59 protein-coding genes (1 of these 59 only partly in view) are annotated in these 55251 nt (G+C 68.9%); 36 read left to right on the top strand and 23 right to left on the bottom strand.

The features are described 5' to 3' along the window. From ACTWQA_RS45605 to ACTWQA_RS45570, 8 genes are all read left to right on the top strand, one after another. On the top strand, window positions 1-1102 hold the 3' portion of the coding sequence (locus ACTWQA_RS45605; RefSeq protein ID WP_443165107.1) for a polysaccharide lyase family 8 super-sandwich domain-containing protein. The gene continues 1400 nt to the left of window position 1, outside the view; the window shows 1102 of its 2502 coding nt (coding positions 1401-2502); its start codon lies beyond the left edge, outside the window; it ends in the stop codon at window positions 1100-1102. A 69-nt stretch (window positions 1103-1171) separates the two neighbouring features. Continuing rightward, the gene (locus ACTWQA_RS45600) at window positions 1172-2491 is read left to right on the top strand and encodes a serine/threonine-protein kinase (protein ID WP_443165106.1); all 1320 of its coding nucleotides are present in this window, start codon (window positions 1172-1174) and stop codon (window positions 2489-2491) included. 63 nt (window positions 2492-2554) lie between these two features. Continuing rightward, the gene (locus ACTWQA_RS45595) at window positions 2555-3505 is read left to right on the top strand and encodes an EamA family transporter (RefSeq protein ID WP_443165105.1); all 951 of its coding nucleotides are present in this window, start codon (window positions 2555-2557) and stop codon (window positions 3503-3505) included. A gap of 229 nt (window positions 3506-3734) precedes the next feature. Further along, on the top strand, window positions 3735-5219 hold the full coding sequence (locus ACTWQA_RS45590; protein WP_443165104.1) for an MFS transporter: 1485 nt from the start codon (window positions 3735-3737) through the stop codon (window positions 5217-5219). A gap of 125 nt (window positions 5220-5344) precedes the next feature. After that, window positions 5345-5488: a hypothetical protein gene (locus ACTWQA_RS45585; protein ID WP_443165103.1), complete on the top strand. Its 144-nt coding sequence runs from the start codon at window positions 5345-5347 to the stop codon at window positions 5486-5488. Between the two features lie 94 nt (window positions 5489-5582). Further along, window positions 5583-6182, top strand: a complete 600-nt coding sequence (locus ACTWQA_RS45580; RefSeq protein ID WP_443165102.1) for an RNA polymerase sigma factor — start codon at window positions 5583-5585, stop codon at window positions 6180-6182. Continuing rightward, window positions 6175-7125: a CU044_5270 family protein gene (locus tag ACTWQA_RS45575; RefSeq protein WP_443165101.1), complete on the top strand. Its 951-nt coding sequence runs from the start codon at window positions 6175-6177 to the stop codon at window positions 7123-7125. The genes ACTWQA_RS45580 and ACTWQA_RS45575 overlap by 8 nt, the downstream gene beginning before the upstream one ends. 90 nt (window positions 7126-7215) lie before the next feature. Further along, a complete protein-coding gene (locus ACTWQA_RS45570; protein WP_443165100.1) occupies window positions 7216-7356 on the top strand; it encodes a hypothetical protein in 141 nt (46 codons plus the stop codon). A gap of 66 nt (window positions 7357-7422) precedes the next feature. Here the strand turns inward: ACTWQA_RS45570 and ACTWQA_RS45565 are convergent, their stop codons facing one another. Then, a complete protein-coding gene (locus ACTWQA_RS45565) occupies window positions 7423-8076 on the bottom strand; it encodes a hypothetical protein (protein WP_443165099.1) in 654 nt (217 codons plus the stop codon). Window positions 8077-8437: 361 nt separating this feature from the next. Between ACTWQA_RS45565 and ACTWQA_RS45560 the strand changes: the two genes are divergently transcribed. Together ACTWQA_RS45560 and ACTWQA_RS45555 are read left to right on the top strand one after the other, a co-directional pair. Further along, entirely contained in the window at window positions 8438-9640 is a 1203-nt protein-coding gene (locus ACTWQA_RS45560) for a sensor histidine kinase (protein WP_443165098.1), read from the top strand. Further along, the gene (locus ACTWQA_RS45555) at window positions 9637-10341 is read left to right on the top strand and encodes a response regulator (RefSeq protein ID WP_443165097.1); all 705 of its coding nucleotides are present in this window, start codon (window positions 9637-9639) and stop codon (window positions 10339-10341) included. Before ACTWQA_RS45560 ends, ACTWQA_RS45555 begins: the two co-directional genes overlap by 4 nt. A 136-nt stretch (window positions 10342-10477) precedes the next feature. On the opposite strand, the gene ACTWQA_RS45550 is transcribed toward ACTWQA_RS45555, so the two are convergent. Next, window positions 10478-11062: an HD domain-containing protein gene (locus ACTWQA_RS45550; RefSeq protein ID WP_443165096.1), complete on the bottom strand. Its 585-nt coding sequence runs from the start codon at window positions 11060-11062 to the stop codon at window positions 10478-10480. A 174-nt stretch (window positions 11063-11236) separates the two neighbouring features. Here ACTWQA_RS45550 and ACTWQA_RS45545 point away from each other — a divergent pair, with 174 nt between their 5' ends. Beyond that, window positions 11237-12244: a GlxA family transcriptional regulator gene (locus ACTWQA_RS45545; RefSeq protein ID WP_443165095.1), complete on the top strand. Its 1008-nt coding sequence runs from the start codon at window positions 11237-11239 to the stop codon at window positions 12242-12244. Window positions 12245-12547: 303 nt separating this feature from the next. On the opposite strand, the gene ACTWQA_RS45540 is transcribed toward ACTWQA_RS45545, so the two are convergent. The 3 genes from ACTWQA_RS45540 to ACTWQA_RS45530 all read right to left on the bottom strand — a co-directional run bounded on the left by ACTWQA_RS45540 (window position 12548) and on the right by ACTWQA_RS45530 (window position 15168). Further along, window positions 12548-13411, bottom strand: coding sequence for an acyl-CoA thioester hydrolase/BAAT C-terminal domain-containing protein (locus ACTWQA_RS45540; protein ID WP_443165094.1), 864 nt, complete (start codon window positions 13409-13411; stop codon window positions 12548-12550). 494 nt (window positions 13412-13905) lie between these two features. Continuing rightward, window positions 13906-14241, bottom strand: coding sequence for a phosphotransferase (locus ACTWQA_RS45535; RefSeq protein ID WP_443165093.1), 336 nt, complete (start codon window positions 14239-14241; stop codon window positions 13906-13908). 177 nt (window positions 14242-14418) lie between these two features. After that, on the bottom strand, window positions 14419-15168 hold the full coding sequence (locus tag ACTWQA_RS45530; RefSeq protein ID WP_443165092.1) for an SDR family oxidoreductase: 750 nt from the start codon (window positions 15166-15168) through the stop codon (window positions 14419-14421). A gap of 147 nt (window positions 15169-15315) precedes the next feature. Between ACTWQA_RS45530 and ACTWQA_RS45525 the strand changes: the two genes are divergently transcribed. After that, window positions 15316-16158 carry a helix-turn-helix transcriptional regulator gene (locus ACTWQA_RS45525; RefSeq protein ID WP_443165091.1) on the top strand — a complete coding sequence of 281 codons (843 nt, stop codon included), beginning with the start codon at window positions 15316-15318 and terminating at the stop codon, window positions 16156-16158. Window positions 16159-16561: 403 nt separating this feature from the next. On the opposite strand, the gene ACTWQA_RS45520 is transcribed toward ACTWQA_RS45525, so the two are convergent. The 3 genes from ACTWQA_RS45520 to ACTWQA_RS45510 all read right to left on the bottom strand — a co-directional run bounded on the left by ACTWQA_RS45520 (window position 16562) and on the right by ACTWQA_RS45510 (window position 17830). Next, window positions 16562-16816, bottom strand: coding sequence for a hypothetical protein (locus ACTWQA_RS45520; RefSeq protein ID WP_443165090.1), 255 nt, complete (start codon window positions 16814-16816; stop codon window positions 16562-16564). Between the two features lie 169 nt (window positions 16817-16985). Continuing rightward, a complete protein-coding gene (locus ACTWQA_RS45515) occupies window positions 16986-17177 on the bottom strand; it encodes an ATP-binding protein (protein WP_443165089.1) in 192 nt (63 codons plus the stop codon). After that, entirely contained in the window at window positions 17174-17830 is a 657-nt protein-coding gene (locus tag ACTWQA_RS45510; protein WP_443165088.1) for a winged helix-turn-helix transcriptional regulator, read from the bottom strand. Before ACTWQA_RS45510 ends, ACTWQA_RS45515 begins: the two co-directional genes overlap by 4 nt. A gap of 74 nt (window positions 17831-17904) precedes the next feature. Between ACTWQA_RS45510 and ACTWQA_RS45505 the strand changes: the two genes are divergently transcribed. The 9 genes from ACTWQA_RS45505 to ACTWQA_RS45465 all read left to right on the top strand — a co-directional run bounded on the left by ACTWQA_RS45505 (window position 17905) and on the right by ACTWQA_RS45465 (window position 27858). Continuing rightward, entirely contained in the window at window positions 17905-18852 is a 948-nt protein-coding gene (locus tag ACTWQA_RS45505) for a maleylpyruvate isomerase N-terminal domain-containing protein (RefSeq protein WP_443165087.1), read from the top strand. A gap of 48 nt (window positions 18853-18900) precedes the next feature. Next, the gene (locus ACTWQA_RS45500) at window positions 18901-19425 is read left to right on the top strand and encodes an RNA polymerase sigma factor (protein WP_443165086.1); all 525 of its coding nucleotides are present in this window, start codon (window positions 18901-18903) and stop codon (window positions 19423-19425) included. Continuing rightward, a complete protein-coding gene (locus ACTWQA_RS45495) occupies window positions 19422-19907 on the top strand; it encodes a hypothetical protein (protein ID WP_443165085.1) in 486 nt (161 codons plus the stop codon). Before ACTWQA_RS45500 ends, ACTWQA_RS45495 begins: the two co-directional genes overlap by 4 nt. Then, window positions 19904-20317, top strand: a complete 414-nt coding sequence (locus ACTWQA_RS45490) for an ATP-binding cassette domain-containing protein (RefSeq protein WP_443165084.1) — start codon at window positions 19904-19906, stop codon at window positions 20315-20317. Before ACTWQA_RS45495 ends, ACTWQA_RS45490 begins: the two co-directional genes overlap by 4 nt. A gap of 137 nt (window positions 20318-20454) precedes the next feature. Next, window positions 20455-20775, top strand: coding sequence for a YchJ family metal-binding protein (locus tag ACTWQA_RS45485; protein ID WP_443165083.1), 321 nt, complete (start codon window positions 20455-20457; stop codon window positions 20773-20775). A 207-nt stretch (window positions 20776-20982) separates the two neighbouring features. Next, entirely contained in the window at window positions 20983-23841 is a 2859-nt protein-coding gene (locus tag ACTWQA_RS45480; RefSeq protein WP_443165082.1) for a SpoIIE family protein phosphatase, read from the top strand. Then, window positions 23831-25123: an iron-containing alcohol dehydrogenase gene (locus ACTWQA_RS45475; protein WP_443165081.1), complete on the top strand. Its 1293-nt coding sequence runs from the start codon at window positions 23831-23833 to the stop codon at window positions 25121-25123. Before ACTWQA_RS45480 ends, ACTWQA_RS45475 begins: the two co-directional genes overlap by 11 nt. Before the next feature lie 23 nt (window positions 25124-25146). Beyond that, window positions 25147-26325 carry an AAA family ATPase gene (locus tag ACTWQA_RS45470; RefSeq protein ID WP_443165080.1) on the top strand — a complete coding sequence of 393 codons (1179 nt, stop codon included), beginning with the start codon at window positions 25147-25149 and terminating at the stop codon, window positions 26323-26325. 27 nt (window positions 26326-26352) lie between these two features. Next, window positions 26353-27858 carry a VWA domain-containing protein gene (locus ACTWQA_RS45465; RefSeq protein ID WP_443165079.1) on the top strand — a complete coding sequence of 502 codons (1506 nt, stop codon included), beginning with the start codon at window positions 26353-26355 and terminating at the stop codon, window positions 27856-27858. Between the two features lie 79 nt (window positions 27859-27937). Here the strand turns inward: ACTWQA_RS45465 and ACTWQA_RS45460 are convergent, their stop codons facing one another. After that, the gene (locus ACTWQA_RS45460; protein WP_443165078.1) at window positions 27938-29152 is read right to left on the bottom strand and encodes a transposase; all 1215 of its coding nucleotides are present in this window, start codon (window positions 29150-29152) and stop codon (window positions 27938-27940) included. A 562-nt stretch (window positions 29153-29714) separates the two neighbouring features. Here ACTWQA_RS45460 and ACTWQA_RS45455 point away from each other — a divergent pair. Next, window positions 29715-29963, top strand: coding sequence for a hypothetical protein (locus ACTWQA_RS45455; protein ID WP_443165077.1), 249 nt, complete (start codon window positions 29715-29717; stop codon window positions 29961-29963). Then, window positions 29960-30361: a DNA-binding protein gene (locus tag ACTWQA_RS45450; RefSeq protein WP_443165076.1), complete on the top strand. Its 402-nt coding sequence runs from the start codon at window positions 29960-29962 to the stop codon at window positions 30359-30361. Before ACTWQA_RS45455 ends, ACTWQA_RS45450 begins: the two co-directional genes overlap by 4 nt. A gap of 277 nt (window positions 30362-30638) precedes the next feature. Here ACTWQA_RS45450 and ACTWQA_RS45445 read toward each other — a convergent pair whose 3' ends face one another. Next, entirely contained in the window at window positions 30639-31781 is a 1143-nt protein-coding gene (locus ACTWQA_RS45445) for a winged helix DNA-binding domain-containing protein (RefSeq protein ID WP_443165075.1), read from the bottom strand. Between the two features lie 3 nt (window positions 31782-31784). After that, window positions 31785-32360 carry an ArsR/SmtB family transcription factor gene (locus tag ACTWQA_RS45440; RefSeq protein WP_443165074.1) on the bottom strand — a complete coding sequence of 192 codons (576 nt, stop codon included), beginning with the start codon at window positions 32358-32360 and terminating at the stop codon, window positions 31785-31787. A 78-nt stretch (window positions 32361-32438) separates the two neighbouring features. Between ACTWQA_RS45440 and ACTWQA_RS45435 the strand changes: the two genes are divergently transcribed. Next, a complete protein-coding gene (locus ACTWQA_RS45435) occupies window positions 32439-33017 on the top strand; it encodes a dienelactone hydrolase family protein (protein WP_443165073.1) in 579 nt (192 codons plus the stop codon). A 100-nt stretch (window positions 33018-33117) separates the two neighbouring features. Here the strand turns inward: ACTWQA_RS45435 and ACTWQA_RS45430 are convergent, their stop codons facing one another. Then, entirely contained in the window at window positions 33118-33924 is an 807-nt protein-coding gene (locus ACTWQA_RS45430; RefSeq protein WP_443165072.1) for a GNAT family N-acetyltransferase, read from the bottom strand. A gap of 85 nt (window positions 33925-34009) precedes the next feature. On the opposite strand from ACTWQA_RS45430, the gene ACTWQA_RS45425 reads away from it, so the two are divergent. Continuing rightward, window positions 34010-34216, top strand: a complete 207-nt coding sequence (locus ACTWQA_RS45425) for a hypothetical protein (protein ID WP_443165071.1) — start codon at window positions 34010-34012, stop codon at window positions 34214-34216. Window positions 34217-34349: 133 nt separating this feature from the next. Further along, window positions 34350-35744 carry a hypothetical protein gene (locus ACTWQA_RS45420; RefSeq protein ID WP_443165070.1) on the top strand — a complete coding sequence of 465 codons (1395 nt, stop codon included), beginning with the start codon at window positions 34350-34352 and terminating at the stop codon, window positions 35742-35744. Window positions 35745-35996: 252 nt separating this feature from the next. On the opposite strand, the gene ACTWQA_RS45415 is transcribed toward ACTWQA_RS45420, so the two are convergent. Beyond that, window positions 35997-37319, bottom strand: coding sequence for an alpha/beta hydrolase family protein (locus ACTWQA_RS45415; protein WP_443165069.1), 1323 nt, complete (start codon window positions 37317-37319; stop codon window positions 35997-35999). Window positions 37320-37787: 468 nt separating this feature from the next. Here ACTWQA_RS45415 and ACTWQA_RS45410 point away from each other — a divergent pair, with 468 nt between their 5' ends. Together ACTWQA_RS45410 and ACTWQA_RS45405 are read left to right on the top strand one after the other, a co-directional pair. After that, the gene (locus tag ACTWQA_RS45410) at window positions 37788-38960 is read left to right on the top strand and encodes a sensor histidine kinase (RefSeq protein WP_443165068.1); all 1173 of its coding nucleotides are present in this window, start codon (window positions 37788-37790) and stop codon (window positions 38958-38960) included. Then, the gene (locus ACTWQA_RS45405; RefSeq protein ID WP_443165067.1) at window positions 38957-39637 is read left to right on the top strand and encodes a response regulator; all 681 of its coding nucleotides are present in this window, start codon (window positions 38957-38959) and stop codon (window positions 39635-39637) included. The genes ACTWQA_RS45410 and ACTWQA_RS45405 overlap by 4 nt, the downstream gene beginning before the upstream one ends. Before the next feature lie 107 nt (window positions 39638-39744). On the opposite strand, the gene ACTWQA_RS45400 is transcribed toward ACTWQA_RS45405, so the two are convergent. Continuing rightward, entirely contained in the window at window positions 39745-40686 is a 942-nt protein-coding gene (locus tag ACTWQA_RS45400; protein WP_443165066.1) for a hypothetical protein, read from the bottom strand. Between the two features lie 383 nt (window positions 40687-41069). Between ACTWQA_RS45400 and ACTWQA_RS45395 the strand changes: the two genes are divergently transcribed. Continuing rightward, window positions 41070-41510: an Lrp/AsnC family transcriptional regulator gene (locus ACTWQA_RS45395; RefSeq protein WP_443165065.1), complete on the top strand. Its 441-nt coding sequence runs from the start codon at window positions 41070-41072 to the stop codon at window positions 41508-41510. A 101-nt stretch (window positions 41511-41611) separates the two neighbouring features. Then, window positions 41612-44590 (top strand): aminotransferase, encoded by a 2979-nt coding sequence (locus ACTWQA_RS45390; protein ID WP_443165064.1) that lies wholly within the window; start codon window positions 41612-41614, stop codon window positions 44588-44590. 49 nt (window positions 44591-44639) lie between these two features. Here ACTWQA_RS45390 and ACTWQA_RS45385 read toward each other — a convergent pair whose 3' ends face one another. After that, window positions 44640-45494 (bottom strand): NmrA/HSCARG family protein, encoded by an 855-nt coding sequence (locus ACTWQA_RS45385; protein ID WP_443165063.1) that lies wholly within the window; start codon window positions 45492-45494, stop codon window positions 44640-44642. 93 nt (window positions 45495-45587) lie between these two features. Here ACTWQA_RS45385 and ACTWQA_RS45380 point away from each other — a divergent pair, with 93 nt between their 5' ends. After that, entirely contained in the window at window positions 45588-46031 is a 444-nt protein-coding gene (locus ACTWQA_RS45380) for a MarR family winged helix-turn-helix transcriptional regulator (RefSeq protein ID WP_443165062.1), read from the top strand. 6 nt (window positions 46032-46037) lie between these two features. Here ACTWQA_RS45380 and ACTWQA_RS45375 read toward each other — a convergent pair whose 3' ends face one another. Then, complete coding sequence (locus ACTWQA_RS45375) at window positions 46038-46187, bottom strand: hypothetical protein (RefSeq protein ID WP_443165061.1); 150 nt, start codon at window positions 46185-46187, stop codon at window positions 46038-46040. Here ACTWQA_RS45375 and ACTWQA_RS45370 point away from each other — a divergent pair, their 5' ends adjacent. The 4 genes from ACTWQA_RS45370 to ACTWQA_RS45355 all read left to right on the top strand — a co-directional run bounded on the left by ACTWQA_RS45370 (window position 46188) and on the right by ACTWQA_RS45355 (window position 48742). Beyond that, entirely contained in the window at window positions 46188-46364 is a 177-nt protein-coding gene (locus ACTWQA_RS45370; RefSeq protein WP_443165060.1) for a hypothetical protein, read from the top strand. Then, window positions 46354-46941, top strand: coding sequence for an NADPH-dependent FMN reductase (locus ACTWQA_RS45365; protein WP_443165059.1), 588 nt, complete (start codon window positions 46354-46356; stop codon window positions 46939-46941). Before ACTWQA_RS45370 ends, ACTWQA_RS45365 begins: the two co-directional genes overlap by 11 nt. Before the next feature lie 17 nt (window positions 46942-46958). After that, window positions 46959-47708: an SDR family oxidoreductase gene (locus tag ACTWQA_RS45360; protein ID WP_443165058.1), complete on the top strand. Its 750-nt coding sequence runs from the start codon at window positions 46959-46961 to the stop codon at window positions 47706-47708. 197 nt (window positions 47709-47905) lie between these two features. After that, the gene (locus tag ACTWQA_RS45355; protein WP_443165057.1) at window positions 47906-48742 is read left to right on the top strand and encodes a class I SAM-dependent methyltransferase; all 837 of its coding nucleotides are present in this window, start codon (window positions 47906-47908) and stop codon (window positions 48740-48742) included. An 87-nt stretch (window positions 48743-48829) separates the two neighbouring features. On the opposite strand, the gene ACTWQA_RS45350 is transcribed toward ACTWQA_RS45355, so the two are convergent. The 3 genes from ACTWQA_RS45350 to ACTWQA_RS45340 all read right to left on the bottom strand — a co-directional run bounded on the left by ACTWQA_RS45350 (window position 48830) and on the right by ACTWQA_RS45340 (window position 51721). Next, window positions 48830-49729, bottom strand: coding sequence for a GIY-YIG nuclease family protein (locus ACTWQA_RS45350; RefSeq protein ID WP_443165056.1), 900 nt, complete (start codon window positions 49727-49729; stop codon window positions 48830-48832). Between the two features lie 134 nt (window positions 49730-49863). After that, a complete protein-coding gene (locus tag ACTWQA_RS45345; RefSeq protein ID WP_443165055.1) occupies window positions 49864-50640 on the bottom strand; it encodes an HAD family hydrolase in 777 nt (258 codons plus the stop codon). 19 nt (window positions 50641-50659) lie between these two features. Next, window positions 50660-51721 carry a Glu/Leu/Phe/Val dehydrogenase dimerization domain-containing protein gene (locus ACTWQA_RS45340; protein ID WP_443165054.1) on the bottom strand — a complete coding sequence of 354 codons (1062 nt, stop codon included), beginning with the start codon at window positions 51719-51721 and terminating at the stop codon, window positions 50660-50662. Between the two features lie 161 nt (window positions 51722-51882). Between ACTWQA_RS45340 and ACTWQA_RS45335 the strand changes: the two genes are divergently transcribed. After that, complete coding sequence (locus ACTWQA_RS45335; RefSeq protein ID WP_443165053.1) at window positions 51883-52845, top strand: hypothetical protein; 963 nt, start codon at window positions 51883-51885, stop codon at window positions 52843-52845. On the opposite strand, the gene ACTWQA_RS45330 is transcribed toward ACTWQA_RS45335, so the two are convergent. From ACTWQA_RS45330 to ACTWQA_RS45315, 4 genes are all read right to left on the bottom strand, one after another. Continuing rightward, complete coding sequence (locus ACTWQA_RS45330) at window positions 52833-53360, bottom strand: hypothetical protein (RefSeq protein ID WP_443165052.1); 528 nt, start codon at window positions 53358-53360, stop codon at window positions 52833-52835. The genes ACTWQA_RS45335 and ACTWQA_RS45330 overlap by 13 nt on opposite strands. Beyond that, window positions 53357-53560, bottom strand: a complete 204-nt coding sequence (locus ACTWQA_RS45325) for a hypothetical protein (RefSeq protein ID WP_443165051.1) — start codon at window positions 53558-53560, stop codon at window positions 53357-53359. The genes ACTWQA_RS45330 and ACTWQA_RS45325 overlap by 4 nt, the downstream gene beginning before the upstream one ends. Window positions 53561-53750: 190 nt before the next feature. Continuing rightward, window positions 53751-54242: an SRPBCC family protein gene (locus ACTWQA_RS45320; protein WP_443165050.1), complete on the bottom strand. Its 492-nt coding sequence runs from the start codon at window positions 54240-54242 to the stop codon at window positions 53751-53753. Window positions 54243-54393: 151 nt separating this feature from the next. Beyond that, window positions 54394-55038, bottom strand: a complete 645-nt coding sequence (locus ACTWQA_RS45315; protein WP_443165049.1) for an SRPBCC domain-containing protein — start codon at window positions 55036-55038, stop codon at window positions 54394-54396. Between the last annotated feature and the right edge of the window lie 213 nt (window positions 55039-55251).

The raw sequence follows: 55251 nt of genomic DNA, 5'->3' as shown, positions 1-55251 counted from the left end.
CGTCGACTACTACACGACCGTCTCGCCGTACCGGCTGGCCGGGATCACCGCGCCCGTGGAGGAACGACGGACGGTGCCCGACCTCTACGGCCGGTTCTGGTACGAGAACCCGGGCCACCCGCTCAACTTCACCTCCTCCTCGGAGTCCCAGAACACCTACGTGTACTTCCCCCGCGCCGGGAACGCCTTCTCCGGCGGCGCGACGCTCGGCGTGTACGGCGCGGCCGGCATGGTCCAGTCGGACGACGCCGCCTACACCGCCAAGCAGGCGGGCACCCTGCCCGACGACTTCGTCGCCTACCAGAACGCCCGCGCCACCAAGTCCTGGTTCATGCTCGACGACGAGATCGTGGTGCTGGCCGCGGGCATCTCGGGCCAGGGCGGCCGCGAGGCCGTGACCACCGTGGACAGCCGCATCGCCGCCCCCGGTGACACGATCGAGCTCACCGGCGCAGGCTGGGACGGCGGGCCCTGGCAGGCAGGCGACACCACCGCACCGCGCTGGCTCCGCTACACGAACGGCACCCGCCGCACCGCCATCGGCTACGCCTTCCTCACCCGCCAGCCCGTCACGGCCGGGCTGGAGACGGTGACCCGCAGCCGCAGAGTCGTCCGCACCTCCAACCCCGACACCAGCGTGACCAAGAACGTCTTCACCGCCTCGATCACCCACCCCGCCACCGGCGACGTACCCGCCCTCGCCTACGCCCTGGTCCCGAACGCCACCGACACCCGCCTACGCGGCTACGTGAACGGCCCGCTGACGGTCCTGGCCAACAACCGGCACGTCCAAGCCATCGCGCACAAGACCCTCGGCATCATCGCCGCCAACGTCTTCACCGACGGCCCCCGCCATGCCGACCACCTGCTCATCGACGGCCCCGCCTCGGTCATCGTCCAGTCGTCCGGCGGTCGTACGGTCGTCGCCCTGTCCGACCCCACGATGAAACGCGACCGCGTCACGGTCGTCCTGCACGGCGCGTCCCTCCACCTCGACCAGGCCGACGAGGGGGTGACGGTACGGCGCGTGCCCGGAGGCACCCTGATCCAGGCGACAACCCGCCACGCCCACGGCCGCACCTTCACCGCCACCCTCCGCTGAACCGCCCGCGGGGCGTGTGCCGGGGCACTCTTCACGCGAGGGGCGTACGTCGTTATGGTCGGAATCCATATGGACGGGGTGCAAGCGTTAGCGGAGGCGGATCCCGCGCAGCTTGGCGAGTACGCGCTCGTCGGCGTGCTGGGCCGAGGGAGTCAGTCGGTCGTCTATCTGGGCCATTCGGCGAGCGGTCATGTGGCGATCAAGCTGCTGCCCGCGGGTGATGCCGACACGCAGCGCGCGGTCGCCGCGGCGCAGCAGGTCACGGAGCCGACCAGTGCGCGGGTGCTGACGACCGGGATGTACGGTGACCGGCTCTACGTCGTCAGCGAATACGTGCAGGGCGTATCCCTGGCGGAGTGGATTCGCAGGGAAGGTCCACGTGACGCGGGTCAGCTGCACTGGCTGGCGACCAGCACGATGGCCGCGCTGGCCGCGATTCACCGGGCGGGCATCGCCCACCTGGACTTCAAGCCCGCCAGCGTGCTGCTCGGCCCCGAAGGGCCGAAAGTGATCGATTTCGGGATCGCGCGGTGGCCGGACCCGGCGGTCGTGCCGGCCTATCTGTCGCCGGAGCAGGTGGCAGGTCATCCGGCCGGGCAGGCGTCCGACCTGTTCTCCTGGGCCGTGACGATGATCTACGCCGGGACCGGGGTGCCCGCGTTCGGTGAGGACGGCGTTCCGGCCGTGTCCCATCGGGTGCTGTACACCCCGGCGGACCTGTCGCGGCTGCCCCCGCCGCTCCAGCCCATCCTGGACCGGTGCCTGGCCAAGCGGCCTGAATACCGGCCGACCGCGCAGGAGGTGCTGGCGTCCCTGCACGGAGCCGGGCAGAACCGGCCGGCCTCCGCGCCGCCGCCCGCCTACGCCCAACAGCCCGCCCAGCCGGCCCCATCGAAGAGCTCGACCGGCCTGGTGATCGGGCTGACCGCCGGAATCGTGATTTTGCTCGCGGCGATCGTCGCCGCTGCGGTGTTCCTGGTCAAGTGGCCGCAACAGGACCCGGTCGCGGTCGCCACCCCGGGTGCCGTCGTCACGACTCCGGCACCCGAGCGCGCCTCGGTGGCCGGCCGGTGGACCGGCAGCTACGTGTGCAACCAAGGCAAGACCTCGCTGGAGCTCACCATCAAAGAGACGTCGCCGGGCGAGATCGAGGCCGTTTTCGCCTTCAAGGCCGACCCGAGCAATCCCGGCGTGCCGTCCGGTTCCTTCGCCATGAGGGGCCGGTTGACCGAGGGGGCCTTGGAGCTGAACGGCGAGCGCTGGATCAACCGGCCCGGCAAGTACGTCATGGTCGACCTCCGCGCGGCCCTCACCGAGGACCGCCCCTCTGCCATCAAGGGGACCATCGTGGGTGGGGGCTGCAGCACCTTTACGGTCGAGCGGTCGTGACGTGGAGTCCGGCGTCCGGAAAATCATTGGTCAGGATGGTGGGCCCGCAGGAACACTGCAGGCGTGGCCGTACTGGAGACCGCGCGGGCGCCGGGCCGGGCCTGGGCGACCGCGCTGAGCCTGACCTCGTGGGTGCTGTTCGCGAGTTCCGGCCCCCTGGCCAAGGCGGTGATGACGGCGGGCTGGTCCCCGGCCGCGGTGACCTCCGTGCGGATCTCGCTGGCCGCCGTACTGCTGGCGCCGGTGGTCGCGGTGCTGCGGCCGCAAGCACTGCGGTTCCGCCGCGCCGACCTGTGGCTGCTTCTCAGCTACGGCCTGCTCGGCGTCGCCGGGGTGCAGCTGTTCTTCTTCCTGGCCGTGGCCAGGGTTCCGGTCGGTGTGGCGATGGTGCTGGTCAACCTGGCGCCCGCGCTGGTCGCACTGTGGGTACGGGTGGTCCGGCGCACCCGGCTGCCCGGGCTGGTGTGGCTGGGCATCGGGCTGGCCGTGGCCGGATTGGCCCTGGTCGCGGAGATCTGGCAGGACGCCCGGCTGGACCTGCTCGGTGTCGCCGCCGGGCTGGCCGCGGCGATCTGCTCAGCCGGATACTTCCTGCTCGGCGAGCACGGCGCGAGCAGGCACGACTCGTTCGGGCTGACCGCGGCCGGGCTGGCGATCGGCGCGGTGGTGGTGGTCGCGGTCAGTCCACCGTGGACGCTGCCCGCCGACCTGCTCACTGCCTCCTCGGCCCTCGGCGGCCTGCAGGCCCCGGTGTGGTTGGTGCTGCTGGTGCTGGCCGTGGTGGGCACCGTGCTGCCCTACCTGGCAGGGCTGCGGGCGCTGCGTGATCTGCCTTCGGCGCCGGCCAGCGTACTGGCGCTGGTGGAGCCGCTGGTCGCCGCCGTGCTCGCCTGGCTGCTCCTCGGGCAGGCGCTCGGCCTGACGCAGCTGGCCGGGGCGGTGATGTTGCTCACTGGCGCGGTGCTGGTGCAACTGGCCGGCCTGGCGGAGCCGCCGCTGCGGCCCCGGGGCTGACCTGCGGGCCCATCCCGGCAACTCGAAGACCCCGGCAACATCACCGTTGCCGGGGTCTTCGTGCTTTCACACGGCTTCATTCTGAATGACGCCTGCATCGCCGTTTTGGATGTCCGCGGCGACGTGCACGAGCTCCCGACAGGCCAACACCATCCACTCTTGCGTACGCCATTCATCTCTGAGTACAGTGTTCGCATCGCAAGAACGACGTTCACAAGGAGTTGCCCCCATGGACGCGAGACACCCTCGCCGCTGGCTGATCCTCATCGTGTTGTGCCTCAGCACGCTGGTGCTGGTCATCGACAACATGGCGCTGACGGTCGCGGTGCCCCCGCTGGCCGCCGACCTGGGCGCGAGCGCGCAGGACCTCCAGTGGATCCTGGAGTCCTACATGCTGGTCTTCGCCGGCCTGCTGCTGACCGCCGGCTCGCTGTCCGACCGGTACGGCCGCCGCCGAGTGATGATCATCGGTTTGCTGCTGTTCGGGGCCGCGTCTCTGGCGGCGACCATGGCCACCAGCGCCGGCCTGTTGATCGCGGCCCGGGTGGCGATGGGCGTCGGTGGCGCGCTGGTGATGCCCAGCACGCTGTCGATCCTCATCACCGTCTTCACCGACGAGGGCGAGCGGCGCAAGGCGATGGCCGGCTGGGGTGCGGTCGCCATGCTCGGCCTGGTCGGCGGCCCGGTGCTGGGCGGCGCGCTGATCGCCTCGTTCGGCTGGGAGTCGGTCTTCTGGATCAACGTGCCGATCGCGGCGCTGGCCATCCTCGCCGCCCTGGTGCTGATGCCCGAGTCCAAGGGCCCCTGGGCCAAGCCCGACCCGCTGGGTGCGATCCTGTCGGTGATCGGCATGTCCGCGCTGGTGTGGACGATCAACGAGTTCGCCCACGGCGTCTCCTGGACCCCGCTGACAATCGCGGTCGTCGCGCTGACCGCGTTCGTTATCTGGGAGCTGCGCACGGCGCACCCGATGGTCCCGCTCAAGCTCTTCCGGGACCGCGACTTCGCCGGCGGCAGCCTCTCCCTCACCCTGGTCCAGGTCGGCAACGGCGGTCTGCTGCTGGTGCTCACCCAATACCTGCAGTTCGTGCTCGGCTACACGCCCACCGAGGCCGGGCTGGCGTTCATCCCGATGGCCATCGCCTCCTTGCTCTTCAACGGCATCGGCGCCGGACTCGGCGCCAAGCTCGGCAACCGCGCCACCGCCGTGCTCGGCATGGTGGTGATGGCAGCCGGGTTCGGCGCCCTGGCCGTATCGTCCGACAGCTTCGTGATGCTGGCCATCGCCCAGTTCGTCCTCGGCGCCGGCGGCGGCCTGGCCATGCCCACCGCGATCGCCGCGCTCATGGGAGCCATCCCCGCCGAGCAGGCCGGCGTCGGCTCCGCACTCAACGACACCATTCAGCAGGCCGGCGCCGCCCTCGGCGTGGCCCTCCTGGGCAGCATCGCCACCAGCAGCTACACCGCGGCCATGCCCGCCGGCGCACCCGAGGCGGCGCGCCGCTCCATCGCCGTCGCCGTGACCGACCCGGCCCTGGCCGCGGCCGCCCGGGAGGCGTACAACGCGGCGATGTCGGCCACCTTCGTCGGCGCTGCCGCAGGCGTGCTCGGCGCCGCCGTCCTGGCCCTGCTCCTGCTGCGCGGTCGCAAGCCCGCCCCTGCCGCGGAAACTCCCGCGGAAACCGATCAGCCCCTCGTCACCGCCGGCCACTGAACACCATCCGGCACCCCATAACCACCCGCACCCAAGATCGCCGACCGGGGGCCTCGCCGCCGCGTCGGTGATCTTGTTGTCCCGTCGCACGACCTTGACAACCCCCGCGCCAAGGCCAGCCATGGATGCCGCAGTGCATCGACCGGCAGCCCCGGGCGTACGGTGGCCAGGCGTCCGTCGACGCGGCCCGTCACTTCCGGGAACGTGGCACCGCCATGATGTTCCTCGCCGCGTGGGCCGATGAGGCCCGCTGGTTGTCGGACAGGTGATCTGATCCGAGACCGATGGTGTGGCACCTGGCCGAGAACTCGAATCCCGGCTTCGGGTGAAAGGGGATACCACACCGAGGAACGGAGCACGGGCTTGATAGCCGATGTGAGCCTGGAGGATGCGACGCTGATCCAGCGGTCCAGGCGTGACCCCGCCGTCTTCGCGGCGTTATTCGACCGGCACGCGGCCGCCCTGCACCGCTATGTGACGCGGCGGCTGGGCGACTCGCTGGCCGATGATGTCGTGGCGGAGACGTTCCTGGCCGCGTTCAAGCGTCGGGACCGCTACGACGTCAGCCATCCCGACGCCCGTCCTTGGCTGTACGGCATCGCGGCCAACGTGATCGGCAAGCACCGCCGTACGGAAACGCGCTTCTACTTCGCTTTGGCGAGGACCGGAGTCGACGAGGTGGCGGAGAGCTACGCCGACCGGGTCGAGGCCCGTGTTTCGGCGTCGGCGGCACAGCGCGATCTCGCGGGGGCGCTCGCGGTGTTGTCGCCGGAAGACCGCGAGGTCCTCTTGCTGATCGCGTGGGCGGATCTGAGCTACGAGGAAGTGGCGCTCGCCCTCGGCATACCCATCGGCACGGTCCGCTCGCGGCTGCATCGCGCCAGGAGGAAGACGCGCGCGGCGCTGGGCGGCGTCGATCCGTCCGCCGTTGTCACGGATGAGGAGGAGACAGAGCGTGGATGACCTGACGATCCTCGGTGAGATGCGTGCCGACGCGCCGGAGCCGGACGCCGTACGGCTGCGCAGGCTCCGCCGCCGGGTGATGCGGCGCAGGCGGAGGTTCATGATCATGCCGTCCGTGCTGGTCGCGGCCGTGGCGGTCGTGGTGGCCGCCGTCTCGATGGCTGAGAGGCCACCGGCGGTACGGACCCTTCCCGCCGTGGAGACGGTCCTGCTGAACTCGAAGACCGTACTGGAGAAGGCGGCGAAGACCGTCGAGAGGCGTGCCGACGCGCCGGAGCCCAGACCCGATCAGTGGCAGTACACCAAGACCCTCAACGTGCAGCCTGCCGACGGCCGGACCGCGACGCACGAGAGCTGGCTGCGCTACGACGGCAAGCAGACCGCCGGGCGGGATGTCGAGGGGAACTTCCGGGTGCAGGATGTTCCGCCCGATCCGGGGGATGACGATCTCTCACCTCAGCAATATCGGCAGAAGCTGCTCAAGCTCCCGACCGACCCGGACAAACTGCTCGCGCACGTCCAAGGTGATCGGCACTGGGTCGACTACCCCAAGGAGGAGGGAGTGCCTAAGTCTGTCGAGGATCCGGACACGCGGGCCTACCGCATCCTGTCGCTGTACCTGCAGCAGCAGGCCGTCATGCCGCCCGAACTCGAGGCGGCCATCTTCCGCGCGATGGCGAAGATCCCGGGGGTGGAGATCGAGCAGGGCGTCACGGACGCGACCGGACGTACCGGGCTCGGCCTGTTCCGTTCCACCATCGGCGAGGAAACGCAACGCCGTTACCTCATTCTCGATCCTCGCACCTACCGCGTCATGGCGGACCAGTCGATCTGGCTGGGCGACGAGCTGTTCAAGGGGGAGGTGGTGTTCAGGAAGGGTTCCGTCTTCGCCGATGTGTGGCTTGAGTCCGGCATCGTGGACAAACCCGGCGACGTCCCCTAGCGATCTTTGGTCGCTAGGGAGGCCGCGGCTCCTGCCCAGCTCCACCATCCCAGCCCTCGCCATGACTGACCAATTGAACCGATTGGGTCAGTGGCCCAGCTACTCGAACCCCCCGTCGCCCCCAGCGAGCCGGCGATCGCCGCGGTCGCCGAGGAGACCCTCATCGTCCTGCGCGAGATCCAGGAGGCGATGCTGGACCTCATCGACCGCAGCCAGGTCGCCACACAATAAGCGATCAGCATCCGGCCACTGGGTCTACGCATGAGTTCTGGTGCGATCTTCACCTGGTCCAGAGCGTCATCCCCTTGGGCCGTAGGCCGTCATGAGGATGTACACGACGATGAGGACGACGACCCAGACCATGGCGCGTCTCGTGGGCGGGGGGCCGCTGCGCAGCAGGGAGATGCCCAGCGGGATGAAGGCGACGCAGAGGCCGCCCACGGCGATGAAGGACTGCGGGATTTGGGTGCCTTTGAGCGGCCCGAGCGCGAGCGCCGACATCAGGCCGAGCGCGATCGAGCGGCCCGGCCCCAGGGCGCCGGAGCGGTAGGCGCCGATGGCCAGTACGACCCAGCCGAAGAACGCCGGTCCGGATATGGCCTTGAACGGATGCCAGCGCGTCTCTCCCCATGCTGTGTAGTAGTCGTCGATGCCGTTGAGCATTGTCTGCAGGCCAAGGCTGTCAGTCAGGTGGAAGGCCAGGTGATCAGTGCCGAACTGGAAGGTTCGGGTGAACAGGCCGACGATCACCAGACAGCCGCCCCACAGTCCCCACAGCGGGCTGGTGGCAGCGATCCGTTGCGCCAGCGTCATGACCGCCGGCCACAGCAGGACGAACCCGGCGGCGAAGCAGGTATAGGCGACGGTGATGAGGGCGGGGTCCCGGGTGTAGGCGGCGAGTTGGTGAGGGACGAAGAAGTGGAACTGCGAGCGTAGGAGAGTTCCGGTCATGATCAGTATGGGACCGCCGGTCAGCGAGATGGCGCTCACCCATCGTCCAGGAAACGGGTGTTGCCGGCCTGCATTGGCCGCGGCGTTGGCGGCACGCCGTTCCGCGGCGGCCTGTCGCCATCGTGCGATTCGCCCCTGAAGATCAATCTTCATCAGTTCCTGCCCGTCTTGTCGGTGTCGGCGCGTCTCGGCTGGGTATGCCGGGCGCACCAGCATGGTGATGGGCGCTGCGGTGGGGGCGCGTCTGGCTCGGGTCGCATCTTGGTTCCCAGGCGCGAGCCGGTGGTACGACCCCAGACGGATGCGGGAGTCTGACCCTGGGCAGATGCCGGGTGATCTGCTGAGGCGATAACGTCCCGTCATGGAGTGGGCTGGGCGGCGGCTCCGCGGACGGGGCGTCGCCGACGCGGCGGTGGCGGTCCTCGTGGCGCTGTTCATCGGGTACGCCATCGTTGATCCGCCAGGGGCGTCGTCATGGTGGCCCGCTTGGTCGGCTTGGCTGGTAGCTGCGGTCGTGAGCTTTCCGATCGCCGTCCGGCGGCGCTGGCCGCGGGCCATGCTCGCTCTCGCGTGCGCCGCGGGCGTGCTGGCGACCGTGGCCGGTGCCGTCGCGGCGGGCGCGATCTGGGTGTCGTTCGTGCCGACCGTGCTCGTGCTGTACCTGGTGGCCTCCACCTCGTCGGTCGCATGGTCGGTGGCGGGCTTGGCGGCGTGCGCGTTCGCCGCGGTGACCGCGATCCTGATCTTCTACGAGCGGGTGTTTCCGGGCCTTGCGCCCGGGGCGGCGCCCAGCGAGCTGCCGCAGGCCTGGCCGATCGAGATCGGCGTGATCGGTGTGCTCCTGGCCACCGGGTGGGCCATCGGGACGGCTGTCCGCTGGAAGCGGGACACGACCGCTCGCCTCGTTCATCACCTCGCCGAGGCCGCGGTGGCCGACGAGCGCAGGCGCATCGCCAGGGAACTGCATGATGTCATCGGCCACAGCATGAGCCTGATCGCCGTCAAAGCCACCGTGGCCAACCATGTCGCCGACGCCCGCCCGCAGGAGGTACGCGCCGCGCTGGACGTCATCGAGCAGACCAGCCGAAGCACGCTCACCGAGATCCACCGAGTGCTCGACCTCCTGCGCTCCGACGGCGATCCCCAGCAGGCCCATCTGCCCGTTCCCGGCATGGCGGACCTGCCCGAGCTGGCCGCCCACGCCCGCTCGGCCGGAGTCGAGGTGGACCTGGCCGTCCGCGAAGGGGCCGCGCTGCCTCCCACGGTCGCGATGTCGGTGTACCGAATCGTGCAGCAGGCTCTGACCAACGTCATCACTCATGCCGCGCCCACCCGCTGCTCGGTCACCGTGGACATCGACGGGCGGGAAGCCATGATCGAGGTCATCGACGACGGCCCCCGCCATGGCCGGCCGCCGCGAGCGAGCCACGGCGGACACGGCCTGATCGGCATGCGCGAACGGGTCAAGATGTACGGAGGCACGTTCCACGCGGGCCGCCGACCTGAAGGGGGCTTTCGCGTGTCGGCTCGACTGCCTTACGACCAGAGGGGCACCAAGGCATGACCATCGACACCGCTTCGCGTCACTCCTCCCTGCCCATCCGTGTCGTGCTCGCCGAGGATCAGGTGTTGGTACGTGACAGCCTCAAAGTCCTCATCGACACCACGCCAGGGCTGGCCATCGTGGGCGAGGCGGGCACCGGCGCCGAGGCCGTGCTCCTGGTCCGCCGGCGGCGACCCGACGTCGTCCTCATGGACGTGCGGATGCCCGATATGGACGGCATCGAGGCGACACGGGAGATCTGCGCTTCCCCGGACAGCGCCGGCGTCCGCGTGCTGATCCTCACCACGTTCGATCTCGACGAATACGTGTACGCGTCGCTACGGGCAGGTGCGAGCGGCTTCCTCCTCAAGAGCGCCACTGCGACCGAGCTCCTGGCCGCCATCCAAATCGTCGCCTCCGGCGAAGCGCTGCTCGCCCCTTCCGTGACCCGTCGGCTCATCACCGAATTCCTGCGGGGCCCCCGCCCCTCCCCGGTCGTGCGAGACCTCAACGAGGTCACCCAACGCGAGCGCGAGGTGCTCACCCTCATCGGCAAGGGAATGTCCAACTCCGAGATCGCCGAGCACCTTCACCTCACCGTCGGCACGGTCAAGACCCACATCGGCCGCCTCCTCGCCAAACTGCACGCCCGCGACCGGACCCAGCTCGTCATCGCCGCCTACGAAGGCGGGCTCGTCACTATCCCGGATGGCCGCCGATAACCAGCCAGCCCCTCTTCAAGCGGCGGCCTACCACTGCACGTTTTCCGTACCGACCTCTGTAGTCATGGGTGTACGCCGACACCTGGCGATTGTGCTCGGCACGGTCCTTCTTGACAGGACTGTCCCAGGGGCGTCGTCAGGCTCCCGGTCCGTCGATCGGGTTGGCGCCGAATCGATCGGAGAGCGTGACGACTCGTTCGAGATGGGCGAAGGCCCCCTCCGGGTGCCGGCGGGCCTCCTCGAGGAAGCGGGTACGCATGGTCGAGGCGAAGTCGAGACGCGGGTAGGCCTTCACAATGCCGGCGAGATCGTCCGGCGCGAGCTCTTCGTAGCCGAGTCCGGCGACGTCCACGGCGGCTCCCGCTTGGACCAGCCGGTACACGGGCACCTCCTCGGCGACGAGGTTGGTGTGCCGCAGGATCGCCTCTTCGACCAGGTGGATGCGGTCCAGGTCCCATCCGCGCGAGTCAAGGAAGCGGCACGCGAGGTCGGCCCCGGAGCGCGCGAAATCGCTCTCGCCCTGGTAGGCGTCGGTGAGACCGAGATCATGGATCATCGCCGCGACGAAGGCCACCTCCTCGTCGACCTCGGGCTTGGCCACGATGCACCGGCCGAAGAGGTACGTGCGGTAGCTGTGGTTGAGCAGGTAGGCGGGAGCGGCCTCGGCGGCGAGGTCCGCGGCCGCCTGGGCCGTGAGCGAAGAGGGAATCGAGGGGATCATCGGATGCTCCATGTGTCACAGGAAGCGGACGAAGCCCATCGTTGGCCCGGATGACGAATGTCGGCAAGGACATAGATATGTCAGATCCGGCCATCGCCTCAGTGTCGGGACATGTCCAGATGTGACATGTGCTTGTCATTGCGGACACCCCGGTGATCCTGCAGAGTTGGCGCCATGACTGCTCACCTCGTCGTGATCGCCGTGTACGACGGCGTCGAGCTGCTCGACGTCGCCGGACCGCTCGAGGTGTTCTCCACCGCCGACCGCCTCGTCAGCAAGGACATGCCTGGCTACGAGACACTGGTCGCCGGTCCGGCGCCCGGCCTCATCCGCTGCGCCGGGGGCACTGCCATCGCCGCCGATGTCTCCTGGGCAGAGCTGGATCGCAAGATCGGGACACTGATCGTGCCCGGCGGTCTAGAGCTCAGTGCGACGGAAGCGAAGGCGCTACAGGCCCCGTCCCTGGTCGAGTGGCTCGCTACCCCCGCCGCTCGCGATACGCCCCGGATCGCGTCGGTCTGCGCCGGGGCTCACATATTGGCCGCCGCAGGCTTGCTTGACGGGCGACGAGCGACGACCCACTGGGCGACGGCGCGACAGCTCGCCGCCGATCATCCCGAGGTGATCGTCGAGCCGGACGCCATCTTCGTCCGTGACGAGCACATCTGGACGTCGGCGGGCGTGTCCACGGGCATAGATCTGGCCCTTGCCCTGGTCGCCGACGACCACAATGCCGAGCTGGCCCGCAGAGTCGCCCGGTGGCTCGTCATGTATATGCGACGGCCGGGTGGTCAGAGCCAGTTCAGCGAGCTCCTCGCACCCTCCACGGCCGCCGACGCCGGGATCGCGCGCCTGCAGGCGTGGATCCCGGACCACCTCACCGAGGATCTTTCCAACGAAGCGCTCGCGCGCCGCACCAGCCTCAGCGTTCGTCACTTCTCCCGACTCTTCCGCCAGCAACTCGGAGTGACACCCGCGCAGTACGTCGAGTCGGTCCGCGTCAACGCGGCGGCCCGGCAACTCCTCCACACCGGCAACGGGCTCAAGACCATCGCGCACTCGGTCGGTCTCGGCTCGGTCGAGACGCTCCACCGGGTGTTCAGGCAACACTTCGGCGTCACTCCGGCGGCCTATCGGCAGCGTTTCACCACGCCCGCGGACATGACCGAACCGGACTCTTGATCGTTCGCACCCCATGCTGTCCCGAACCGGTGATCTTCCCCGCCGTGGCCCGCGAGATCGCGACCATCGTGCAGGCTGACCTCCATGTCCGAGGGCGTCGCTGTCACCGGTATGGACGCAGCAAAGAAGATCGCAGCTCTGGAGCCACGCCGTCCCCTGCCCGGACGTCTTCAGCACCGCCTCCCCGGCGGCAACGCTTCCGCCAGGCCGACACCGACAAGCCTGAACTCCAACGCCTCGTGCCATTCAATCTTGCCCGCCCTGGTCAACCGGCCATCACCGGGCCGTCTTCACTGTCCAAGGTCAGGCGGCGCGGACGGCTGCCATGACGTGTGGCCAGGCGGCAGCGCCAAGCGCCGCACTCGCCTCCGGGGTCCCGCCGTGGTCGAACTTGGTGGATGGAGCCGGAGCCACCTCTCCCGGGAAGACGACCCGATGCCCCGCGTCGGCCTCGGCGATGAGCACTGCCTCCCTCCCGGCCGTTGAGCGCCGGGCCGCGAGTTCGTGGGCGAAGCGCAGGGACGGCCACATCCGGTCGGCGCCGCCCGCTATCAGGACCAGATCGGCGCTGGCCTTCTCCACCGGAATGGCAGCGGCGGGCAACCGGTCCGCATGTATCGCGAGGCTGCGCTCGTACCAACTGAGCACAGAGACCGGCGTGCCTTCCTGCTCCTTCGGCCTCCAGGACTCGTCATAGGGGACAAAGGGCAGCGGCCGCCCCTGCCAGGTCCAGCTAGAGCGGTACGGGTGGTGCCGGCCGTCACCACCCGGCCCAACATTGGCCCAGGTGACAGACGTCGGGGCAAGGGCGATCACGGCGTCGGCGCAGTTCGTGAGGGTGGACACGAGCAGGGCTGCCTCCGCGCTCTTGGAGTTGCCGAGGATGCTGATGCGCCTGGCGCCACGCTCACGCAGCAGTCCAGTTGCAGCAACGAAGGTCTCCAGCGGGACCTCGCAGATACCAGGCACCTGCCCAGGTCCGCCGAACCACTGAACCGACACCGCGGTCACGCCGGCGCGAGCGAAGAGCCGACACCGTTCGCGTTCGATCCGGCCGCTCGATCCGGAAAGCACAAGGACACCCGCGCCGCTGCTGCCCGCAGCCGGTTCGGAGAGGAAGCCCTCCCAGGGCCCGGTCAGCTCATGCTCGACGATCATGGCGTCCATGCCGCCAACCTACTGCAGGCAAGTCTCTCGGCCACTGCGGGGAGCGCGAGAAGCCGTCTCCTGGGCCGAGCACGAGGGGAGGGCATAAGCCGCGCTCCTCCAACCAAGCGACGACGGAACGGACGAAACCGTCGACGTGCGACAAGGGTTTGCCGGCGAACACCGCGTGGAGGTGCCCGACCCCGACCGCGTCGTCCAGGCCCAGGCGCGTCGGTAGGTCTCCTCGTCGGTGGCCGCGCGGAGGACGTCCCAGCCGTGCCAGGTCGCGACGAGTGCCGCGTCGATCGCCGGGTCGGACAGGATCGCCATGTCCCAGTCGAAGACGCCGTCAGCTTGCCGTCCTCGCCGAAGTGGACGTTGCTGCCGCCGAGGTCGCCGTGGACGAGGCTGGCCGGGACCTCCTCGAGCGCCAGCAGCGTGTCCAGCCGCTGCCGAACTCCGTCACGCCACTTCGTCGGCAGGCGCGGAATGATCTCGTCGTTCAGGATGTCGGCCTATCCCAAGCCATCGGCATACCGGCGCGGCGTGTGGAGAACGGCCTCGAGCTCCGGCGAGATTTCAACCTCGCGCAGTGCCTCCAAGAGCAGGCCGAACGCCGCCGGGTCCCCGATGCCTTCCCGTAACCCCTCGCCGTCGATCCACGAAATCGCGACGGCCGCGCGTTCCCCGAACGTAGCCACCGCAGTCAGCGGCTCCGGCACGGCGAAAGGCAGGCCGGCCGCCGCAACGGCTCGAAGAATCTCGACCCGGCGCGGCAACTCGGCGGCGGCACTGGGGCGCTTGCTGATACGCACGGCGGCGACGCCGGGGAACAGCACGACGTGGTGCATACTCCCGTGCTCGGCAAGGCGTGCGGAGTCAAGAGGAGCGTCGGGGACAAGTGCTTCAGCGATTTCCAGGAGGTCGGATCGCCTTCTCGAGTTCGCCGAGCAATGGGCGAGAAGTGCCCGGCGATCACAGCGAGCGTTTTCGATCTGCGGGGTGGGGCGTGGCCGTGGGGTGCCGGATCAGGCTTTGAAGCTGCTGAGCATGGTCAGGACCTGGTCGTAGGTGCCGTTGGCCTCGGCGTGTCGGGCGAACTTGGCACTTTCCACGACGATTTCCTTGGCGTCTGGTTGGGCATCCAGCAGTGTCAAAGTCTCGGTCAGGAACTCGTCCAGCGGCATGGCCTGCTCATTGTCCTGCTGGCCCATCAGTCCGGTCCGGACCGGTGACGGGACCACCTCGATCACCTGGACAGGGGTGCCGGCCAGTTGGACGCGCAGACTCTCGGAGAAGGAGTGCAGGGCGGCCTTGGTCGCGTTATAGGTGGGAGTGGCCGGCAACGGCACAAAGGCCAGTGCCGAGGTCACGTTCAGGACGACGGCGTCGTCCTTGGTCACCAGGTGCGGCAGGAAGGCATATGCCATCCGGATCGGGCCGAGCAGGTTGGTGGTGACATGGTCCTCGGCGGTCGGCAGGCAGGCCGGATCGAGCAGGTTCTCCGGCCGCTGGATGCCGACGTTGTTGACCAGCACGTTGAGCTGGGGATGGCTCGCCACCAGGGTGCTTGCGGCGCGGGTGATCGACGCGGGGTCCGCCACGTTCAGGACGAAAGTCTCGATGCCCGGGTGCTCGGTGGCGATCTGGTCGAGCAGGTCCTTACGCCGGCCGGCGACGATCACCTTGTTGCCGGCCTCGTGCAGACGCAGGGCCAGGCCGAGCCCGATGCCCGAGGTGCCGCCGGTAATCAGGACCGTGTTGCCGGTCATCTTCATGGGAGTTCTCTCCTTCGCTGGCTGCGGGGCCGGTGAGCGCCCGCAGCCCCGACCGTAGGGGCGCCCGCGCGGAGGCGGGAGAGGAAGGTTTATCCATGGATCGGCGGTCCCTGGCTGGGCCGACGCAAAACGACGACCATGGGGGACATGGACAAGAAAGAACTGGCGGAGTTCCTGCGTCGGCGGCGCGAGCTGCTGCGCCCCGCCGACGTCGGACTGATCAAGGGCCCACGCCGGCGCACCCAGGGGCTGCGCCGCGAGGAGGTCGCCCAGCTCGCCGGCATGTCCACCGACTACTACGCCCGCCTGGAACAGCAGCGCGCTCCACAGCCGTCCGTCCAGATCACCACCGGCCTCGCCAGGGCCCTGCGCCTGACACTGGACGAACGCGACCACCTCTTCGCCCTCATCGGCCACAACGCCCCGGCCCGCTTCCATCCCTCCGAGCACGTCAGCCCGACCCTCCTGCGAGTCCTGGAACGCCTGAACGCCGACACCCCGGCCCTGGTGCTGACCGACATGGCGGAAACCCTCGCAATGAACCCCATCGCCACCGCCCTGCTCGGCGACCGGACCCGCCATACGGGCCTGGCCCGCAGCTGCTTCTACCGCTGGTTCACCGACCCGGCCGAGCGCCTGTACTACGCCGAAGAAGACCACCCGGACCACACCCGCTCCCAGGCAGCCCGCCTGCGGGCCGCGCTGACAGCCGGCAGCGACGTCGACCGAGCCGCCCATATGGTCGCCGAACTCCACGAAATCAGCCCCGAATTCGTCCGCGTGTGGGAACTCGGGGAGGTCGCCCAGCGCTATGAGGAGTCCAAGACCATCCTCCACCCCGACCTTGGCCGTATCGACGTCGACGCCCAGTTCCTGTGCACCCAAGACCGCACGCAGACCCTGGTGGTACTGGCCGCCCGACCCGGCACCGACAGCCAGGGAAAGCTCGAACTGCTCTCCGTCATAGGACACCAGCAGCTCACCCTCTAACCGGCCTGTCGGTAACGAGGCTGTCATGAAGTACATGCGTTTCAGTTTGCCCAGCTCAGATGGGTTGCACCGACCCAGCGGAACAGAGGTTCCACGGGGCCTCGGCTGCGTCGAGCACCACCACTGACCTGCACTGGGCTGATCGCGTGTACTTGGTGACACGAGTCTTAACGACAGGTCGGCCGTCTGTCTTAACGACAGGTCGGCCGTCTGCTCGCAGATTCCCCGGGAGGGTTCGGTAGGGATATCAACGTTGAAGCATGGCCATGCCTGCATGTTCGGTCCCTGGCGCTGCAGTTCGCCGACGACCCGGACTACCGCCAAAGGTGGAGGCCTGAGTATGCGCTATTTGCATCGGGGAAGCTCATTCACCAGGACGACGACTAGTGCTGAAGACACATCCTCAGGCCAGGAGACCCAGGGTTTCGGGCGTTTCCCAGGCCGTCAGATGCCGCTCAGGGTCGGTTTCCTCCTGCGCGAACTGGTTGATCAGCTCGGCGAGGGCTCGCCGGTCCTGCTCGGACAGGTCCTGCAGGAGGGCGATCACCGGCTCCAGCAGCTGCATCGAGGCCTCGACGATAGCGTCGTCTTCGCTGAGATCAAGCCTGATGACGATCTCCGTGAGGGCTTTGGCAAGGGTGCGTTCGAGCGTGGTCATGATGAGGGCTCCTGGCTGGCCGTTGGGGCTCTTCCTCGACGCTGCGACGATCGCCGCGGCTCGTCCCGCGTCAAGATCGTTCGTCCTCGGCTTCGCCTGCGGGCGCTGCGTCTTGACCCGCTCCTCCCAGCGGCGGGCCAGGCGTTGTCGAGGACGAGCCAGGAAAAGGTCAGCCGGCGGCCTTGCCCGCGACGGTGGTGGCGGTGGCCTGGGCGCGGGTCTGGGCCAGCCGGTAGGACTCGGTGCCTGTCTCGATGATGTTGCCGCCGTAGGTCAGGCGATCGACGATGGCCGCGCAGAGCCGCGGCTCGGTAAATGTCTTAGTCCATTCCGAAAACGCCTCGTTTGAGGCGGCGGTCATCGGCGCAAGGAGCCTTCGGCATTGGCGCCTCGGGGGTTGAAGACAGCTCGTACGGCAGCTTCATCGCCTTCGATGTCGACGAGCCCAAGGGTGTCGTCGAGGGTGAGCACACCCGCTGCCAGCCCGAGCACGATCGAGGCGTCAGCGCGCACGACGGCATCGAGATCGCGACCATCGGGCAGGCTGACCTCCATGCCCGAGGGCGTCGCCTGCACTTGGAGCAGTTGACCGTCGACCGCGATCCCCACCGTCGATGACCGGCGTGCAGCCGACTTGTCACGGAGCAGGGCGGGGAGGGCGACGACGAGCCATTCGGCGCGGAAGTGGTCGCCGCCTGGTCCGCGTGTCATGAGCGGCGTGGACCAGCGGATGAGGCCCTCGATCGGCTCCCGCAGCTCGGCGCCCCACGGGGTGAGGGCGTACATGATGACATTGCCCTCCTCGGCCAGGAGCCGCTCGACCACTCCGGCGGTCTCGAGGTCGCGGAGGCGGTCGGCGAGCAGGTTGGTGGCCACGCCAGGGAGCCCATCGAGCAGCTCGCGGTAGCGGGCGGGAGCCACGAGGAGTTGGCGGACGATGAGCAGATTCCACCGGTCGCCCACGACATCGAGTGCCCGGGCGAGACCGCAGTGCTGGCCGTAGCTTCGGCTCAATTTCCACCCACTTGACAATCTCAAGCTGACTTGACTATCTATACCACAGTCGCCGAAACGAGGATGGTGCTGACATGGTCCCGGCTGCGACGCACAGTGGTGCGTCCGACACCATGGCCCAGGTTCGTGCGGCGTTGCGGGACGTTGTCCCCCGCCTCGTCACCCTTGTGCGGAGCGTCCCTGACGCCAACTCCGCTTCGATCGGTACGTGGACGGTGGGCGAGGTCGCGGCTCACCTTTCTCATGTCTTTCGCTTCGACACCGACGCCGTCGCCGGAAGACCGCTCCCGGAAGCCATAGTGACAACGCCGGGAATGGCCGAGGTCAACGCGAAGATGCTGGCCGAGGACGGCGAGCGGGACCCAGCCGTACTCGCCGATCGCATCGGCACGCTGGCAAACGAGTTCGACGACGTCGCGTCGCGTTCACGAGCCGCCACCGTGGATTGGCTGCAAGGTGTCCGCCTGCCGCCTTCCGCGGTGGCCTGTCACCTGCTCGAGGAATGCCTGGTGCACGGCCACGACATCGCCAGAGCCACTGGACGCCCGTGGCCGATACAGCGTCACCACGCTCTGCTCGCGATCGAGGGCGGCGCGCTTCCGCTTATCGCGGCTCTGTCGCCCACTGCTTTCGTGAACCAAGAGAAGGCCGGATCCTTCCGAGCTCGCTTCGACGTGCGCCTGCGTGGAGGTGGACGCACGTTGCTCGTCTTCGACGGCGGCTCGTTGACGCTCGACGCGGCGGGCGCACGTGACGTTGACGCCCACGTCTCTGCCGACCCCTCGGCTCTCATGCTGATGTTCATCGGCCGCCAAGGAATGTGGAAACCGCTTCTTGGCGGAAAACTCGCCGCTTGGGGTCGTCGGCCATGGAAGCTCGCCCGCATGCTCACCGTCATAAGCCCCCCCGTAGCCAGTTCGCCGGACGATCGGCCGGCATTGTGCGGCCCCGACCGGCACCTTGATCCCGACCTGCGTCGACCACGGCCGGTCCGCCCGCACGATGATGTGAGCGCCCCGTGAACCTGAACGGTCTCTCGCCCGACTGCGCTAGGTGACGGAAGGGATGAGATGACCGATGAGCTGCTGGTGGTCCGCGTCCAGTTGGGCGATCGGTCTGCCTGGGCCGAGCTGGTGACCCGATGGCGAGTGCCGGTGTGGACCTATGTGCGGCGGATGCTGGATGCCGAGCGGGCCGACGAGGTGACCCAGGAGATCTGGCTGGCTGTGGTCCGTGGCCTGCCCCGGCTGCGGGAACCCGGCCGGTTCGCACCCTGGCTGTTCACGATTGCCCGCCGCTCGGTGACCGACCGCCTGCGCAGTGAGTACGCCAGGGAGAAGGAGAGCTTCACCGCCGACGAGGCGATGGTTGAGGATCCCGTCGAGGCCATGGCGGATCGTGCCGAGCTCGTCGCCGCGTTGGCGGGGCTGCCGGTCTTGGAGCGGGAGATTCTCGTCCTGTTTTACCTGGAGGATCTGTCGGTCGAGGAGTGCGCGCAGATCTGCGCAGTCCCTACCGGCACGGTCAAGTCCAGGCTCAATCGGGCTCGCCGGCTGCTGCGGGAGCGTCTGGAGGAAAGGGGATACCGGCCGTGATCGAGGAGGAGCCGCGTCTGTCGGCGCGGGAGATGATCGAGCGGCTTGAGCCGTCGCTGTCACCGTGGCGACGGGTTCGCGCCGTGGTGGCGCTGCTGGCCGGGCTGGGCGGCGCGGTGTTCGTGGCCGCGCTGTGGTGGAGTGAGCCGGGTCCGCTGCCCGGCCGTACTCACGGGGCGTTCGCGCTGTTCACCGTGTTCTGCTCGGCCTGGGCGAGCTATGGCTGCTGGCTGCTGACGCGCAGGGTGCCGTTGTTCGCCACCGACCGAGTGATCGCTGCCTGGATCGCCCTGGTCGCCTCGCTGGTCACGACCGTGGGTGTGGTGGGCATCACCGTGCAGCGCGGTCTCGGCCTGGGTGCCGCGTTGGCAGTGGGGGGTGTGTTCGTCGCGGCGGCATTGGTGCTGCTGGTGCGGGCACACGCTCGCCGGGCCGAGCTGCTGCGCCGCAAGCGCGAGCTGACCGGCGGGGAGCAGGCGTGAACACGCTGGAGGCCGGCACGCTGGGCAAGCGCTACCGCAACCGCTGGGCGCTCCGGGAGGCCACGTTCAAGCTGCCCGCCGGGGCTCGGTGCGCGCTGGTCGGGCCGAACGGGGCAGGCAAGACCACGCTGCTCAACCTGGTGACCGGGCTGCTGATACCCACCATCGGCCGGGTGCGCGTCTTCGGCAGGCCGCTGGAGGTGTCCAGGGTGGCGTTCGTGGCGCAGGACAAGCCGCTGTATCGACGCTGGAGCGTGGCCGACCTACTGCGCCGTGGCCGCCGTCGTGGAGTCTGTGGAGCCCGACCTGTCCGGACTCACCCAACAACTGGCCGGATTCCTGCCCGGGGCGATCTGCCTGGTGTGGGGCGCACCACTGATCGCCCGCGAATTCGAGACGGGAACCCATAAGCTCGCCTGGACCAGAGCCTGACACGCGGTCGCTGGCTGGCCGCGATCCTGGCCACCGCGGCCACCGGCGCTCTGGCCGCGGCAGCGGTGCTCACAGCGCTGCTCGCTGGGCGCTGCCTTCCACCGCGGGCGATCCGATGGCCTGGCCGTACTACGAAAGCCATGGCCTGGTGCCCTTCGCCCGAGCCCTGTTCGCCCTGACACTCGGCGTCGCGCTTGGTGCCGTCACCCGGCACACCCGTATCGCCATGCCGCTGTCGGTCCTGCTGGTGGGCATCAGCCAACTCGCTGGCCGGGCGTTGCGCGGTCACCTTGAACAGCCCTATTGGCCCACACAGACAGAGGGGACGGTCCGCTTCCGCGCCCACTACGTCGATCGCGGGCGGCCGGGGGAGATGGAGGAGGACAGCCGGTTCGTACGCCTCGACGGCCGCTGGGTGTACGCCGGCGCGGTGTAGATCCAAACGCTGTCCCAGGAATGTGGCAACCACGGGGCTGGCATTGGTCAGCCTTGGCCCACGAAACCTCCAGCAATCCTCTTCGGCGGCAAAGAGATGGGCACAGATTTCTCGCTAAATTCAGATATTCGCCCATAAATATTACTCCGGGTAGAATAGCGACTAATGAGGCACATATCTGTCGCCGGATTTGGGGGCGGTTCAGAGGTGGCAGTTGCCTGGGACGACATAAAGCAGCTGACCAGCGCCCATGACAGGTTCTACGACGGGCGCGAGGTCGAGGGAAACGTCAGGGGTTCCATCCTGACGTCCTGGCAGCGCTGTCGGCTGCTCGGCCTGGTCCCCGACCAGTTGGAGATTCCCTACCAGGAGGATCTGGACCTGCACGGCCGGCTCATTCACGCGGCCGCCCCGGTGCTCGACAAGATGGAGGTCGAACTCACCGGAACGCGGGTGAGTGTGATCCTCTGCGACAAGAAGGCCACGGTGCTCCAGCGCCGGGGCGGCGACCCCGAACTCAACAGGAGCCTCGACACCGTCTGCCTCACCGTCGGATTCACCTTCGCGGAGCAGATCGCCGGCACCAACGGCATCGGCACGGCGCTGGCGGCCAGAAAACCCAGCTACGTCTTCGGCAGTGAGCACTTCGCCGCATGCATGCATCCCTTCGCCTGTGCTGGCGCCCCCATTCGCGATCCGCTGAGCGGGCAGGTCGAGGGGGTCCTCGACCTCACCTGCCGGCGGTCCGACGCGGATCCGGCGATGCTGAAAGTCGTCCGCGACGCCGCCCGTGCCATCGAGCAGCGCCTGCTGGAGCAGACCACCCGACGGGAGCGGGAGCTGCTCGCGGCCTTCCTGCGCACCCACCGCGACGCCCAACTGCCCGGCGCGAATGAACGAGTGCTCCCCTCGATCGACGTTCTGAGCCGTGCCGACCGGGCCCTGCTACGGGAGAAGGCAGCGGAGCTGATCTCCTCCCCGCGCCGGCTCATGGACCAGGTGGAGCTCTTCAACGGCCAAATCGCCACCCTCACGCGCCGCTCGGTCGACGACCCCTCGGGAGGGGCCGGCATCGCAGTCGAGATCAGCCTCCCGGACGAGGCTGGCCGCCACCTGCCGGTCACCGCCCCCATAGCGGTGCCGTCCTCCTCGGACACTCTGGTGATCCCGACCGCTCTGACGACCTTCAAGCCTCGGACGCCGCCTGAGGCTGAGGCGCTCCCCGCGCCCGGATCCGAACCGGTGACGGCGGCCGCGCCCGTAACCGAGGAGACCGCCGCTCCGGAGCCCGGGGCCGCCGCGGCGACCAGGGGCAGCGAGGGCTGGCTGCTCCTCGTCGGTGAACCGGGCGTGGGACAGCTCGCCCTGCGGGCACGGCAGCGCCTGGAGCTCCTCTACGACGCCAGCGTCCGTATCGGGACCACCCTCGACGTGACCCAGACGGCGGAAGAGGTGGCCGACCTGGTCGTCCCGCAGTTCGCGGACTTCGTCACCGTCGACCTGTCGGAGGCCGTGCTGCGCGGGGACGAGGCATCCTGCGACGTCGGCGTGCTCCGCCGGGTGGCGTTGGGCGCCATCCGGGAGGACTCCCACCTCTGCGAGGTGGGGGAGATGCTCGATTTCGTCCCGTCCACTCCGCAGCGCCGGTGCCTGGCCGCCCAGGAGGCCGTGCTGGAGCCGGATCTGGCCGAGGCCCCCGGGTGGACGGCCATGGACCCGGTGCGTGCGAAGAAGATCCTCGGTTCCGGGATCCACTCGCTCATCGCGGTGCCCATGCACGCGCGTGGGGTGAATCTGGGCGTGGTCAGCTTCTACCGCTCGGAGCAGCGCGCGTTCGAGGAGGATGATCTGCGTCTGGCCGAGGAGCTGGTCGGTCGTGCGGCGTTGTCCATCGACAACGCCCGGCGCTACACTCACGAGCACACCATGGCGCTTGCCCTGCAGCGCAGCCTGCTTCCCCGGGGTCTGCCCTCGCAGAGCGCGGTCGAGGTGGCGCACCGTTACCTGCCCGCCTACGGCGGGGTGAGCGGGGACTGGTACGACGTCATCCCGTTGTCCGGCGGCCGGGTGGCGCTGGCGGTCGGCGACGTCGTGGGGCATGGCCTGCACGCCGCCGCCACGATGGGCCGGCTGCGGACGGCGATGCAGAACTTCGCCGTCTTGGACCTGCCTCCGGAGGATCTGCTGACGTGCCTGGACGAGCTGGTCGACCGGCTGGACGCCGATCAGGGCGGTGGCGATGGGGGCGATGGGATCGTGGGCGCCACCTGCCTGTATGCGGTGTACGACCCGGTGTCTAGGCGCTGCACCCTGGCCCGTGCCGGTCATCCGCTGCCGGCCCTGGTGCTTCCTGATGGGACTGTGCAGTTCCCGGATGTGCCGGCGGGCCCGCCGCTGGGGCTGGGAGGTCTGCCGTTCGAGACGGTCGATCTGGAGATTCCCGAGGGCAGCGAGCTCGTTCTGTACACCGACGGCCTGATCGAGGAGCGTAGCCGCGACATCGACGTGGGGCTGGCGCTGTTGCGCAGCGCACTGTCGCATCCCAGCCGCCCGCCCGAGGAGACGTGCCAGGCGGTCGTCGAGGCGCTGCTGCCCGGCCGTCCCAGGGACGACGTCGCGCTGCTGGTCGCGCGCATGCACGCGGTGGAGGCCGACCGTGTGGCCGCCTGGGAGCTGTCCGCCGATCCGGAGAACGTCTCCAAGGTGCGCGGCGCGGTGACGGAGCAGCTGGGCCGCTGGGGTCTGGAGGAGTTGGAGTTCACCACGGAGCTGGTGGTCAGCGAGCTGGTCACCAACGCGATCCGGTACGCGAAGGCGCCGATCGAGGTGCGTCTGCTCCGCGACAGCACTCTCATCTGCGAGGTGTCGGACTGCAGCAGCACCTCGCCCCGGATGCGCCGCGCCGCGACGACCGACGAGGGAGGGCGTGGGCTGTTCCTGGTCGCCCAGCTCGCCTCGCGCTGGGGCACCCGGTACACGGCGAGCGGGAAGGTCCTCTGGACCGAGCAAAATCTGCCAAGTCCCATCCTTCACCACACGGAGAGGACTAGTGATCATGCAGCTTGAGACGCTCTTCAAGCCGTCACCGGTCAAGGAGTTCACGCCGCTGCCACGGGCGCTGCTCGGACCTGGAACGCATGAACTCGTCGGTGCGGAGGCCCGGAGGCTGGGCTTCCATCGAACCCTGGTCGTCACCTCGGGCCTGCGGGGCACGGACATCGTGCAGCGGATCGTCGACCAGGGGAAAATCCACGGCGTGGACTTCGTCGTCTACGACAAGGTCGAGTCCAACCCGAAGGACTACAACTGCATGGATGCCGCGGAGGCGTACCGGGAGAACAAGTGCGACTCCTTCGTCTCCATCGGCGGCGGTTCCTCGCACGACGCCTGCAAGGGCGCCCGGATCTCGCTCGCGCACGACGGCCGCAGCATCAACGAGTTCGAGGGCTACCACAAGACGGAGAATCCAGACAACCCGCCGCACATCGCGGTGAACACTACTGCCGGCACGGGCTCCGAGACCACGTCGCTGTTCGTCATCACCGATACTACGACCGACCCGGACAACCCGCACAAGTACGCGGCCTTCGACCGCTCGGCCCGCGTGGCGCTGGCCATCGACGACCCGGTGCTCTTCTACGAGTGCCCGGTCGACTTCACCGCGCAGTGCGGCATCGACGTGCTCACGCACGCCTCCGAGGCCTACGTGTCACGGCTGGACTTCACGCCCGCGCTGGGCGCCGCCCTGCAGGCTGTCGAGATCGCCGCGCAGTACCTGCGCACCGCCACCTGGGACGGGCGCAACCTGGCCGCCCGCGAGGCCATGATGTACGGCGAGTACATCGCGGCCCAGGCGTTCAACTCCGGCGGGCTGGGCCTCGCCCACTCGATCTCGCACGCGGTCAGCGCCTACTACGACCTGCACCACGGGCTCAACAACGCCGTGCTGCTGCCCCGGGTCTGGGCCTTCAACCTGCCGGTGGCCTACCGGCGGTTCGCCGACATCGCCAGCGCCATGGGCGTGGACACCACCGGTATGAGCACGGTGCAGGCGGCCGACGCCGCCGTCGAGGAACTCGTCCGCCTGGTGCGCGACCTGGGCATGCCGGAGAAGCTCACCGACGTGAAGCAGGACACGTACTCCAAGAACCGGCTCGGGCAGGGCCCCACCGAGTTCTACCAGCGGTCGTGGGAGATCAGCGGGGACGACGCCGACGTCGATCGCATCACCCGGCACACCCTCGGCGACTCCTGCGTCCCGACCAACCCCAAGGAGCCCACCTACGAAACAGTCCGTCCGCTCGTCGACCACTGCATGAACGGCGACCTGGACGACCTGCTCACCTGACCCTTCGGAGGAACGGAGAGAACGTGACCGATGCGTTCGAGTCGGTAACGGACGTGGTCGACAAGCTCGCCACGCACGGATACATCGCCGACCGCCGGCTGGCCACCACCGTGTACCTTCTGTGCCGCCTGGGCAAGCCGGTCCTGCTGGAAGGGCCGGCCGGGGTCGGCAAGACGGAACTGGCGAAGGTCCTGGCTGCGGCCACCGGACGCCGGCTGCTGCGCCTGCAGTGCTACGAAGGGCAGGACGAGTCGAGGGCGCTGTACGAGTGGGACTACGGGAAGCAGCTCCTGTACACGCAGATGCTGCGCGAGAAGATCAGCGAGATCGTCGCGGACGCGCCAGACCTCGCCGCCGCCGTGGAGCGCATCGGCGATCAGGACAGCGTCTTCTTCTCCGACCGCTTCCTGTCACCCCGGCCCGTCCTGGAGGCCATCCGCAGCCCCGAGCCGGCGGTCCTGCTCATCGACGAGATCGACCGCGCCGACGAGGCGCTGGAGGCTGTGCTGCTGGAGTGCCTGGACGAGTACCAGGTCTCGGTGCCCGAGATCGGCACCTACATCGCGGAGGTTCCTCCGTACGTCGTGCTGACCTCGAACAACACCAGGGACCTGTCGGCCGCGCTCAAACGGCGGTGTCTGCACCTGTTCCTGGACTACCCGGACGCCGAGCGGGAGCTGGAGATCGTCCGCTCCAAGCACACCGGGCTGCCCGACGCGCTGGCCGCGCAACTGGTCGGCGTGGTGCGCGAACTGCGTGGCCTGCGGTTGCGGAAGAGCCCTGGCATCTCGGAGACGGTCGACTGGGCCCGCGCCCTGGCCGTGCTGGGGGCCGAGGAACTGGACGCGCACCTGCTCATGGAGACCGTCAACGTGGTGCTGAAATACGAACGCGACCTGAACCGCGCGCTCGAGGCGCTGCCTCGCTTGGTCTCGGGGGGCCGGACGGCGCCCGCCGAGCCGGCTCACGCGCACGCCCATGCCCAGTTCGATCATGGATCACCCGGAGAGGAGCCGGACGGCCGCGCCGTGCGCGCCGCGATGGACCGGCTCGGCCGCCACGAACTGGGATACCGCCTGCCGTCGAGCCTCGGCGTAACCGAGCCCCCCGGCCATGAGCACCACGACAACGGGCGGTCTGGCAACGGGGCGGGCCAGGGACAGCGCGCGTTCTCCGCGGCCACGCGCCGCCGAGCCCGCTGAGCGGCCCGAGCACGGGAGCCCGCCGCCATGGAAGCGAACATCCACCACTTCGTCCGCGTGCTGCGCCTGTCAGGTGTACGGGTCTCGGTCTCGGAGGCGATCGACGCGACGAGGGCGGCGGCGCAGCCGGGCATGCTGGGCGACCGCGACACACTGCGCGAGGCCCTGCGACCGACCCTGATCAAGGACCGGCGCGACGACGCGCTCTTCGACGACCTGTTCACCGCCTTCTTCGCCCTCGCACCCCCGAACCCCGCCGACAACCGGCACGACCACCACCACGGGCACGACGACCTCGCCGACACCGCCGCGGCCACGTCGTTCACCCTCTCCGAAGAGCCCTCGCACCTCCCGCAGCCCGGTCACAGCCACGGTCCGCCCCTCGACATCCGCGACTACTTCGACCCGCAGGACCTCGCCCAGCGGTACAACCCCCACCAGGAGGCGAACAAGGTCGACCTCTCCGCGCTGACCCAGGAGATCGTCCTCTCCCAGGACCGGCAGCCGCCCTCCACCGACGCCACCGTCGTCGCCAGCGTAGAACTGGAGGCCGAACGGCTCCACAACGCGGGAACACCGGGCCGGCTGTCCCGTGGCAACCCCCTCCGAGCGGGCACCGAGATGACCGTCGCAGGGACCGGCCGGCCCTCCAGCGAGCCGGACGGCCCGGAGCCCGCCACCTCCCGCGACCAGGCGCAGGCCCCCGACGGTCTCGCCGAACTCCTGGCACGCCACCTCGCCACGCTGGCCGAGCTCACCGCCGCCGTCGAGTCGAGAGCCGCCGAGCGGGCACGTACGGAGGCGGTGGACGAGCAGAGCCGCCGCGAGCTGGAAACGTCGCTGCGCCGGCTGGCCCGCACGCTGTCCGGAGCGCTGACCGCCACCCGCCGCAACAGCCCGCGCGGCCGGGCGCACCCGGCCCGCACCATGCGGCGGAACATGCGCTACGACGGAGTCCCCTTCCGGCCGGTGACCACGATTCGTGCCGGGGACGCCCCCCGGCTCGTCGTCCTCGCCGACGTGTCACTCTCGGTACGGGCCACCGCCCGCTTCACCCTGCATCTGGTGCACGGCCTCCAGTCGCTGTTCGGACAGGTCCGCTCGTTCGCCTTCGTCGACGAACCCCAGGAGATCACCGAACTGTTCGCGGAACACCCGCTGGAGCAGGTGTCCGACCTGGTGTTCGGCGCAGCCGGCGGACTGCTCAACGTCGACGCCGACTCCGACTACGGCCGCACGTTCGAGTTGATGCTCGCGGAGCACCGCTCGGCGCTGACCAGGAAGACGACCCTGCTGATGCTCGGGGACGGCCGGGGCAACGGCCATGATGCGAAGCTGGACGCCTTCGAGGAACTCACCAGGCGCGTGCGGCAGACCATCTGGCTCACCCCGGAACCCCGCTACTCCTGGCGGCTCGGCCGGTGCGACCTGCCCGGATACGCCGAGCACTGCGACCAGATCCATGTGGTGCCCGACCTCGCGAGACTCGAAGCCGTCGCACACCGGCTGGCGCAGCGGACCACGGGACGCTGAATCGGGGAGCGGTGTCGCAGCCGCGACACCTCCGTCATACGCCGCTGAATGGTGAAATATCGCCTCTTTCGGTAATGCGTCACACATCACGTGCCGGATCACGCCGACTCCTTGACCACCAGTTCCGTCGGCCCCCAGGAGCTTGATTGTCAAGCAGCAGCCTTCTCGGCTTGTTGAGACCAAGCGGTTGCTTCGTCGTAGGGCGTGCCGGTTTTGAGACATCCGTGCAGGATCCCGACAAGACGGTTGGCGACCTGACGCAGTGCCGCTCGATGACCGACGTCGCGGCCCTGAGCCGGTCGTAGCAGGCTCGCGCGCCGGGCGAGACGTTCAGCGCCGCGAAGGCCTGGGAGCCGAGCGCGTCGATGAGCCGGTCGTTGTGCACGAACCGGGCCAGCACGATCCTCTTCTTGCCGGAGGCGCGGGTGATCGGGCTGGTGCCGGCGTAGTTCTTGCGGGCCTTGGCGCTGGCGTAACGCGTGGGGTCGTCGCCGAACTCTGCGAGTACCCGGGCGCCGAGGATCGGCCCCAGGCCGGGCTGGGAGCAGATGATCTCAGCGGCCGGGTGTCGACCAAAATGGGCCTCCACCTGCCCTTGCAGGGTCTTGATCTGTTCGTTGAGCACGCTCAGAACCGCGACCGCGGACCGGACCGTGGCGGAGCAGGCGGCAGCGACCACCTCGGGTCGGCCAAGCTGCTCGGTGCGCAGCGCGGCCTGGATCGCGGCAGCCTTATCGGGGATCTTGCGGCGGTGGGCATGCTTGAGCGCCGCGCTGATCTGGCTAATGGTCAGCTTGGTCGCGCTAGCGGGGTCGGGAGCCTTGGCCAGCAGTTCGAGGGTGTCGCAGGCGTCCAAGACGTGGCGGTATCCGCCGTTGCCGTCGGGTTCGGTGCCGAAGTGTGCGTCGACGCCGAGGCGGCCGACGAAGTAGGCGACGTTCGAGGAGAGTGCGAGGGACACGATGATCGTGCCGATGCCGGCCGTGCGCAGCGCGGTGACGCCCTCGATCGCGCCGGGTGCCAGCGGGATGGTGGCGAGCGCCGCGTCCATATCCTCCGTACTGAGGTGCTGGATGTATTCCCAGACACCGAGGCGCGCTGCGGTGAGCTCTTGTTCGGTGCGCGCCTGTTCCCAGACGGACATCTGAGCGGCGAACCCGAACGCGTCGGCGATGGCCTCCAAGCACGTTTGCCCACGTGTAAGGGTGCCATCAAGGTCGAAGGCGACCAGCCGAATCCCAGTCGGGATGTCGACAAGATCCCGTTGATCAGGGCCAGTGCGTTGGTATGGCATCGATACTCCGAATCAGGTGTTGTTCCGGCGGCTGACTTCGGCGGCGTAGGTAGTCCAGTCGCCGCTGCTGGTGCGCTGCGAGGCGACGGCCACCGTGATGTGGATGCCGAGCAGGCGAGCCAGGACAGCGGCGGGCAGGTCGGTGGCGAGGTGGAACAGCGCGGTGGAGCGAGCCTGGCCGGAGTGGATGCCAAGATCGCGGAGGCGTTCGGCGAGCCGGAAGGAGCTGATCGGGCGTCCGAGTTGCCCGCCGGGGAACAGCCAGGGCGAGGTGCGCGGTCGCCGATGGCGGCGTGGCCGCGGCGCCTGGCACCCCGACTACATCCGCGAACTCGCCGCGCGTGCACTGGGACGACCGCTTGAGGCCTGGGTACCGGTCCGCCTGTGTGCTCTTCGATAGGGACGTCGCTGCCTTCATGCATCACGCGGCACACTGCATCCGCGTAGGGCTTTGTCGGTTTGCTCGCGCAGGCAATCTACAGATTCATGATCCCATGTGACCGCCGGCCGCGGAACGCGGATGGAGCGGCGCCCGACGTGCATACCGCAGTATGCTTGCCTCATGGCGGAAACGACACGCATCACGGTGACGCTGCCGAGTGACCAGGTCGCCGAACTCAGGAAACTCACCGACAACGTCTCCGGCTATGTCGCGGAGGCGGTGGCACGCCAGCTACGGCACCAACTTCTCGGCGCCGACCTGCTGCGTCACCAGGAGGAGCACGGGGAGTTCACCGAGGAGGAGCTGGCTCAGGCCCGTTCCAGGATCTTCGGGGCGGCGGATCCCGGCGGTTCGGCGAGCGCAGCGTGATCGAGCACGTCGAAACCGTCGTCCTGGACTCCCAGGGGCTCTCCGCCTGGATGGCGCAAGACCGCAAGATTCTCGGGATGTTCCAGGTGTTCCACACCATGGGCGCCGATTTCGTCATCGGGGCCAACACCATCGTGGAAGTCAGCCACACGCGGATGAACATACCTCGGCTGCAGTGGGTGCTCTCCCGCGTCAAGGTCGAGCCGGTGTCCGAGGCGGCGGCGAAGGTGGCTGCGGAACTGCTCAAGGCGGCAGGTCTGCACGGCCACAAGTACGCGATCGACGCGACGGTCGCAGAGGTGGCACTGCGCCAGCCGGGTCCTGTGGTCATGCTGACCTCCGATGTCGACGACATGGCCCGGCTGTGCGGGGACCGTGTCCGGCTCATCGGCATCTGAGCGAGCAACGCCGCCACCTGCTCCCGTCCCGGCGTCGCCTGGCAGCAGCCCTGCCCAAGGCCTGTGGGCACAGGTGCTTCCGCACCGACACGTGACGGTCCGCCCAACAAAGCAGGCGACAATACGGGCGAGGCCGCGGACCCGACGAACGTCAACAAGCCCCTGACGAGGCGAGGCCGCCAGCCGCTGGGCGGGTCTGCGGATCTGACGGCCGCGGGCGCCTTCGACGAGGTCCGACGAGTTGCCGGGCGGTGCGGCGATGATCCCTACGCGCTGGTCAGGGCATCTGTTCGGGAAGGATCCGCACCTCGGCGCCGGGTAGGTCCGACCACCAGCGGTCGTAGCGGCGGTAGACCCCGGGCTCGCGGTCGGCCAGCAGCGCCGCGAGCGCCCGTGCCTCGTCGGCCAGCTGGTCCCACGTTTGGCGGGGCAGCGGGTGAAACGCGGTGGCCTCGATCCCTTCCTCGACCGGCCGCCACACGCCGGCGACATGACCGTCGACCAGCAGTGCCGGCAGGACGTCGCCGTTGGACCGGGTCACGAGCTTGCGATAGTCCGGTGGGATGACACGGCTGCGGTCGGCGTAGGCCAGCAGGATGTTGTCCCACATGGGCAGCAGCCGTGGCGGGGCTGGCGTGTCGGCTGCCGGGCGTGGTGCGCCGGGCAGGTCGAACAACTCCGTGCCGTCGGGCCCGGTCAACCGTTCGAGCACTCCGGCCAGGGCGCCCATCGCGCTGCGGGCCCTGGACCGGGACACCAGGGCGAACTGTGCGACGTCGGCTACTGATGCCGGGCCGAACCCCTCCAGATAGCGCAGAACCAGCGTCTGCAGGGCCTGGTCGGCAGCTTTGCCCAGCGTCGGCGGAATCCCCGCCGCGATGTAGGCCGGCCGCGCGCCGAATGACCAGGGCCCGCCGGTAACGGCGTGGAGCAGCGGCGCGTAGGACCGAAGCGCCCACCACGCGCCCTTCGGCGGGACGCCGAGCCGCGCCTCGATCCAGGGCTGAATCTCGGCTGCGGTCCGGGGTTGAGCCGCGAAGGCCAGGAGCTCGCCGATCAGCGCATCAGCGTCTGCCGCGGTGATGCCGCTGCTGGTGAAGCGCGGGTTGCCGAGCCGGGGGGCGCGCAACGAGGGCTGCATCGCCTCGTGAAAGGGCGGGTAGTCCCCGGCGTGGACCGCGTGCAGCGTGATCCGCAGGAGCGTCGCCTTGACGACCTTGCCCTCAGCGAACGCCGCGTCCAGGTCCGCCGGGTCGAACCCGGCGAGCCGGTTCCACAGGGCCAGGTACGGTGAGGCGGCGTGTTGCGCCTGCAGGGCGACCAGGCGGCGCACGGCCTCGACGACATCCAGGGCCTGCCGTCCCAGGAGCAGTTGGCGGGTGAGCGTGGCCCGGTTGAGCTCCCGCGCGGTAAGCCGCATGCGTCAGTCCTTGTCGGCCGGCAGGGTGGGGTAGTCGGTCATGGGATACAGGCCCACGGCGAATCCGTAGGTCGTCTCACCGGAACGGGGAACCTGATCGAACTCCTGCACCAGGTCCTTGATCCGGTGCCAGAACTCCGTGGCCCGTTCCGGCGAGATCCGAGCGTGCCGGATGAACGCCCACAATTGGTGAGCCTGATAGGCGGCGGCGGACTCCTTGGCCGCGACCTCGAAGTCGTTGAAGTCCAGCGGGAGTGGGCCGCCGCCGGGAGATCGGCCGACGCCAACGTAGAACATGCGGGCCGTGCGGCCGTAGTAGCGCTCATCGATCGCCCGCACCCGCCGGGTCCGCACCACGCGCAGCAGCCCGGCCTCGGCCAGGACGTTGACGTGGTGCGCGACCGTGCCTTTGGGGCGCTTGACCGCAGCAGCCAGCTCCGTCACGGTCGCGGCGCGCTCGTGCAGGAGACCGAGGATCGTGGTCCGCAGCGGATCGCCGATGGCCCGTACCTGCTCGGGGGTGCTGAGCTCGATCACCTCGGCGAGGTCGTAGTCCGGAACCGAAGGATTGGTCGACATGATTCGATTAGTCTAACATCATCAATCATTCGAGATTTCTCGTTCGTTCAGGAGCACACGCACGAAAGGGGCCGCCAGATGACCGAAGTCTTGTTGTTCCACCACGCTCAGGGGCAGACAGCCGGATTCCTCGGCTTCGCCGAGACGCTACGCCAGGCCGGGCACACCGTGCACACACCGGACCTCTTCGACGGGCACACGTTCGCCGGCCTGAACGACGGCCTGACCTATGCGGGCAAAGTCGGCTTCGACAACCTCCTGGAGCGTGGTGTGCGCGCCGCCGACACACTGCCCAGCGAGCTGGTGTACGCCGGCTTCTCACTCGGCGTCCTGCCGGCCCAGAAGCTGGCGCAGACCCGGCCAGGCGCGCGTGGCGCGCTGCTCATCGAATCCTGCCTGCCTGTTTCGGAGTTCGGGATCTCATGGCCGGAGAACCTGCCGGTCCAGGTCCACGGCATGGACGCCGACCCGATCTTCGCCGGAGAAGGAGACCTCGATGCCGCCCGCGCCCTCCTCGCCTCGGCCAAACACGGCGAACTGTTCCTCTATCCCGGCAACCGGCACCTCTTCGCCGACAGCAGCCTGCCGTCGTACGACGCCGACGCCGCCGCGCTGCTCACCCGCCGCACCCTCGACTTCCTCGCCACCATCGGCTGATTAGCGATAGAAGTATCGGCATCACACGCGGAGCTTCCCAAGCTCGGTCACGTTGGTCCTAGAGCCTGTCGCGAAGTGGGCAGGGGAGAACGTCGGGGTTTCAGGGCGTGATGTGGTGCTCGGTGAACTGGCCGCAGGAGCGGAAGCCCAGGCGTCGGTAGACGGGTTCGCCGTCCGCGGACGCCTGCAGGACCGCGACGCGGTAGTGCTCACGGCGGGCGAGGTGGAGGGCGGCGAGTGTCATGGCGCCTCCGTAACCGCGTCGGCGGTGGGTGGCCAGGGTGCAGATGTTGTAGATCCCGGCCACGTGTGCGTAGAGGAAGACTTCGGCCGAACATACCGGGCGGCCCCCCACATAGCCGACCAGATAGAGGGCCGGGCAGTCGGCGGCCAGAGCCTGGGGGACGGCCCGGTCGAAGAAGCGGCGCACGGTTGCGGCGGGTGGGTCCCAGTTCGCGGCGACAACCGTGGCGTAGTCAGAGAGCTGTTCAGGTGTGGTCACCGGGCAGACGTCCAGTCCATCCACAAATGGCTGGGGCAGGGGGCCCTCCAGGTCGGCCCACATGGCCGTCTCGTGTGCGGCGGCCGGCAGGCCGGCCGCCGACAGGCGGGCGGTCAAGTCCTCTGGGATGGAGGCAGGGCCCACCCACCAGGAGAAGGGGCGGCCGGTGGCGGCCAGCGTCCGGATCGTCTCGGTGATCCGTGCTTGGGTGGTGTCGGGGGTGAAGCGGGCCGCAGCAACGATGTTGAACGTGTCGTCGGCGAGACCGCTGTCGGCAACCAGGAGATCGTCGGTCTCCACGACGATCGCGCCTCTCATGCGTCGGTGCAGGTGACAGGCATGTTCGGCCAGGTTCTGCTCCATCCTGGCCAGCAGCTCACTTTCATCACGGGCGGGGCTCTTCATCAGGTTCATGATGATTGATCACAGCATGCCTGTGGGCAACTTGGCTCGTGGTTCTGGACTCGCCTAGCCACACCGTCTCCGGCTGGTGCTGGCCCGACTGATCGTCGCGACGCCGGCCGAGCCGTGCGCGCCGCTGGTGGTGGCGATCGACGACAGCGTGACCCGGCGCAGCGGCAAGAAGGTGCACGGCGCGTTCTGGCAGTACGACGGCTCGGCCACCGGCAGCAAGAAAACCAGCTACGGCACCTGCTACGTGGTCGCCGGAATCGTCGTGGCCCTGCCATCGTTTTGAACTCCCTGCGCGCGATCGACCGCGGGTTGCCGGCCTCGAAGGCGTGTCCGGGGCGGCGCGTCACGCTATACCGGCGACATACCGGTGTTCCCTATGCTGACGAACCCTCGTCTACGGATCATGAAGGAACATCGTGCCCCGTCCCGTGCTCGTAGTGGTCGGCGCCCTGCTGCTGTCTGTGCTCCCCGGTGTGTCCCACGCCGCGGGCCCTGGCGTGGTGGGGACGTCGGGGAATCTCATCCGCGAGGTGGAGCCGCGGGCCGATGGCATCAAGCACATGGACACCAAGGCGATGATCACCGCGTTGAAGGCACTCAACGTGAACACCTACGTCTATCCTCTGGCCGGTGGCTACGATCACTGGGACGACCTGCGTAACGAGTTCCTTTTGGCCGCCGCGGACGCCGGGATCGACGTGTGGGTCACGGTCTACGCGCCGAGCCAGTCGGCCGTCTCCCGGCCACACGGGCACGACTACGTGAAATGGTCCAGCGAGCTCGCCACTCTCTCGAAGAGCCATCCGAACCTGATCGGCTGGACGGTGGACGACTACGGCTTCGACCTCAAGACGTTCACCCCGGCGTACGTCAAGCAGATGCGTGCGGCGGCCAAGGCGATCAACCCGTCGTTCAAGTTCATCCCGATCGTCTACTACAGCCAGTTCACCGATACGTTCGCCGCCGAGCAGGCCCCGCTGCTGGATGGGGTGATCTTCCCCTTCCGGGACGAGCCGGTCCGGGACACGTCGTGGACGTGGAGCCTGTCCTACCAGGTCAAGCAAGTCGCCCAGCGCCTCCCCGACACCGACATCTACCTGATGCCCTACGCCAACCCGCTGAGCCGTACCGCCCTGAAACCGACAGTGGCCTATGTCGAGGCGATCACCAAGAAGGCGCTCGAGCACGTCGCCGCGGGAGAACTCGCCGGGATCCTGCAGTACAAGCTCCCTTACATCGCCCGTGACCCCGGATGGACACGCCCCGCGACCGACAACCTCGCCCGGACCGGCAACGGACGGCTGAGCTTCGTCGTCCAGGCCGACACCCTCACCCAGGCCGGGATGTGGTGCAGCGCCACGCGGACGATCCAGCTGACACCCGGCGCGACCAAGCGCGCGGTGAGCTTCTGGCACCGGGACAACCGCGGGTCCGGGAGCCCGGCCGGCTACCACATGAAGCAGCTTCTCCTCAACGGCAAGGTGGTGTGGGAGCGGGACGTCGCCGCTGATGAGTACGCCTGGCAGCAGACCACGATCGACCTGACGGCCAAGCTGACCGGGGCGACGAGCGCGACACTGCAATGGCGGCTGTACGAGCGCAAGGGCGTGGGCAACAATTTCGTCGACGTGCGCGTGGATGACATCGCCGTCATCGGCCTGCAGATGAGCGACCCCGGTGTGGAGAACGCCGCCACATGGACGGCCGGCCTGGCCCGGCAGGGCGGCCCTGTCTACTGCTCCGCCCAGGTCTACCACCAGAACTACGGCGCCGATCTCGGCGCGCGCATCGCCAAGCTGTACGCCGGATAGTCCCGAAGTCCTCGGCGGGAGCCCCTTCCTGCGATCAGACGTCCGCCCTGCACCTGCGCGAGCAGGACCTCAGCCTGCGCGACATCGCCGCCCGGCTCGTCATCACCAAGGGCAAGAAGAAGGGCCGGCACCCGTCCCCGGCCACCGTGCTGCGGATGCTGCGCGAACACGACGCCAACGCGGCAGCGGCGCCTGCCACGGGCGGAACCGCCCCACGCGCTGCCTTGAACAGCCCTGGCCCCAAAGGGCGCGCTACCGGCAGGTCTTGGTCTCGACCGTGCAGTGCGTGACCTCGGGGTAGCGGGTCGACGGCTTGTCCAGCAGCGGTTGGGGCTTCTTGCGCAAGTGCAGGTCGAAGAAGGCGGAGACGTACCTGCGGGTGATCTCCATGGCGCGGGCGCCGGATATGTCGGCGCCGTCGTCGATGCCGATCTGGTCGACCAGCACGCCGAGGTCGGTGAAGGACGTGTGCTCCGCCCCGGTCACCAGAAGCCAGCGCTTCCACCCCTTCAGCTGCTTCCAGTCGCGTTCCCAAGTGTCGGCCGCATCTCCCTGTCCGGGAGTGTAAGTGGACGGTTTGCCCAGGAACAGGAACGGCCGCGCCAGTCCGCTGCCCGGAATTCTGACCTCCGTGGTGCCGTCTATGTCGATGCCGGCGCGTATCCGGGAGTCCTTGAGCATGGCCGCGATGGTGCTCGCTCCTCCGGCGGAGTGGCCGGCCATCGCGATACGAGACGGGTCGATCAGCCGGGTGCCCTTCCATTGCGAGTGCGACCCGGTCAGCTGGTCGAGCACGAAGGAGACGTCGGCCGCCCGGCTCTTCGCCAGCTTCTCCCACCACGCCGGATTCTTATTGATCTCGCAGGTGACGCAGGTGGTGACCCGTCCGTCGGGGAAGGTGGTGGCGACATTCTCGTAGGTGTGGTCGATCGCGGCCACCACGTAGCCTCGGCTGGCAAGATCCTCGGCCAGCGCCGTGAGTTCGGTCCGGGGCTTGGTGTGGCCGGGGGAGAGCACGATGAGGGGCAGACCGTGCTTGCGACCTGCCGGGCTGGCGTCGGTGAAGGCGTTGGTCCGCGTTTTGCTCAGCGTGTCGGCCGGCACACTGTTGATCTTCCCGCTCTTCAGGAGGAGCTCGGACTCCTTGGGTGTCATGTACGGGGCCCGCTTACGGCCCGGCGATTTAGCCGGGTACCACAGGGAGACCATGAGCTCCCGGGCTTTCACCGAAGGGACCCAGGGGTCGGGGCGGGAGGTGTCTTTCAGGTACAGGGACGTGGTGCCGACCGGATGCGAACCGGTCGGTTTGGGCAGGTAGGTCGTGCTGCCCGACGCAGGCACGGACGAGGCGGGCGCGGACTGCGCGGATGCGACCGACGTGGTCGCCATGATGGCGAGCAGCCCGACGGCGACCGCTCCGCCGCGCAGGATCCGGCCCTGCGGCGCAGGCCTCCTGCTGCAGAAGGCGCCCCGCTTGGCGACTGCCCCTCCCACGGTGATCTTGGCAATGTGCACCGACGCCCCCGCGCCGCCGTACCGGCTGTCCGTTTCCACCGGCTCTGTCACATGACCCATGAACGTGTCCGTCCTTCCGATCGCAACGGCCACCTTGGCGGGGAAGTCCCGCGGCGGCCTGATGGCAGGGACGAGGCTAGAGGCGGCCGATTTCCACGCGCGTCGGCCGCCGTACCCATATCGGATACCTCCGGGGAACGACCCACCCGCGGCGTCATCCCTGCGATGTACTCCCAACGGACACTGCCGTGGTCACTGAAGACGATGTGCGGCGGATCACGCGAACGCGACAATGTGCCGGTGGCAGCAGACGAACGACGGCTTTGGCGGCAGTACGTGCAAGACATATTGCGGCCGGAACCGCGAACCGCCCGTCCGTCTCACAAAGCTCTCGCCGCCGACGCGCTACTCGCGATCTTCCTGACCGTCGCCGCGCTGATGGCAGCGGAGGGACTCCCAGGCCCGGCCCATCGCGTCGACGTGCAGTCGCGTCCTCTGATCGACTTGCTGCAACTACGGCCCTCTCCGGTGGCTCCAGCGCCCCCGGCGATCCCGTCCCCTCCAGCGATTCCAGATCCCCCGGCGTTACCGGACGCGAGCATCGGCGTCCGGCCGTCCGTCACGGAGTGGATCCAGCCGCCGCCGGACGTCGGTTCCGAGGAGCACGAACCGCCCGTGCTCCTGGTGGTGCTGACCGCCTTGCCGCTGGCGGCCCGGCGCAGGTATCCGCTCGCCACCTTCTGGGTGGTGGTGTTCGCGGTGCTGGCCACGAACGGCGGCGAGACGTGGATCACCGTACTGACCTGCGCAATCGCCGGCTACAGTGCCATCGCCCACAGCCGCAACCGAGTGCCCGCGGTGGCCGGGCTCCTGCTCGCGGCCACGCTCGCCGGTGCCATAGACCGAGACGTCGCGTCCGGCCTCCCCAGTCTCCCCAGCTGGCTGGGGCCCTACGTCGTCCTGCTGAGCGCCGGGGTCTGCGCGAGCATCATCCGGTTCTTGCGGCGGAGCCGGGATCGGCTCACCGAACTTCAGCAGGCCCAGGAGGACGCCATGCGGAAGGCGGTCGAGACCGAACGGTCCCGGATCGCCGCCGAACTCCACGATGTGGTGACCCACAATGTGAGCGTGATGGTGATCCAGGCGGGCGCGGCGCGCAAAGTGATGGACGCCGAGCCAGAACTGTCCAAGCAGGCACTGCTCGCGATCGAAAGCAGCGGCCGAGCCGCCATGGCCGAACTGCGCAACGTCATGGGCCTGCTTGCCGGGCCGGAAGGCGGGCGCGCGGACAGCCGAGGCGACGGGCTCGAACCGCAACCCGGACTCGACCAACTCGGTGGCCTCATCGAGCGGGTGCGCGCCGCGGGGGTGTCGGTGGACGTCGCGATCTCGCCGCCGAACTCCCTGCCCGACGGGGTCGGCCTCACGGTCTACCGCGTCGTGCAGGAGGCTCTGACCAACACGATGAAGCACGCGGCCGGCGCGGCGGCGTCCGTCGCGATCGGCCACAGCGGCGACTGGCTGGAGATCGAGGTCACCGATACCGGCGGCGCGCCGGGCCCCCAGTCGCGGGCGGGCAACGGCCGCGGGCTGATCGGGCTACGTGAGCGGCTGGCCGTCTACGGCGGAACCCTGGTCGCCGGGCCCAGCACCGGAGGCGGGTATCGGATCACGGCCCGCATTCCCTGGGCCGCCGCATGAGCGGGCCGCTGCGCGCGGTCATCGCTGACGACCAGGCGCTGGTCCGCACAGGGTTTCGGATGATCCTCGCCGCCGACGGCATCAAGGTGACGGCAGAGGCGGCCGACGGAGCCGAAGCGGTCGCCGCCGTGCGGAGCACCAGGCCAGACGTCGTGCTCATGGACATCCGGATGCCGCGGATGGACGGCATCGAAGCCACCCGCCACATCATGAGCGGTGGAGCGCACGAGACCCGCGTCATCATCCTGACCACTTACGATCTCGACCACTACGTCTACGCCGCTCTCACCGCCGGCGCCAGCGGCTTCCTACTCAAAGACGTCAGCCCCGAGCACCTGGTGGCCGCGGTACGTCTGGTGCGCTCCGGCGACGCCCTGCTCGCGCCGACCATCACCCGCCGCCTCATCGAGCGTTTCGCGCCCCGTGACGAGGCGAAGGCCAACCTCCACCGCGATCTGTCCGAACTGACGCCACGAGAACTAGAGGTGCTACGCCTGCTCGCCACCGGCCTGAGCAACGCCGAACTGGCCGATCGCCTGACTCTCAGCGCGACGACGGTGAAAACCCACGTCGCCCGCATCCTGTCCAAACTCGGCCTCCGCGACCGTGTTCAGGCCGTCGTGCTGGCCTACGAAACCGGACTGATCTCCCCCGGCGGCCCATCGGGCGCCGACTGACCGGCCTTGCCGTCCGCGGTGTTCGGCATCGCGCCATGCCAGTGATTTCGTGATGCGCTTGTTGGCGGCCCGAGGACATTCTCGTCGAAGAGGCCCTCGACGAGTGGCTATGCGGGGCGCAGAAGCTCCTCGCGCCTGGCCAGCAGTTGGGCGCGCTCAGCCAGCGACTGGGCGTGGCGCGCCTTCAGGTACGCCCCGGTGTCGCGCACCCACTGCGCCAGCTTCTTCACCTCGGCCCTGGTCTTCTCGATGCGCTGATGCTTGAGCACATCGTTGATGATGTTGTCGAAGAAGGCGTCCACAAACCACCGCGTGTCCACCTTGGGCATCACCGGCCGGGCCGCGATCCCGGTGTCGGCCAGCTCGCGGGCGAAGACGTCCAGAGCCCGCTGGGCGTGCCAGGCGGCCTTGTCGGCGCTGGTCAGCTTGTCGTGTTCGTAGGCGTCGGCGAGCGGACCGCCGCCGAACACGTCGAAGGTGGAGGCGTTCCTGGCGGAGTCGAGGAAGCGCAGCACGACGCCGAGCGCCTCGTGCGCGCCCTGCCCCGCCTGGCGGGCCTCCTCACACTCGCGCACATCGGCGCTCAACCGGTCGAGCGCGGCGCCGAGGTCGGCCAGCTCACGCGCGCGCGGATCTCCGCTCCGGATGAGCAGCTGCTCCTTCTGGGCCAGCAACTGGGCGTACTCCCGGGACGCGGGGTCGAGCACGGCCAGCTCGGCGGCCGCCGCCGCCGCATCGGCTTCGAGCTGCGCCAGTCGGGCGCGGTAACCGTCCACGCGTTCCCTGGCCACTACCGCCTCGGCGCGCTCGCGCTCCAGCCGCTCCTCGCGGTTGCCCAGCATGCGGGCCAGGACGGCGGACAGCCCGCCTTCCAGCCGGGCGACGTCACGCTCCTCCTCGGCCAGCTCGAACTCCAGATCCTCCAGGGTGCTACGGACAACCGCGATCTGTTGCGCGGTGATCTTACGCAGGTGCCGAACGTGCTCGGCGCGGTGCATTCTGGCGGCCGCCTCGCGCAGCCGTTCGTCAAGCCCGGGGGAGAGGGTCACGCAATGACGACGAACGGGCCGGACCGGACGTTCCGCACAGCTCGCCGAGCTTACACAGCGACCGCCGGGCCAACGTGCCTTACGACCCCCGAATGAGCGGCGGGCCTCAACGAGCAGGCCGTTCACTGGCCGCCGTTGTCCAGTTGGCGATCACTGGCCATGGGATCAGCGGCGGCGTGCGGCCGGGCCGCGGTGGGCGCGGGAGGGGCCGGCCGACGGAGCGGGGACGTGCGCCTCAGTGCTCGGAGAGCAGATCAGCGTGCCCGTGACGGGGCACCGACAAGCGATTCATCTTCGTGGACTACGCCTTCGAGCGTTCCAGGGCACTATTGCACGCGATCCGATTGAATGGTTTGCTCTTTCACGCACAGGAGGTGAACGCCATGGACGACATCGACCGGGCCATCCTGCGGGAACTGCAGGTGGACGGGCGGATCCCGTACAGCGATCTGGGGCCGAAAGTCGGGCTGTCGCCCTCGGCAGCCCGCCAGCGGCTGCAGCGACTGATCGACACGAAGGTGGTGCAGGTCGTCGGGGTCACCGACCCGATGGCCATGGGCGGGCAGACCATGGCCATGCTCGGTCTGCGCGTGGACGGCGATCCCCGTGTGGTGGCCGACGAACTCTCACGCCACGACGAGGTCGTTTACGCCGTCCTCGTCTCGGGCACCTTCGACCTCTTCGTGGAGGTCGTCTGCCGTCGCCCGTACGCCCTCCTGGATTTCGTCAACGTCGTCGTGCGTCCCATCGAGGGCGTCGCGGCGGTGGAGAGCTTCCCGTACTTCGGGATCCACACCCACCGCTTTCTGTGGGACGTCGACTGAGCACTCCTGCCACACCACCGAGGTGACAGCGCGACCGGACAGAGCCCCCTGCGGGTCAGCATCCACCCATCCCTCCACCGAACCGCTCCGAGGTACCCGGCATGACGCACGACCAGCCCCTCACCATCGACTTCTTCACGCACCAGGGCCTGCCGGCCCCATGGGTAACCACCGAAGAGGCCCGCCGGACCGCCGCCGAGCACTTCGGGCTCGCGGTCCGCGCCGAGGCGCTGGGCAGTCAGCAGGACGCCAACTTCCTGCTGACCCACGACGACGGATCGCCCGTGGCCGTCCTCAAAATCGCCAACCCGGCGTTCACCGCGACCGAGATCGACGCGCAGGACACCGCCGCAGACCTGATCGCCGACGCACAGCCCGGTCTGCGTGTCGCGACCGTCGTGCGCGATGTCGATGGTGTCCGCAGGACTGCCACCATCCCCACCGGCAACGGTCCGGTCATCGCCCGCCTGCTGCGGCATCTGCGCGGTGGGACGCTCTCCGGCTCACGTCATCTGGCGCCCCGGACGGTCGCGGCCATGGGGCGTATCGTCGGCCAGGTCAGCACGACCCTGCGGTCCTTCCGTCATCCGGGACTGGAGCGGGTCCTGCAGTGGGATCCCCGCCACGCCGACCGCGTGGTCACGCGACTTTCGGACCACGTCGTCGAGGCGGAGCGCAGATCCGCCGTGCTGGCCGCGACCACGGAGGCCTGGGCCGTTCTCCTGGGGGTCGCCGACCGGCTACCGCGCCAGGCCGTGCATCTGGACCTGACCGACGACAATCTCGTCATCTCGCCCGACAGCCCCGTGCCACTGCCCGACGGGATCATCGACTTCGGCGACCTGACGGACAGTTGGGCGGTGTGCGAGCTCGCCGTGACACTGTCCTCGATCCTCCATCACGACGGCATGGAACCGCACCACGTCCTGCCCGCCGTCCGCGCGTTCCACGAGATCAGGCCGCTGTCCGGGGACGAGGCGACGGCTCTGTGGCCCCTGGTGGTGCTCCGGGCGGCCACCTTGGTGGTCAGCGGACGGCACCAGGCTGCCGTCGACGGCGACAACGCCTACGTGAACGCCGCGCTCGAGCGCGAGTGGCGCATCTTCGAGCAGGCCCGCGCCGTGCCGACTGCGGTGATGACCGAACTGATCGTCGAGACATTCGGCCTGACCCGCCAACGGGCCACCGCCGCGGTGCCCGCGGTGCCCGTGCTGGCCGGACCGGATCCCGCAGGCATCGCTGTGCTGGACCTGGCCGTCGGGTCCGACACCATGGACCACGGCACCTGGCTGGAGGACGCAGCCATGGACCGTCTCGCTGCCGGCCTGCTCACCGCCGGCGCCACCACCGTCACCACCCGCTACGGTCAGGCGCAGCTCACCGCTGCCCCCGCTCTGTCCACCACCTCGCCCGCCACCATCGCCACGGGCGTCGACCTGTGGCTCGACGGGCCCGCCGTCCTGCAGGCGCCGGGCGACGGCGAGGTACTGGCGGCGGGGCCCGGCCGCGCGGCCGTCACCTTCGGGCCCCACGTGCTGCATCTGTCCTTCCCCCACGCCGCCCACCCGATCCCGCCCACTGGCAGACCCGTGCACGCAGGCGACCAACTGGTCGCCCTGCCCGCCGGCGCTCGCGTCCACGTCTCGCTCCGGCGGCCCGAGGCACCCACGGTCCCGGCACTGGTGCGGCCCGAGTACGCCGTCGGCTGGCTCGCGCTCACCGCCGATCCCGCCCCGCTGCTCGGGCTGCCCGCTGTCGGCGGTACCACCCCGGAGGACGACCTGCTCGCCCGGCGCGACGCGGTATTCGCCCCGGTCCAAGAGCACTACTACGAGAACCCGCCCCGCATCGAACGCGGTTGGCGCCACCACATGGTGTCCGCCGAGGGCCGCTCCTATCTGGACATGGTCAACAACGTCACCCCGCTCGGCCACGCCCATCCTCGCGTCGAGCAGGCGATCTCGCGGCAGCTGCGCAGGCTCAACACCAACTCCCGGTTCCACTACGCCGCCGTCGTGCAGTTCACCGAACGCCTCGCCGCTCTGCTGCCGGCCCCCCTGGACACCGTCTTCCTGGTCAACTCCGGCTCCGAGGCCGTCGACCTGGCGATCCGGCTCGCGATCGGCGCCACCGGACAGCACGACGTCGTCGCCCTGCGCGAGGCGTACCACGGCTGGACCTATGCGTCCGACGCCGTGTCCACCTCTCTCCAGGACAACCCCAACGCACTGGCCACCCGCCCGAGCTGGGTCCACACGGTCGACTCACCCAACTCCTACCGGGGGCGTTGGCGCGGCGAACAGGCCGACAACTACGCCCTTGAAGCCGTCCAGGTGATCGATGAGCTGGCCGCCTCAGGCCGCCCGGCGGGCGCCTTCCTCAGCGAGTCGTACTACGGCAACGCCGGCGGCGTCGCTCTGCCCGACGGCTACCTCCAGCAGGTGTACGCGGCGGTGCGTCGGCACGGCGGTCTGGCCATCGCCGACGAGATCCAGGTCGGCTACGGCCGCCTGGGCACCTGGTTCTGGGGCTTCGAGCAGCAGCAGGCCGTCCCTGACATCGTCTGTGTCGCCAAGGCCATGGGCAACGGCCATCCACTCGGCGCCGTCATCACCACCCGGGCCGTCGCCGACCGCTACCGCGACCAGGGCTACTTCTTCTCCTCCACCGGCGGCAGCCCCGTCTCCAGCGTCGCCGGCCTCACCGTCCTCGACACCCTGCGCGACGAGGACCTGCAAGGCAACGCCGTGCGCACCGGCGCCCACCTCAAGGCAAAGCTCCAGGTCCTCGCCGAGCACCATCCCATCATCGGCGCCGTGCACGGCTCCGGCCTCTACCTCGGCCTCGAACTGGTGCGCGACCGCCACACTCTGGAGCCCGCCACCGAGGAGACGGCCGAACTCTGCGAGCGCATGCTCGACCTCGGCGTCATCGTCCAGCCCACCGGCGACCACCTCAACATCCTCAAGATCAAGCCACCGCTGTGCATCGACCCCGCCGGTGCCGACTTCTTCGCCGACACCCTCGACCGCGCTCTCACCGAACTCGGCCACCGCGGTACGGGCGAGCACACCCGCTGAGCGACAGCCGGGCAGCGTGCCGGGTTCATCGAGATCGCCGTGACCAGGATCATTCCGCCTCTAGCCCAGTGGTCCGGGCGAGCCACGCCTTGAGCGTGAGCAGGCCAGGGTGCTGCTTGCGCAGAGCTGGGATGTCAGCGTCGTATCCGGACTCTGCGAACCAGAACAGCATCCGCGCCTCCTTGCCCATCGCGCGCAGCAGCACCCGGGGAACGCGCACGTAGCGTCCCCGCCTGCCCGCAGCCTTGAGCGCGGCGGCGATCTGGGGCACGGTGAGCTGGTCTCCGGCCAGCTCCAGCGCCTGGCCGGCGTATGCGTCCGGCCGCTCGAAGGCGAGCCGAGTGAAGATGCCGATGTCCGGTACGGCGACCATCTGCAGGGATTTGCGCGTCCCGAGGGCGGCGGCCATCATGCCGAGCCCGACGGAGGCCCCGCGCATGGTGAACACGTCCATGAACGTGGTCGGACGCAGCACGGTCGCCGGCAGCCCGATGGTCCGTAAGTGCTGCTCGATCTCCCACTTGGTGTCGAAGTGCGGGATACCGCGCACCCGTTCGGCCCCGCCCACCGAGGCGTAGACGAAGTGCTCGACGCCCGCGGCCCTGGCCGCGTCGATCAGCGTGATGCCCTGCTGGACCTCCCCCTTCAGCCCGGCGGTCCGGGAGTTCTGCACCCCGAAGACGCCGTAGGCGCCATTCAGCGCCTGCTTCAGCGTTTCCTTGTCCGCCATGTCTCCGGCGACAACCTCCACGCCCCGCGCCACCAGCGCCTGGGCAGGGGCGCCTGACGGGTCTCGGGTCAGTGCCCGCACCCGCCACTTGTCCGGGTGTTCGACCAGTGCGTCCACAACGGCGCCGCCCTGGTTGCCGGTCGCCCCCGCGACGAGGATCAGCGGACTGTCCATGATATTCCTCCCGTAGATTCAGATATACTGAAGTACTGGATAGTTACATGGTTCAGCATCGGTCGATGACAGTGTGAGAACGGAGGCGCTCGAATGTCAAGTGGGGCGACTGAACTGGGCGAGTTGCTGGTGGCCGCATACCGGGCCTTCAGCCAGCAGGGGAGGGCCAGGTTCGGCGACTACGGGCTCTCACCCGCCCGGGTACGCCTGCTGACCGCCCTCCATCAACGCCCGGAAAGTCGCATGCGGGACCTCGCGGACGCTCTCGGCGTCAGCGGACGGGCGGTCACCCCACTGGTGGACGCGCTGGAATCCGACGGCCTGATCACTAGAAAGCCGGACCCCGCCGACCGGCGGGCCTTCCGGCTCACGCTCACCGACGCAGGACTCGGCGCGATCGACCAGATCGCCCGCCTGCAACAGCAGGTCAGTGAGGACATCTTCAGCGGCATGCCTGCCGAGGACCGGCGCGAGCTGGCTCGCCTGCTCCGCACCTTCCTTGGTAAGCCCCACGGGCCTGGATGTGCTACAACCTGATCCCGGTCATTTCCGCCGGAAGGCACCGCAGCCTTCCTGCTCAGGGATGAGTGCGGAGAGCGACTCTTTCGCGCCCACTTCACCGACGGGCTGCACATCGGCGACCCCGCCACGCTCGCCCGACTGGCCGCCGAGGTCGGTGTCACCACCGGCCACGTGCCTTCCCGGGAAGTGCGCGCCCGGCTCGACCGCGTGCGCCGCCTCGGCATCACCGGTGTGCCGGTCTTCCTCATCGAGAACCTGCCCCCGCTCACCGGATCCCAGACCGAGACCACACTGCTGGCGGCCCTACGACAGGCCGCCGCCACGAAGGAAGAACACCGTGACCACTGACCCGCTCCGGCTGGCCGTCATTGTCGGCAGCGTCCGCGACGGCCGCCTCGGCCCGACCGTGGCCACCTGGTTCGCCGGCCAGGCCACAGCACGCCCGGACCTCGACGTCGACATGATCGACCTGGCCGACGTACCGATCGGCGGGGCGGCCCCGTCGATGTCCGCGCCTACGCCGGTGCTGCAGGCCCTGGGCGAGCTGACCCCGCGGCTGGCGGCCGCCGACGCGTTCGTGGTGGTGACCCCTGAGTACAACCACAGCTACCCAGCCGGCCTGAAGAACGCCATCGACTGGCACAACCAGCAGTTCCACGCCAAGCCAGTGGCGTTCGTCTCCTACGGCGGCATCTCCGGAGGCCTGCGCGCGGTGGAACACCTGCGTGCCGTCTTCGCCGAACTGCACGCCGTCACCACCCGCGACACCGTCAGCTTCCACGGCGCCTGGGAGTGCTTCGACGGCAACGGCCAACCCAGGGACCCCGTCGGCCCGGCCGCAGCCGCCAAGACCCTGCTGGACCAAGTGAGCTGGTGGGCGCGCATCCTGCGCGACGCCAAGACCACCACCCCCTACACCGCATAAAGCAGAAAGGCATGATCATGACGACATTGACCGGCAAGACGGCGCTGGTGACCGGCGCCAGCCGGGGCATCGGCCGCGCGATCGCCACCCGGCTGGCCCGCGAAGGCGCCCGCGTCGCCGTCCACTACGGCAGCAACCACGCCGCCGCCAAGGACACCGTCGCCACCATCGAAGCGTCCGGCGGGCGGGCCTTCGCCGTCCAGGCCGAGCTGGGCGCGCCCGGCGACGCCGAAGCCCTGTGGACCGCCTTCGACGCGCACGCCGACGGGCTGGACGTCCTGGTCAACAACGCGGGCATCCTCGGCGGCCAGACCGAGATCGACGGCGTCACCCGGGAGGGCCTTGAGCGCCTGTTCGCGGTCAACACCACCGCCCCGTTCTTCATCACCCAGCAAGCCCTGCCACGGCTGCCCGACGGCGGGCGGATCATCACCGTGGGCACCATGCTGACCCGCGGGGCGGCCATGCCCAGGGCGATCGACTACGCCATGTCCAAGGCCGCACTCGACGTCATGACCGTCGCCCTGGCCAAGCAGCTCGGGCCGCGCGGCATCACCGTCAACCTCGTGGCCCCCGGCGTCATCGACACCGACATGCACCAAGGACGCCTGGTCGGCGAGGCCCTGGCCTGGCTGTCGTCACAGACGCCCCTCGGCCGGCTGGGCACGCCGCAGGACGTGGCCGACACCGTTGCCTTCCTGGCCTGCGACGACAGCCGCTACATCACCGGACACCGGCTCGACGTCTCAGGCGGAACGACCATGTAGACCCACGCCACCGGCGGCCCAATGCTCGTCTGCTCGCTCCGACTCGGCGAGCAGACGAGCGCCTGTCGCGCTGAGCTTGAATAACCGGCACCTGAACGTCGGAGTATTGATCACCGTGCCCGGTCCGGGAGGTTCATCCCACGCTCGAGCATCCTCCGATCGCTCCTCCGCAGGCTGATGTGTGCCATTCTCGCGACATGACCGAGTTTGAGACGACCACCAGCCGGGACGGACTCGCCCTGAACCGCGCGTTGTGGGATGTGCGAGCCCGCGTGCATGGTTCGACCGCCGCTGACCGGTTCTACGATGTCGACACCTTCCTGGCCGGACGGCAGACACTGTGTGCACTGGAACGGGAGCTGACCGGCGAAGTGGCAGGGAAGGACCTCCTGCACCTACAGTGCCACTTCGGCCTGGACACCCTCAACTGGGCACGGCTGGGCGCCCGCGTCACCGGCGTGGACTTCTCCCCGGTAGCGATCGCCCGGGCACGAGAGCTGGCCGAGCGCGCTGGTCTCACGGCCACCTTCGTCGAGGCCGACACCCAGCGGGTGCCCGCTACCTTGGCCGGCAGGTTCGACGTGGTGGTGGCCACCTACGGGGTGCTGTGCTGGATCGCCGAGCTCGATGCCTGGATGCGTGGGGCGTCCATGGCACTGCGGCCCGGCGGGAGCCTGATCCTGGTGGACATGCATCCGGCGTACCAGATCCTGGCCACGATCGATCCACTAGTCGCCGACTGGCCGTACGGCGGCGGCGAACCTCAGGTGGAGACGGTCACTGGCACGTATGCCGATGCCGGGTTGCGCCTGCCGGTTCAGCAGACGGTCCAGTACCCGTACTCGCTGGGCGAGATCGTGACCGCCGCCGCGCAGGCTGGGCTTGTCGTGACGCACCTGGGCGAGCACATCGCGACAGACATCGATCCCCGCAACCTCCTGCGTCCGGATGAGGACAACCTGTATCGGCTGCGCTTCGGGGACTCCCACCTGCCCATCCTGTACTCGCTGCGCGCGATGTTGCCTCATGTCTGAACTGCGTATCCGCACAGGCAGGGGTGCCCCTTAGAAGGAGCCACACCCGCCGCCTGGGGTCCAGATCAGCGGGCGTGAGGTGCGCCATCAGACCCGGATGAGCGCTGCAGCCAGCTCGGCATTGCGCTGGGCGAACTCTGCCCATTCAGGCGGCGTGACGGCGCTCGCCCGGGCGACGTCCAAGCGACCGCACTCGCGCTGGTCCCATCCATTGAGGCGCCCGCCGCGGATGGTGAACGTGACGGCGAGGCCGTCTGCCCACCCGCACACGTCCTGGTCGCCGCCGCCGTCGACGGTGACGCGCTGCACGCTCGTGACCCATTCGAGCGCAGCGAGCTCGCTGTGGATCCGAGCGGCCAGCTCGAAGTTGAGCGCCGCCGCCGCACGATCGCGCGCCGCTGTCAGCACCTCACGCGCGGTCTCGGCGTCTGTCCCATCGAGCGCGGAGATGGCGGCTGCGGCCAGCCGTGTTCTGGACTGCGGGCCGATGCCGCGCCGTGTGGCGATGTCGCGTTCGGCGGCTGTCAGCCGGTCACGCGTGTACGACAGCGGGAACGCCCGGTGCAGCCCCGAGACCGCCTGCCGTGTCCTCATTCCGCCGAGGTAGGGACCGAAGCCGACGACCCCATCGAACCGTGCCACGTAGCTCGTCCGCACCCCGGCGGTGTGCGGACGCATGTCGACCACAATGTAGATCGACGTCTCCTCACCAGCGGTGCGATTCCAGGGAGGCAGGCGGGTTTCCAACAAGTTGCGTTCGAGCCATGCGGCCTCGTGCACCGAGCCGCACGCCACCGCCTCGACCCGGGCGACTTGCGCCACCATCTTCGCCAGGTGCCGACGATCGCGCAGGTCACCCCAGTAAGACTGCACCCGGCTCCGAAGATCGGTAGCGCGCCCCAGATAAAGGATCCGGCCGTGCCGGTCGCGGAAACGATAGACGCCAGGCTGGTGAGGCAGCCGCGCTGCCGAGGACCTAGCTGACACCAGGCCGAGTCAAACATCGGCCGCCAAGGGGTGTCAATGATCGCAAACGCTGTATCGCCTGCCGGCCGAAGGCGCCGAGGTCTGCGCACCCCATAGTGCGGGTGCGGCCAAATGACCGCGGCGTCGGGCATTGATCACGAAGCATCGCGGGCGAGGAGGGCACGGCCGAGTGCATATGCCTCGGCCAGATCGTTGCCGCGATAGCTGACGGTCGCCAGTTCAGAAAGGTGATGATCGGCGTTCACCGCGACCGTCTTGGTCAGCCACCCGAACAACGGAGCATCCGACATCGAGTCCCCGTAGGCCACGCATCGTGAGCGCACGAGGTCGTACTGCTCGCACATCTCCTCCACAATGCGGACCTTGTCGCGTGGCGTGAGGATTTTGGCCGGATCGAGCGGCTCCAGGAGGGGAAGCGCCGGGAACTGGGAAGCCACCACGGCATCGAAGCCCAGCTCAAGAAGATGCCGCGCGAAGAAGTCAGGCGACATGGTGATCACCACGCAACGCTCACCGCGCTCACGGATGTCCGCGCAGACCTCCCGAATACCGGTCAGCCACGGACTGGCGGCGAACGCCTCGGCGACAGCCGACGGCGTCAGATCTCGCCACAGCCCATGGATAGCGGCCGAGAACCCTCGGGTGTCGATCTCACCGGCCGCGAACCGCGCTTCCAGCTCGACCAGCTTCTCCGTAGATCCGAGGTGCCGGGCGATCTGCAGGCTGGCCGTCGATCCCTCGAGCAGCGTTCCGTCCATGTCGAAGACGTGCAGAGTCATCACAGCAGGCAAGTGTGGACGATCGACCGCGTACGACACCAACGGATAATCGTGCGCTCCAAGGCCCAAGCAGAGAATGCCGCGCAGGTTGGTCGCCGCGGCAGCCGACGCCCGGACGTGCCCCAGCAGCACACCCGCGCGGTGCGTGGCCTCACCGCCCCGGCTCGGGAGCGAGGGGCGGGCCATCGGGAAGGCCGCCCGAGTCGCGCCAGGTGGCGAGGAACCCCTCCGCCATGGCGCACGAGCCCGCGAACGGGCCGCCGGGGTGCTCCAGCGATGTAGCGGTAAGCCGGCCAACCCGCTGTCCCACCAGGGCCCGCGCCGAGGCGGCGTCGGAGACCTGGCCGGCCCGTTCGGCGAGGTAGCCGATCGTGGCGCCGGCCCCGCAGACGAAGTCCGCCAGCGTCACCACGCCACGCTCCAGCAGCGTACGCAGCCCGGCCGCGGTGTAGGGCACGTTCGCCGCCGGGGCGACCACGCGGGCGCGTACCCGGGCGGCGCGCTCGGCGGTCAGGGTGCCGGTCCGCGCGCCGGGCACCAGCACGTCCGCGGCCGCCTCGTACAGTGCCCCGGCCGGGTGCACGGGCAGACCGAGCCGGCCTACACAGGCGTCGCCGTGCTCCGCGCGCAGCCCTTCCAGGGCGGTGACGTCCAGCCCGGAGGGGTCGGCCACGCAACCGTGCAGGGTCGAGAGGGCGACGATGCGCGCGCCCCGCCGCGCAGCTTCCCGCACGACGGCGCCACCCACCTTGCCGAACCCCTCCACCGCGAACGTCCGCCCGGCCAGACCGCCGAGCGCGGTCTCCGCGGCAACGACCACGCCCAAGCCGGTCACGATGGTGTCCACCAGCTCGCCGCCGACCTCTTGGTGCATCACCGAGTCGGTACGGTAGCCAGGCAGCGGGGCGAAGTCCTGCGTACGCGTGCCCAGATCCGAGGCCGTGAGGAAAACGCCCTTCTCGACCAGCGGAGTGATCTCCTGGCAATAGCGGGCCACCGTGGCCGCCCGGTCCTCGGCCTTGGCCCGCAGCACCGCCTTGGCACCGCCGATCCGCTCGCCGAGCACGGCCAGCTTGTACGTCATCGCCCGCGCCAGCAGCCCGGCTTCGCCGCGGGTGACGTCCGGGGCGAGCCGCGTGCCGCCTGCGCTCGTCGGGCAGTCCAGGTCAAAGGCGATGTACCCGTCCACCGAGGTGAGTTCCACGATCCTCATGCACGCTCCTCATGTCGTCCGATCGGCGCCTGCCAGCGCGATGACCACGCCTGCCGACCAATCTCGACGTGAACCGGTGCCATGTCCATGGCCGGGAGCGGGGGGCGCCGTACAAACTTGCCCGTCCGGGGCGATCCACCTGGAGGGCTAGGATTCCGCGCATGCAGCGTCCCCTCGCTCACGAGCTGGCCGTCGGTCTGCTCGCCATCCTCTGGCTCGGTCTCATCGGCGGCATCGTGCTCGTCTGGCGGAACGACGCCGCCCCCTTCGAGATCTTCGCAGGGGTGTTCTGGAGCTCGGTCTGGTATTTCTGGCTTGCCCGGCTCTGGCGGGGCGGGCCGATGGCGATCGGGCTGATGCGCAAGGCGCTCTTCGCGATCTGCCCAATCATGATCGGCGGCGCCGCCATAGCCATCGGGATCACCGGGGGCAAGGTGTACCCGTCGCAGCTGATCGGGCTTGCGGCCGCGCTGTGCGGCATCGTCGGCGGGGTGCTGCTCGGCCGCGAGGATGTCAAGCGGTGGAGCCAGTCCACTGTAGAGGCGAAGGTGCTCCGCCAGCCGCCCGACGGAACCGCCTTCGACCTGCGGGCCGCCGCGCTCAGGCAGAACAGGGGGATGTTCGGCTGCCTGATGATCGTCATCGCCGCTGTCGTACTGATCGTGGTCGGCGTCATCGGCGGGATGTTGCCCGAGGACCGGAGGGTGAACGCCCCGGACTACATCGCCTTCATGGTCGGCGTGGTGCTGGTGGCGGCCATCGGCATCGCCGGATATATCCGAATAAATCTGCAGGCCAAGGCCATGGGCGTACTGACCGTCACCGAGCGGGGCATCAACGACTACCCCTGGTCCAGGCTCCGCTCGGTCGCCCTGTCATACGTAGGCGAAGCGGGGATCGTGGCCGGGGTCCGCAGGTACCCGGGCGCGCGGCTCGACCTGTCCCTCTACGACGGGCCGGACCAGCACCACCTCGCCCTGCCCAACGACGCCAACCTGCACGGCGCGATCGCGGCAGCGCTGGCGACGCACTGCCCCGACGGTGTGTTCCTCGGCTGGGTCCAACGGGCGGAAGGACGCCGTCATCGTGTGCATGGCCGATCCCTGCCAGGTCAGCCTTCGTGATTGAGCAGCTCCGCTGCGGCTGTCGGGTTCGGCTTCCACCCCGCTGGCGGGAGAACCCAATCACACTGGCGATGGCGGCTTTGAGGTTGTCGTAACGGATCTTCCCCGTCGGCACGCCGCCGAGGACTCGGAAGGCGTGGGCGTGACATTCGAAGAAATGCCTCCTGTCCGGCCGAGGCGCTGATCCGGTGTACGGCCTTCCCGGAATAGGACAGTCGCAGGCTGAAAAGGGTGCAGGTCACCAGCTCGCCGCGGAGCCGCACGACCACCTCGCCGAAATCGACCTCTGCCTCGCGTCCTGGTAGGTGGGTCTGTGGGATGAACGTGTTAACGGGTTCCCGCCCTGCTTCGGTGCGGATCTCGCGACGGCGGGTGGCGACGTAGTCCCGCACCATCCCGTACGACACGACACCTTGGGCGTCATGCTCGGCGAGGAGCCGGTCGAAGATGCGCTTTGCGGTGTGCCGCTGCTTCTTCGGTGTGTCGAGGTCGCCGCGTAGCCAGCCGTCGATCACGGGCGGTAGGGATCGAGCCTCGACCCGCGCTTAGGTGGCCGCCTCGGCTGTTGCGGCCACGCTGAGGCCAGCGCGGCCGCGACGGTGCGGTAGCCGACCCGGTGTTTGCGCTGCAGTGCCCGGTTCGACAGACCGGCCTTCGCGTCGCGCCGGATCGCCGCGTACAGGTCGACACGGGACGTACGTGCATCGCGAGCCATGACGTCAGAACCTCCTCGGCGGCTGAACAATCAGGCATTCCAGACGCGTCCCGCCCGGATGGGATCGCTCACCAGGAACCCGAACGTGGGAACGCAAGTGTCCGATGTGATCACGCGCCAAGATCCCGTGACCGGCGCGCCAAGCAGCGGCCGATCGCCGTCGGAGATTCTCGTTGCTGTTTGCGGCAGATCAGTTCCTCCCTTCGCGGACATCCTTCCCCTGTTCGGCGAACGCCTTGAAATCCTGCATGTGCTGCTGCGACTGCTTGTGGAAGGCACCGGGCATCAGGAGCCCCACTAGCCGCATCAGCAGGCCGCTGAACCGGTATTCGCTCTCGCTCTCCCAGAGCGTCGTCTCCGGATTGGCTTCGGTCAGCCGATCGCGCACGACGCTCCACATGCCCGCGCCGGCGATCTCGCGGTCGAAGTGAACAACGATCCCTTTGGGGATCCCGTGCAGGTCTGCCGGCTCCCGCCGTGTGATCGTTTCGGTGCACTCGATCTTCCGCTGCCCCGACTGCATCACGATCCGCGACTTGGTACCGAGCTGCCCGTGTATCCCATTCAGCGGCTCGTGCAGCACCAAGCCCCGCAGCCACCTCGGTAGGTGTGCCGGGTCGGCGAGCAGCTGGGCCACCCTCTCCCGCGGCAGGGCGATCTCGATCGAGTTGGTGTACTTCATGACGCGCATTCCTTCTAGGGGTGGGACAACATGCTGTTGTGCTGCTCGTCCTGCTCCTCGACGGAGAGGTCTGACATCCGTCTCGCGATCGACGATTCGCATCGGCGGTGCGAGCGCCAGGAATGCTGGTCAGCCCACCGCAGCGGGGATGTCAGTTCGGGTCGGGTGCGTAGAACTTGGTGGTGGCCTCGACTGCGGCCGCGACGTGCTCCGGTTCGCCACCGGCGGCCAGGTGAGCCTTGCCCCAGGCCGCGGCGCTGCGCCGGATGAACTCGCGCCCTTGGGGCGACTTCTGGACCACCTCGTGGTCGGCGGTCTCGCCACCGGCCAACAGTTGGGCCAGGGCGAGGAGATGCAGGTCCCAGCCAACGCCGCCGGCACCGGGGCCGTAGATCGGGAAGAGGGGCTCTTCGACGACCGCTGCGTGGATCAGTTCGAATTCGGTGTCGCCGGTCGGGCCTGGGACCAGGCGCACTTCCACCTCGCTCGTGCCGGGCCAGGCGTCGGCGTCCGGCCCGTAGAGCCAGGACACCTTTAGCAGACGCGGCGGCTCGCACCGGAGGATCTCGCCGTGCTCACCACCGTCCAGCTCGAACTTCCCGCCAAGCCGCAGATCCCCGGTGACCGGTTTCAACCAGCGATGCAGCCGCTCGGGGCTGGTAAGGGCGTCCCAGACGTCGTCGATCTGCGCTTGGTATCGACGACGCACCTCGATGGTGTACGCGTCGCCGGCGGGCACGCTGCCTTTGCCCATTGCCCGGTGCGCGGCGGCCAGTTCATCCAATACGTCTTTCATGTCAGGGTCCCTTCGCTGATGGATCGGTCTTGTCCGCATCGGTGCCGGGCTCGGCCGGTCGGGTGGGCTCCCCACCAGCCGGAGTCCCCATCCGCGTCAGAGCTAATGAACCAGTCCCGGTCCGAAACACCTATCAGCCGCGGGTAGTTTGATCACCCGTTGGAAGAGGTTGGAGCAGGTGGCAGGACCACAGCAGGACCCCAAGCAGTCCCC

This window comes from Nonomuraea sp. 10N515B (assembly GCF_052245915.1).
Lineage (GTDB): Bacteria > Actinomycetota > Actinomycetes > Streptosporangiales > Streptosporangiaceae > Nonomuraea.
Note: the sequence above shows the minus strand (reverse complement) of the source record. Positions and strands in the feature narration are given on the sequence as shown.

Coding starts and splice junctions, on each gene's coding strand:
- ACTWQA_RS45525 (WP_443165091.1), top strand. CDS start 15,316: ATGGACAAGAAAGAACTGGCGGAGTTCCTGCGTCGGCGGCGCGAGCTG.
- ACTWQA_RS45390 (WP_443165064.1), top strand. CDS start 41,612: ATGACGCACGACCAGCCCCTCACCATCGACTTCTTCACGCACCAGGGC.
- ACTWQA_RS45600 (WP_443165106.1), top strand. CDS start 1,172: ATGGACGGGGTGCAAGCGTTAGCGGAGGCGGATCCCGCGCAGCTTGGC.
- ACTWQA_RS45535 (WP_443165093.1), bottom strand. CDS start 14,241: ATGCACCACGTCGTGCTGTTCCCCGGCGTCGCCGCCGTGCGTATCAGC.
- ACTWQA_RS45585 (WP_443165103.1), top strand. CDS start 5,345: ATGCCGCAGTGCATCGACCGGCAGCCCCGGGCGTACGGTGGCCAGGCG.
- ACTWQA_RS45500 (WP_443165086.1), top strand. CDS start 18,901: ATGACCGATGAGCTGCTGGTGGTCCGCGTCCAGTTGGGCGATCGGTCT.
- ACTWQA_RS45540 (WP_443165094.1), bottom strand. CDS start 13,411: ATGGACGCCATGATCGTCGAGCATGAGCTGACCGGGCCCTGGGAGGGC.
- ACTWQA_RS45545 (WP_443165095.1), top strand. CDS start 11,237: ATGACTGCTCACCTCGTCGTGATCGCCGTGTACGACGGCGTCGAGCTG.
- ACTWQA_RS45455 (WP_443165077.1), top strand. CDS start 29,715: ATGGCGGAAACGACACGCATCACGGTGACGCTGCCGAGTGACCAGGTC.
- ACTWQA_RS45340 (WP_443165054.1), bottom strand. CDS start 51,721: ATGAGGATCGTGGAACTCACCTCGGTGGACGGGTACATCGCCTTTGAC.
- ACTWQA_RS45430 (WP_443165072.1), bottom strand. CDS start 33,924: ATGAAGAGCCCCGCCCGTGATGAAAGTGAGCTGCTGGCCAGGATGGAG.
- ACTWQA_RS45550 (WP_443165096.1), bottom strand. CDS start 11,062: ATGATCCCCTCGATTCCCTCTTCGCTCACGGCCCAGGCGGCCGCGGAC.
- ACTWQA_RS45360 (WP_443165058.1), top strand. CDS start 46,959: ATGACGACATTGACCGGCAAGACGGCGCTGGTGACCGGCGCCAGCCGG.
- ACTWQA_RS45465 (WP_443165079.1), top strand. CDS start 26,353: ATGGAAGCGAACATCCACCACTTCGTCCGCGTGCTGCGCCTGTCAGGT.
- ACTWQA_RS45315 (WP_443165049.1), bottom strand. CDS start 55,038: ATGAAAGACGTATTGGATGAACTGGCCGCCGCGCACCGGGCAATGGGC.
- ACTWQA_RS45435 (WP_443165073.1), top strand. CDS start 32,439: ATGACCGAAGTCTTGTTGTTCCACCACGCTCAGGGGCAGACAGCCGGA.
- ACTWQA_RS45415 (WP_443165069.1), bottom strand. CDS start 37,319: ATGGGTCATGTGACAGAGCCGGTGGAAACGGACAGCCGGTACGGCGGC.
- ACTWQA_RS45505 (WP_443165087.1), top strand. CDS start 17,905: ATGGTCCCGGCTGCGACGCACAGTGGTGCGTCCGACACCATGGCCCAG.
- ACTWQA_RS45555 (WP_443165097.1), top strand. CDS start 9,637: ATGACCATCGACACCGCTTCGCGTCACTCCTCCCTGCCCATCCGTGTC.
- ACTWQA_RS45520 (WP_443165090.1), bottom strand. CDS start 16,816: ATGACCACGCTCGAACGCACCCTTGCCAAAGCCCTCACGGAGATCGTC.
- ACTWQA_RS45440 (WP_443165074.1), bottom strand. CDS start 32,360: ATGTCGACCAATCCTTCGGTTCCGGACTACGACCTCGCCGAGGTGATC.
- ACTWQA_RS45405 (WP_443165067.1), top strand. CDS start 38,957: ATGAGCGGGCCGCTGCGCGCGGTCATCGCTGACGACCAGGCGCTGGTC.
- ACTWQA_RS45320 (WP_443165050.1), bottom strand. CDS start 54,242: ATGAAGTACACCAACTCGATCGAGATCGCCCTGCCGCGGGAGAGGGTG.
- ACTWQA_RS45460 (WP_443165078.1), bottom strand. CDS start 29,152: ATGCCATACCAACGCACTGGCCCTGATCAACGGGATCTTGTCGACATC.
- ACTWQA_RS45445 (WP_443165075.1), bottom strand. CDS start 31,781: ATGCGGCTTACCGCGCGGGAGCTCAACCGGGCCACGCTCACCCGCCAA.
- ACTWQA_RS45395 (WP_443165065.1), top strand. CDS start 41,070: ATGGACGACATCGACCGGGCCATCCTGCGGGAACTGCAGGTGGACGGG.
- ACTWQA_RS45560 (WP_443165098.1), top strand. CDS start 8,438: ATGGAGTGGGCTGGGCGGCGGCTCCGCGGACGGGGCGTCGCCGACGCG.
- ACTWQA_RS45590 (WP_443165104.1), top strand. CDS start 3,735: ATGGACGCGAGACACCCTCGCCGCTGGCTGATCCTCATCGTGTTGTGC.
- ACTWQA_RS45515 (WP_443165089.1), bottom strand. CDS start 17,177: ATGACCGCCGCCTCAAACGAGGCGTTTTCGGAATGGACTAAGACATTT.
- ACTWQA_RS45565 (WP_443165099.1), bottom strand. CDS start 8,076: ATGACCGGAACTCTCCTACGCTCGCAGTTCCACTTCTTCGTCCCTCAC.
- ACTWQA_RS45335 (WP_443165053.1), top strand. CDS start 51,883: ATGCAGCGTCCCCTCGCTCACGAGCTGGCCGTCGGTCTGCTCGCCATC.
- ACTWQA_RS45475 (WP_443165081.1), top strand. CDS start 23,831: ATGCAGCTTGAGACGCTCTTCAAGCCGTCACCGGTCAAGGAGTTCACG.
- ACTWQA_RS45325 (WP_443165051.1), bottom strand. CDS start 53,560: ATGGCTCGCGATGCACGTACGTCCCGTGTCGACCTGTACGCGGCGATC.
- ACTWQA_RS45385 (WP_443165063.1), bottom strand. CDS start 45,494: ATGGACAGTCCGCTGATCCTCGTCGCGGGGGCGACCGGCAACCAGGGC.
- ACTWQA_RS45355 (WP_443165057.1), top strand. CDS start 47,906: ATGACCGAGTTTGAGACGACCACCAGCCGGGACGGACTCGCCCTGAAC.
- ACTWQA_RS45530 (WP_443165092.1), bottom strand. CDS start 15,168: ATGAAGATGACCGGCAACACGGTCCTGATTACCGGCGGCACCTCGGGC.
- ACTWQA_RS45380 (WP_443165062.1), top strand. CDS start 45,588: ATGTCAAGTGGGGCGACTGAACTGGGCGAGTTGCTGGTGGCCGCATAC.
- ACTWQA_RS45485 (WP_443165083.1), top strand. CDS start 20,455: ATGGCCTGGCCGTACTACGAAAGCCATGGCCTGGTGCCCTTCGCCCGA.